The following is a 57671-nucleotide window of genomic DNA, read 5'->3' on the forward strand; positions in this document are numbered from 1 at the left end:
GAATTTCTGGCTCGCCATCATGATGGTGCTGCTGTTCTCCATCGTTCTCGGCCTGTTGCCGCCCAGCGGCATGGAGGGCCCGGAGAGTTTCGTCATGCCGGCGCTCACCATGGCGATCATTCTCACGGCCACGAATGTGCGCCTCGTGCGCACCTCCATGCTGGAAACGCTCTCGCAGCAATACATCATGGTGGCGCGCTCCAAAGGTTTGCGCGACCGGGTCGTCCTCTACAAGCATGCCCTGCGCAATTCAGCCATTCCGCTCGTCACGTATATCGGGCTGCAGTTCGGCGGCCTTATCGGCGGCATCGTGATCGTGGAGCGGGTGTTCAACTGGCCCGGCATGGGCACGCTCGCGTTCGATGCTATCTCGAACCGCGACTACCCGGTGTTGCAGGGCACCATCACGGTACTCGCGCTCTTCATCGTTCTCATCAATCTTCTGGTCGATATCGCCTATGGGCTTATCGATCCGCGTATCCGGACGGAGTAGGGCCCATGGCTGCCGCTCAGGCTGTGTCGTCGGCGCGCTGGCACTTTCGATCGCTCGAACTCGTTCTCGGCCTCCTGCTTACCGGTGGCATGGGGCTGGCCGTGCTGTTCTCGGGATTTCTCTTCCCTGATGGCGGCGAGAGCATGGACCTCATGGCCCGTCTCACCCCGCCTTTCCAGGATATCGCGCATCCTCTCGGCACCGATCCCCTTGGTCGTGACGTGCTGGCGCGCGTGATCGTCGGCGGCAAGATCTCGCTCACCGTCGGCATTCTCTCGGTGATGGGAGCGGTGACCGTGGGAACGCTCGTCGGGCTGGTCGCAGGCTACTATCGCGGCATCGCCGAGATCCTGCTCATGCGCTTTGCCGACATTCAGCTCGCACTTCCCTTCATCCTCGTCGCCATCATGTTCCTCGCCATTCTCGGCACCGGCGTCGACAAGGTGATCTTCTTCATGATCCTCGCGCAATGGGTGCAATATGCGCGCCTGGTGCGCGGCTCCGTGCTGGCGCTGCGAGATCGGGAGTTCATCCTCTCGGCCCGCGCTATCGGCGTCGGCAACGGACGCATCATATTCACTCATATCCTCCCCAATGTGCTTGGTCCCGTCGTCATCCTGATGACGCTCAACGTGGCCAACAACATCCTTCTCGAAAGCAGCCTCACCTTCCTGGGCCTCGGCGTCGATCCGCTCATTCCGAGCTGGGGCGGCATGCTGGCCGATGGACGCACCTATCTGCAGACGGCCTGGTGGGTCAGCGTGTTTCCGGGCCTTGCCATCATGTTCACCGTGCTCGGCCTGAACCTTCTGGGCGACTGGCTGCGCGACCTTCTCGATCCGACAGGACAGAGTTCACGATGACGACTTTGCTCGACGAACGTATCCCGCGCACTCTCGAAACCCTCCTGCGCGACTGGGCCAGGAATGATCATCGCGGCGTGACGCTCGAGGCGTGGCTGTTCGAGGATGAGACGGCACGCCGCGCCGCCGAGGCGTTGTTGGCGGAGGCCGGCGTTCGGGCACGGCTGCGCAGCGCCTACAAGCCGCTCGTCCATGCCTTTCTCGAAGAACTCGATACCACCGATCTGAAACGCGTCACCGTACGATATCCTGTGCACGAGGAGGCGGACCGCCTGCGTTTCCTCCTAGAGGCTTATCCTCTGGCGGCCCTGCTTGACGCCGAGACCCACTTCGAGCCAGGTGACGCCGATCTGAACTATCTTGTCACGCTCGAGTACACGAACGGACATGTGGCGGAGCATGCGGTCCTCGCACCGAACAGGCTTCGCCCCAACCATCTCGACGAGGTCGATCTCACGCCGACCGGCTGGCTGAAGGTCACTGGGCGGCCGGACCAGGCATCGGATCTCGATGAGCCGCTCGAAACCGAGATGGAGCAGGTGTTCCACAGGGTCATGAGGGTCGTCGCTGCGCACGAATGGCCCGAGGCGGAGCCCTATGCGGAGACGCTCGCCATCGACGTGACGATCCCCGGCATCGAGCGTCCGCTCGACTATGGCGACGAGGTCATGAGCACGCGCGAGGCGCTGCACGAGGACTTTTATTTCTCGCTGCTCGAATTCTTCAAGCGCAAGTCCGGCCGCCCACCGGAGGATCGCAGCGTGCAGCCGGGCCAGATCGTGCCGGATATCCGCGCCGGCGAGGGCGACGCGCATGTGCGTGTCACGCTTCGCGCTTTCGGGGCACCGGAGGACCCGGTGAAGCCCGAGCAGGACATCGAGACGGCGGATGCCGCGCCTGGTCTTGCGCAGATTCACCGAGAGCTCGCAGCGCTTCACGGCGAGACCTTCGAGGGAATCTCTCGGGAGGGACGCCCTGTGCAAGGAATTTACCGGGCCGGTTCGCGCCCGGCCGTTCTCGTCACCAGCGGGCAGCATGCCAACGAGACATCGGCTCCAGTCGGCACATTGAGAGCCGTGCGCCGCCTGCTGGCCAATCCGGACGCCAACATCGCCTATATCCCGGTCGAGAACCCTGACGGCTATGCGCTGCATGGACGTCTGTGCGAAGGCAATCCGCGCCACATGCATCATGCGGCGCGCTATACCTCTCTCGGCAACGATCTCGAATATGGCCAAGGTGGGCCTCTTTATGAGATCGGCGCGCGCAACCAGGCGCTGGAGATGTCGGGTGCCCAGTTGCACCTCAACCTCCACGGTTATCCGGCCCATGAATGGACCAGGCCGCTGACCGGGTATCTGCCGCGCGGGTTCGAGCTCTGGACGATCCCAAAGGGCTTCTTCCTGATCATGAGGCATCATCCCTCATGGGCCGAGACGGCGAGGACTCTGATCGAAGCTGTCACCACAGGCCTGTCGGCGGTGCCGGGCTTGGCCGATTTCAACCGCCGTCAGATCGAGATCTGCTCGATGCATTCCGGCGGGACACCCTATGAGATCATCAACGATGTGCCTTGCCTGATCACCGCGGACGAGCGCCATCCAACACCGCTGACCCTCATCACCGAATTCCCCGACGAGACGATCTACGGCGAGGCTTACCGCTTTGCGCATACGGTGCAGATGGCGACTGTCATCGCGGCCGAGGAGGCATTCGCGTCAATCATGGCGAGGGTGTCATAGGATTGCCGGTCAGGGAGTTGCTCGGCATGGACATGAGCGGGACGGTATCCGTCTGATCTCCTGTTCCCCTTCCAGCGACGGGTGCGTCCATCGCCTGGAACAAGCCGAGTCCCGCTGTCGTTCTTCGGCGGAGCCGGCACGCAGGGGCCGGTCTTGCGGAGCGAAAGCCATGGCCCGGTGGTCCTGGAAGCAGAGCGAGAACGACGCATCCCTCAAGGAGGCCGTCGATCTCGTGCGCGAGCATGGGGAAACCCTGGCGCCGATTTCCGATGAAGAAGCTTTCGGCGCCATGTTCGACCGGTTTTCCGACGCCAAGATCGTGCTTCTGGGCGAGGCGACCCATGGCACTTCGGAATTCTACCGTGCCCGTGGCGCGATCACGAAGCGCCTGATCGAGCAGCACGGCTTTTCCATCGTCGCCGTCGAAGCCGATTGGCCGGATGCGGCGCGCATCGATGCCTATGTGCGTCACCGCCATGTGCGCGATGGGGATGATACAGCCTTCGAGCGCTTCCCCACCTGGATGTGGCGCAACGAAGAGGTTTATGACTTCGTCAACTGGATGCGCGAGTACAACAAGGAGCGCCCGGAGGATGACCGTGCCGAGTTCCGCGGCCTCGACGTCTATAGTTTGAACGCGTCGATCCGCTCCGTTCTCGACTACCTCGACAAGGTCGACCCGGAGGAGGCCAGGGAGGCGAGGGGACGCTACGCTTGTCTCAGTCCCTGGCAGTCGGATCCCGCCCGTTACGGCCGCGCCGTCCTGACCGGACAGAAGAAGCCTTGCGACGAGGCGTTGCTGCGCCAGCTCCAGGATATTATCGGCAAGCGCATCGACTACCTCCAGGCCGATGGGGGTGAAGCCTTCTTCGATGCAGTGCAGAACGCCAAGATCGTCCACGCGGCCGAGCACTACTACCGGATCATGTATGAGGGCGCGACGGAGTCCTGGAACCTGCGCGATCGGCACATGTTCGAAACCTTGCAGAGCCTGCTTGCCCGGCGCGATAACGCCAAGGCGATCATCTGGGCCCACAATTCCCATATCGGCAACGCGGCCGCCACGGCCATGGGCTGGCAGGGTGAGTTCAATATCGGCGAGCTTTGCCGCAAGTCCTATCACGGCGAGGCCGTGCTGATCGGGTTCGGGACCGACCGCGGCACGGTGGCGGCTGCGGACGATTGGGACGAGCCGATGCAAGTCAAGGACGTGCGCCCGGCACGGCCCGACAGTCACGAGCGCGTCTTCCGGGATACGGGCCTAGGGTGCTTCCTGACCGACTGGCGCGAGAACGGCCAAGCCGACCTGATGGAGGTTCTCTCACGGCCACGCCTGGAGCGGGCCATCGGCGTGGTCTACCGCCCGGAGACCGAGCTCTACAGCCATTACTTCGAGGCCGTCCTGGCGGAGCAGTTCGATGCCTTCATCTGGTTCGAGGAGACCAAGGCGGTGACGCCGCTCACGCATGCGCATGGAAAGGGGATGCCGGAGACCTATCCATTCGGGCTTTAGGAGCGGGTGTCATCCCGGGGAGCCTGTCCTGCCCATACGCGCCACCTGTCATCACCGGCCCGGTGCCGGTGATCCCGGTCTGTACAGCGGTGCGTTTCACAGGGTCTGGATGGCCGGGACGAGCCCGGCCATGACGAGGAGAGTGCGGCGAGACGAGGCACGGCGTCACTCCTCCGCCTTGCCCCCGCCGTCTGCCCCTGCTAACTGACGGCCAACTCCATTCACATCTCGATCAGCAGGGCTTTTCCGTGTCCCGTCAGTTCATCTACCACATGCGTGGCCTCACCAAGACCTATTCAGGCGGCAAGAAGGTCCTGGATAACATCCATCTGTCCTTCTACCCGGATGCCAAGATTGGCGTACTCGGCGTCAATGGCGCCGGTAAGTCGACCCTGCTGCGCATCATGGCCGGTACCGATACGGACTGGACCGGCGAGGGCTGGGTCGCCGAGGGGGCGCGGGTCGGCTACCTGCCGCAGGAGCCCCAGCTCGACCCGTCGAAGAACGTCCGCGAGAACGTCATGGAGGGCGTGGCCGTCAAGAAGGCGATCCTCGACCGGTACAACGAACTCGCCATGAACTATTCCGAGGAGACGGCGGACGAGATGACCCGTCTCCAAGACGAGATCGAGGCCAAGGGCCTGTGGGATCTCGATTCCCAGGTCGACCAGGCCATGGACGCCCTGCGCTGCCCGCCGGACGACTGGTCCGTGGACAAGCTCTCGGGCGGCGAGCGCCGCCGTGTGGCTTTGTGCAAGCTGCTCCTGGAGCAGCCCGAACTGCTGCTCCTCGACGAGCCGACCAACCATCTGGACGCCGAGACGACCGCTTGGCTCGAAGGGCACCTGCGCAGCTATCCGGGCGCGATCCTGATCGTCACCCACGACCGCTACTTCCTCGACAACGTGACCGGCTGGATCCTCGAGCTCGACCGCGGCCGGGGCATTCCCTACGAGGGCAACTACTCGTCCTGGCTCACGCAGAAGCAGAAGCGCCTGGAGCAGGAGGGCCGCGAGGACGAGGCGCATAAGCGCACCATCGAGCGCGAGCGCGAATGGGTGTCGGCCTCGCCGAAGGCCCGCCAGGCCAAGTCGAAGGCCCGTATCCAGCGCTACGAGGAACTCGTGGCCAAGGCCAATGAGAAGGGCCCTACCACGGCCCAGATCATCATTCCGATTGCGGAGCGCCTGGGCAACAACGTCATCGAGTTCGACAACCTGAAGAAGGCTTTTGGCGACAAGCTCCTGATCGATGGCCTGTCCTTCAAGCTGCCGCCGGGCGGCATCGTCGGCATCATCGGCCCGAACGGTGCCGGCAAGACCACGCTCTTCCGCATGATCACGGGCCAGGAGCAGCCGGACGAAGGCTCGATCCAGATCGGCGAGAGCGTGAAGCTCGGCTATGTCGACCAGAGCCGCGACTCGCTCGACGCCAACAAGACCCTCTACGAGGAGATCTCCGGCGGCAACGAGGTGCTCTATCTCGGCAAGCGCGAGATCAATGCCCGGGCCTATTGCGGCGCCTTCAACTTCAAGGGCTCCGACCAGCAGAAGAAGGTGGGCGTGCTCTCGGGCGGCGAGCGTAACCGCGTGCACCTCGCCAAGATCCTGAAGTCCGGCTCGAACGTCCTGCTCCTCGACGAGCCGACCAACGACCTCGACGTGGATACCCTGCGGGCGCTCGAAGAGGCGCTGGAGGATTACGCGGGCTGCGCCGTGATCATCTCGCACGATCGCTGGTTCCTCGACCGCATTGCCACCCACATCCTGGCCTTCGAGGGCGACAGCCACGTGGAATGGTTCGAGGGCAACTTCGCCGATTACGAGGAGGACAAGAAGCGCCGCCTCGGCACGGATTCCACGATCCCGCACCGGATCAAGTACAAGAAGTTCGCGCGGTAAATTTAGTTGAAAGATGGGTCGGGCGCGAATTCAAGTTTGTGCCCGATCTTTTAACACGCTCGTCTAGGACGATTTGGGATAGTTATTGGCATAGGTTGAGCTTCTCTATTCGTCAGATAGGAAAAAGTCTTCGTCAATTCTTTTGATTTCGATCAACCTATCTGTCCGCACTCCAACTCCGTATTTGATCATGAGATCAGCTAATCGATCTCCATCGATGAGAGCAACCCGGAAGGGTACAGTGCTCAAGTAGGCTACGGCGCTTGGGGCAAATTTCGATGTTGTGACAAACACACCGTCACGGGCGGCATTGCCCGTTAGAGCTCCGATGAACATTTGCATCTCCGGACGGCCTACTGATCCGGATGTGTATCTCTTAGCTTGAAGATAAAGACGATCACGACCTAAGATATCGACATCGATGACACCATCGATTCCGCCATCACCGGGACGTCCAACCTGCTGCATGACGCTTGCGAAGGACGAGCCATAGCCCATAGCAAGCATAAGTTTTACGACCAGCTGTTCAAAGAACTGTGGCGTCTGTGCTTTTACCCTCTCAAGAATCTCAGAGCGCACAGCAAATTCGAGTTCACGCACTGCATCGTCAATCTGTTCATCCGGAGTTAAAGGTATTGCAGCTTTCTCAGACGTTTGTGACGCAGCGGAAATATCATTCTCTGCCTTGTCAGAGCTACGTTCAGCCCAAGTACGATATTCGGGGCTGATTTCGCGAAGAGTAGCATCGGAGACTGGCTTTCCACTCGCCAACAAATCTCTTCCTGACCCGTTGATAATGTACTTCCCTCTGGTCGGACGCGTTAATAGGCCAGCCTTGAGGAGGCAGTAGCGTGCCCAGCGGACGCGATTAGTAATTGTAAGCTCTCGTCCTGAAGGGAGCAGTCGGGATCGTTGCTCTTCGTCCAATCCAAACCTATCCGCTACCTTGCCCGCAAGCTCATCTGTCGAGAATTCGCTCATTGCCAATAGGTCGAGTACTGCTGGCATTACACCTTCCCAATTTGGGATAGACTTAGGATCTGGAATTGCCATGCGAGTCTCTGATGTTATAGATATACAGTGATACTGATACGCCCGCCTCGGGGCAAGGATCTCGCAAGAACTTCCACTGCTTCACTCAAGAGGGGGCATTCTCCTACATAGGCAATCATTGGATTGTTGAGCGAAACGGTGTATGACCCTTGAGGCACGAGACATAAGAAGAGAGTCCACGTGCCAGCCGATCATATCTCCACCTTCCAATCCGTTGCCACGCCTGAAGAAGCCGTCGAACAGCTCATTGCGCTTCATGACAGCGCGATGGAGGCGCAGCGCCAGGCTCTCGATCATTTCTTTTCCACCCGCACGGCACCCACACCCTTCGAGCGGTCCCGCTTCCGCTATCCGGAACTTCGCCTCGATTACCGCTCGACCTCCGTGCCGCCGGTGAAGCAGCGCGCCTATGCCAAATTCCAGGGCCCGGGCGTCTATGCCACCACGATCACGCAGCCGGCCTTTTTCAGGAACTACCTGCTGGAGCAGCTGAATTTCCTCGTCCGCGATTACGGCGCCACCATCGAGGTTGGCGTCAGCGACCAGGAAATTCCCTATCCTTACATCTTCGAGCGCGGCGACGAGCTGGGCCGCGGAGCCCATTCCGCTTCCGAACTCGCCCAATATTTCCCGACTCCGCTTCTCGCCAAGGTGGGAGACGAGATCGCCGACGGCACCTGGGTGTTCCATGAGAGCGAGGCGCGGCCCCTGGCGCTCTTCGACGCGGCCCGGGTCGATTATTCGCTCCGCCGTCTCGTGCATTACACCGGCAGCGACTGGCGCTGTGTCCAGCCCTGGATCCTGCTCACCAACTATCATCGCTATGTGGACCAGTTCATCCGCTGGGCCGTGAAGGAACTGGCGAACGAGGAGGGGCCCTATACGAAGCTCGTCCTGCCGGGCGGCATCACCATCGAGCGGGGGTTGGACGAGGCCGTCGTCGAAGAGCTGATCGGCTCCACGCCCTGGCACCGGTTCCAGATGCCGGCCTACCACCTGATGCGCCAGGATGGGCATGGGGTGACCCTGGTCAACATCGGCGTCGGCCCATCGAATGCGAAGAACATCACCGATCATCTGGCGGTGCTGCGGCCCCATTGCTGGCTCATGGTCGGGCATTGCGGCGGCTTGCGTCAGTCCCAGTCCATCGGCGATTACGTGCTGGCCCACGGCTACCTGCGCCGCGACCATATTCTGGATGGCGCCGTGCCGCCGGAAATCCCGATACCGGCCCTGGCCGAAATCCAGGTGGCCCTGCAGGACGCGGCCGTGCAGGTCACCGGCGAACGGGGCGAGGAGTTGAAGCGGCGCCTGCGCACCGGGACGGTCGTGACCTACGACGATCGGAATTGGGAGCTGCGCTGGAGTCAGGAACGGCGGCAGATCAATCTGTCCCGCGCCATCGCGGTGGACATGGAAAGCGGCACCATCGCGGCTCAGGGCTATCGCCTGCGGGTTCCCTACGGCACGCTGCTCTGTGTCTCGGACAAGCCATTGCACGGCGAGATCAAGCTGCCGGGCGCCGCCAATGCCTTCTATGAGCGTGCGGTGAGCGAGCATCTCATGATCGGCCTCGCCGCCCTCGACATCCTGAAGGGTCAGCGATCCTCCCTGCATTCGCGCAAGCTGCGCAGCTTCGACGAACCGCCGTTCCGCTAAGCCGCCGAATCTACGGCACTCCTCATGGATCTTGAGCGGCGGCCTCAGCCGCTGTCTCGGGCTCACCGGGATTGTCCCGGGGGGGCGATCCGAAGAGCGCGGCGCTTTTCAGCATCAGAATGGCCGGCACAAGGCCGGCCGTGACGGCAGAGGGTGCGACCCAGGACGGAGCAGGTGTATTGGCCGCCTCGGCGGCTCATTCCTCACCGCCGCCGCTCCTCCGCCTTGATGGCCCGGTGTCGGCTGTACCAGAACTCCCGATATTCCTGCATCTGCCCGCGCACGCCGTCCACGAAGACCTGGGGGTCTTCCAGATAGCATGCCAGATAGCATGGCGGCCCGAAGCCGCCCTGGCACTGGCCCGTGCGCCGGCAGCGGCTCCTGCGGCAGGTCAGCGGTACCTGCAGCACATCGGCATCGGGCAGGCGGGAGAGGATGTGCTGAACGCGGCTCATGATGAAACCCCCGAAGGAATGAACTGACGGGAAAGGGATTGGAAGGAATGAAGGCGTGCGCCTGCGGCCCGGGGCTGGATCAGCCCCGGGTTTGAAGGCAATCGAGGGTGGCGCGAGTGGCGGCCCGGCTCGATGACTATGGGTTTGATGGAAGAGCCGGACGGCCGCTTCGCGCACGGCTTCTTTAGGCGGACAGGAGAGGCAGGCTCAGTCGACCGCCGCAGGCGGGGTCGTCTGCGCGACGGGGGCCTGCGACCGATCCCGACTACCCGCCCACCTCCTGGGCCTCCTGTCATGCGGGCTTGCGTGACCGGCACACTGGAGTGTGCGGGCTCCCACGCTGCGACGCCTCGAGCGCGCCCCTCGTCAGGAACCGATCTAAGGCAACTCTCTAGCTTGTGTGCAACACAGTGTCAAGAACAAAGTGAGAACATTGTCCCCAGGCCTGACCACGCCCTCCACGTCATCGCCGGCCTTGTGCCGGTGATCCCGATCGGAAAGGCACAGCGCCTCTCAGCATCGGGATGGCCGGGTCAAGCCCGGCCATGACGCCGGAGGAGGCGATGACGCCAGCGCGTGTCATTCCAGATCGTCTGCCCCCGGATATGAGCCGAGAATCAGTCCGGGCCACCCACGCCTTCCGGAACCGCAGCGGCGCAACGACGGGGATCCCCGGAATAGGCCCGGGGATGACGGGAAGATGAGCGGAGAAGTGACCTGCGCCGTCGTTCCGGGACGAGACTCAGCGAGAGCTTGACCGGAAGGGCCGCGGGTGTGGAAACCCGGAACGATGACGCTCCCGATCCGCACACAGCGGCCGCCGCCGTGTCCTCTCCTGTGCCGGCAGGGTACCAGGTTCCGCTGCGGGGCTCCGGGACGACGGGAGGCGGAGATGTCATCATGCCCGGCTGCAGCGGGCGAAAGCCCTTGCAAGGGAAGGAGCCCCGTGGCGCCGGGACTGCGGGTGGATCTCCTGCGATAGCCCCGCCATCTCCGGCCAGGCATGGCAAAGGGAGCGACAGGGATGCCGAACCCCGGGCCAAAGCTTCCCTTGCCCCCGATCCAAAATAGATATAAATATATCTTTATATGTAAGAGCGAGATTGGCTGTGTCCGACACCCCGCCTCCGTCACTGGATCTCACCCTGGACGTCCTGCGGGCCGCCGCCGAGGAAACGCGTCTGCGGATCCTGGCTTTGCTGACGGAGGGCGAACTCTCCGTTTCCGACCTCACGGACATCCTCGGGCAGTCCCAGCCGCGCATTTCCCGCCACCTGAAGCTTCTCGTCGAGGCCGGCCTCGTGGAGCGGCACCGGGAAGGGGCTTGGGCTTTCTTCCGGCTCACCGACCGCGGTGTGGCGCTTCGCATTATTCGCCCGACCTTGGAGAGCCTCGACCGCTCCGATCCGCAACTGCTCGAGGATCGCACCCGTCTCGAGGGCGTGCGCGCCCAGCGCTCGCAGGCCGCGCAGGCCTTCTTCTCCCGTCTGGCGCCGGACTGGGACCGGATCCGCTCCCTCCATGCGCCCGAAGCGGTGGTCGAGGCCGCCGTCCTCGATACCCTGGGCTCTGCCAAGATCCGCAATCTCGTCGATCTCGGCACCGGCACCGGCCGCATGCTGCAGCTGCTGGCGCCGCGGGCCAACCGCACGGTCGGCCTCGATGCCAGTCACGCCATGCTCTCCGTGGCACGGGCCAATCTGGAAAAGGCGGACCTGCGAGGCATCGAGCTGCGCCAGGGGGACATCTATGCTCCTCCGTTCCCGCGCAATACCTTCGATCTTGTCGTCATCCATCAGGTGCTGCATTACCTGGATGACCCAGCCCGCGCGATCCGCGAGGCCGCGCGTCTCGTGGCGCCCGGCGGGCGGATCCTCGTGGTCGATTTCGCACCGCATAATCTCGAATTCCTGCGAGAGGTCCAGGCCCATCGCCGTCTCGGCTTCGCCTCCTCTCAGGTGGCAGGCTGGCTCGACGAGGCAGGGCTCGACTGCACGCTCAACCGTGAGATCGCTCCGCCGAAGAAGGGCGACGAGCAATTGACCGTATCCCTTTGGCTTGGCCAGGATCGTCGCGTGGTGACGGATTGGCCCATGAGTGAACCCGACAGAGAGGTCGCCTGATGTCACCGCTCACCCTTCGCCCGAGCCGGCAGGTCTCCTGTCCGATCAAGGTCTCCTTCGAGTTCTTCCCACCGAAGACCCCGGAGATGGAGACGACGCTCTGGGCCTCCATCCAGCGTCTCGCCCCTCTCAATCCGCAATTCGTTTCCGTCACCTATGGCGCCGGCGGCTCGACCCGTGAGCGTACGCACACGACGGTTTCCCGTCTCGTGCAGGAAACCCATCTCAAGCCAGCCGCGCATCTGACCTGCGTCGCAGCGACGAAAGAGGAAGTGGACGAGGTCGTTCACTCCTACTGGGATGCCGGCGTGCGCCACATCGTGGCACTTCGCGGCGACCCGGTATCCGGCATCGGCACGGCCTATGAGCCACAACCTGGCGGTTACCAGCAGACCTGTGACCTCGTGGCCGGCATCAAGGCGATCGGCGATTTCGAGGTCTCCGTATCGGCCTATCCGGAGAAGCATCCCGAGGCCGCGTCGCTCGATGCGGATATCGACGTGCTGAAGGCGAAGGTCGATTGCGGCGCGGACCGTGCCATCACCCAGTTCTTCTTCGACAACGATCATTACTTCCGCTATCTCGACCGCGTGCGCGCACGGGGCATCGATATTCCCATAGTGCCCGGCATCGTGCCGGTGCAGAACTTCAAGCAAACGGCGAACTTCGCCTCCAAGACCGGTGCGAGCGTGCCAGGCTGGCTTGCCTCCCGCTTCGAGGGCTTGGAGAACGACGTCGAGACGCGCAAGCTCGTCGCAGCCGCCGTTGCGGCCGAGCAGGTGATCGATCTCGTCGACCGCGGCGTGAACGAGTTCCACTTCTACACCATGAATCGCGCCGATCTGGTTTATGCCATCTGCCATCTGCTCGGATTGCGCGATCAGAGCGTGAAAGCCGCAGCTTGAGTTTCGTGAGGCCCGGTTCGCGAGCCGGGCACTCGTGTTTGCCTGCCTTGAAAGAGCCTCGCCTGTCGGCGCAACTCCGACCGCGATGAAAAGAGAACAGATCGAATGGCTGCATATACTCCTCGCCCGGCCAATGGCGCTGACGTGATCAACGCGCTCCGTGATGCCGCCTCCAGGCGGATTCTCGTGCTCGACGGCGCGATGGGAACGGAGCTGCAGAACTCGCGCTTCTCGGAAGAGGATTTCCGGGGGCAGCGCTTCAAGGACTGGAAGCAGGACGTCAAGGGCAACAACGACCTGCTCATCCTCACGCAGCCGGATGCGGTGCGCAACGTACACCTCGACTACTTCCGGGCAGGCGCGGACATCGTCGAGACCAACACCTTCTCCGGCACCTCCATCGCCCAGGCCGATTACGGCATGGAGGAGATCGTCTACGATCTGAATTTCGAGGGCTCACGCCTTGCGCGCGAAGCGGCGCTCATTGCCGAAAAAGAAGATGGCCGCCGCCGCTTCGTGGCCGGTGCCGTCGGGCCGACGAACCGCACGCTCTCGATCTCGCCGGACGTGAACAATCCGGGCTATCGCGCGGTGACCTTCGATCAGGTGCGGGATGCTTATGCCGAGCAGGTGAGGGGGCTCATCGATGGCGGTTCCGAGATCATTCTCATCGAGACGATCTTCGACACGCTGAATGCCAAGGCTGCCATCGTCGCGACGCATCGGGTCTTCGCCGAGAAGGGCGTGACGCTGCCGATCATGATCTCAGGCACGATCACGGATCTCTCCGGTCGTACGCTGTCGGGCCAGACGCCCACGGCCTTTTGGCATTCGGTGCGCCACGCGGAGCCGTTCTCGATCGGCCTCAACTGCGCGCTCGGAGCCCGCGAGATGCGCGCACATATCCAGGAAATCGGCAAGGTCGCCGACACGCTGGTCTGCGCCTATCCGAATGCGGGCCTGCCCAACGAGTTCGGTCTCTACGACGAGCGTCCCGAGGCGACGGCCGCGATGCTCGCGGAATTCGCCGAGGCGGGGCTCGTCAACGTGGTCGGCGGCTGTTGCGGCACGACGCCGGATCATATCCGGGCCATCGCCGAGGCCGTGGCGGGGAAGACACCGCGTGTGGTGCCGAAGATGCAGCCGCTCATGCGCCTGTCGGGTCTCGAACCCTTCAACCTGACCTCTGACATTCCCTTCGTGAATGTGGGCGAGCGCACGAACGTCACGGGTTCCGCCAAGTTCCGCAAGCTCATCACCAATGGAGACTATGCGGCCGCCCTCGACGTGGCGCGCGATCAGGTAGCGAACGGCGCGCAGATCATCGACATCAACATGGACGAGGGCCTGCTGGACTCCGAAAAGGCCATGGTGGAGTTCCTCAATCTCGTCGCGGCCGAGCCCGACATCGCCCGCGTGCCGGTGATGGTGGATTCCTCCAAGTTCCACGTGATCGAGGCCGGCCTCAAGTGCATCCAGGGCAAGGCCATCGTGAACTCGATCTCCATGAAGGAGGGCGAGGAGTCTTTCATCGAGCACGCGAAGATCTGTCGCTCCTACGGCGCTGCCGTCGTCGTCATGGCCTTCGACGAGCAGGGCCAGGCGGATACGCTGGAGCGCAAGGTCGAAATCTGCACGCGTGCGTACGAGATCCTCACCGAGCAGGTCGGCTTCCCGCCCGAGGACATCATCTTCGACCCGAACGTGTTCGCGGTCGCCACCGGCATCGAGGAGCACAACGGCTACGGGGTCGACTTCATCGAGGCGACCCGGATCATTCGCGAGACGCTGCCGCATGCGCACATCTCCGGCGGCGTGTCGAATCTGTCCTTCTCTTTCCGCGGAAACGAGCCGGTGCGCGAGGCCATGCATTCCGTATTCTTGTTTCATGCCATCAAGGTCGGCATGGACATGGGGATCGTGAATGCGGGGCAGCTCGCCGTCTATGACGAGATCGACCCGGAGCTGCGCGAGCTGTGCGAGGATGTGGTGCTCAACCGCCGACCCGACGCGACGGAGCGCTTGCTGGAGGCGGCTCCGCGCTTCAAGGGCGACGGCTCGGGCGCTCCGAAGGCCGCCGATCTCGAATGGCGCTCCTGGCCGGTCGCGAAGCGCATCGAGCATGCGCTCGTCAACGGAATCACCGAGTTCATCGAGCAGGATACGGAAGAGGCGCGGCAGGCTGCCGAGCGTCCGCTGCACGTGATCGAAGGCCCGCTCATGGCCGGAATGAACGTGGTGGGCGATCTCTTCGGCGCCGGCAAGATGTTCCTGCCGCAGGTGGTGAAGTCCGCGCGCGTCATGAAGCAGGCCGTGGCCTATCTCATGCCGTTCATGGAGGCGGAAAAGGAAGCCACCGGCAGTACGGAGCGCTCCACGGCCGGCAAGGTGCTGATGGCCACCGTGAAGGGCGACGTGCACGATATCGGCAAGAACATCGTCGGCGTGGTCCTCGCCTGCAACAACTACGAGGTCCTCGATCTCGGCGTCATGGTGCCGGCCCAGAAGATCCTGGAGACGGCCCGCAAGGAGAAGGTGGATGTGATCGGCCTGTCAGGCCTGATTACGCCGTCTCTCGACGAGATGGTGCATGTGGCGAGCGAGATGGAGCGCGAGGGCTTCGACATTCCGCTCCTCATCGGCGGCGCCACCACGAGCCGCGTGCACACGGCGGTGAAGATCCACCCGAACTACCATAAGGGCCAAGCCGTCTATGTGACGGATGCAAGCCGCGCCGTGGGCGTCGTCTCGTCCCTGCTGTCGCCCGACATGAAGGACGGCTATGTGGAGACGCTTCGCTCCGAATACCGCAAAGTGGCCGACGCTCATGCCCGTTCGGAGGCCGACAAGCAGCGCCTGTCCATCGAGAAGGCCCGCGCCAACAAACTTGCGATCGATTGGTCGTCCTACCAGCCGCCGAAGCCCAGCTTCACCGGCGCGCGCGTGTTCCGCAGCTACGATGTCGGCGAGCTCGTCCCCTATATCGACTGGACGCCGTTCTTCCAGACCTGGGAGCTGAAGGGCCGCTTCCCGGCGATCCTCGAAGACGAGAAACAGGGCGAAGCCGCGCGGCAGCTCTGGGACGACGCGCAGGCGATGCTCAAGCAACTTGTAGACGAGCGCTGGTTCAATCCGAAAGCGGTCATCGGCTTCTGGCCCGCCAACGCGGTGGGGGACGACATCCGTCTCTACACGGGCGAGAGCCGCACGGAGCCGCTTGCAACCTTCTACGGCCTGCGCCAGCAGCTCTCGAAGCGGGACGGCAAGCCCAATATCTGCCTGTCCGATTTCGTCGCGCCCGTCGAGAGTGGACGGCCGGATTGGGTCGGTGCCTTCGTGGTCACCTCCGGCATCGAGGAAGTGCGCATCGCGGAACGCTTCGAGCGTGCCAACGACGATTACCGCTCGATCATGGTGAAAGCGCTCGCCGACCGTCTGGCGGAGGCGTTCGCGGAGCGCATGCACGAGCGCGTGCGCAAGGAGTTCTGGGGCTATGCCTCTGACGAGAACCTCACGAACGAGGGGTTGATCGGGGAGGAGTACCAGGGCATCCGTCCTGCGCCCGGCTATCCCGCACAGCCCGATCATACCGAAAAGGCGACCCTGTTCAGCCTGCTTGAGGCCGAGCGCCGCATCGGTGTGACGCTCACCGAATCCTATGCCATGTGGCCGGGCTCGTCCGTGTCGGGTCTCTACCTGTCGCATCCGGACGCCTATTACTTCGGCGTCGCCAAGGTCGAGCGGGATCAGGCGGAGGATTACGCGGCGCGCAAGGACATGAGTGTGACGGAGGTCGAACGTTGGCTCGCTCCGATCCTCAACTACGATCCGGCAAGGTATCGCATCTTGGCGGCGGAATAAGGCTCCGACGAGCCTCCCATGTCATGGCCGGGCTTGTCCCGGCCATCTCGATCGTTTGGAGCGCCACACGCTCTGTCTCGTCATCACCGGCACAAGGCTGGCGAATGATGGGTAAAGAGCGGCTTCGGTCGTCACCATGCGCAGCGAGATGACTTCGCGACCTCCACACAATCTCACTCGCGCCGCAGCGCCTCGATGGGATCGAGCTTGGCCGCGCGCTGCGCCGGATAGAACCCGAAGAAGATGCCGACAAGCGCCGAGAAGCCGACCGCGATGAGGGTGGCGTTCGTCGACACGAGCGAAGGCCAGCCGGCGAGCTGCGCCACGAGATAGGCGGCGCCCACGCCAAGGCCGATGCCGAGGGCCCCGCCGATGGTGGAGAGCGTCGTCGCCTCGATCAGGAACTGGCTCAGGATGTCGCGCGGCCGCGCCCCGACCGCTAAACGCAGGCCGATCTCGCGGGTGCGCTCGGTGACCGAGACCAGCATGATGTTCATGATGCCGATGCCGCCGACCAGAAGCGACACGGCGGCGACGGCGGCGAGCAGCATGGAGAGCGTGTTGGCGGAGGCGGACGCAGTGTTGGCGATCTCCGTCAGGTTCCGGATCGAGAAATCGTCCTCGTGCTCGGCCACAATGCGGTGCCGCTGGCGCAGGAGCTCGGTCATGGTCTCGATGCCCGGCTGGATGTCACTCTCGTGGGCGAACTTCACGAAGATCGAGCCGACGGATCCGTCCTTGGCGTAGTTGCGCCCGATCACGCGGCGTCGGCCGGCATCGAGCGGCACGAAGACGGCGTCGTCCTGATCCTGCCCGAAGGCCGATTGGCCCTTCGGCGCCATGACACCGATGACGCGGAAGGGCACGTTGCGCACGCGCACGATCTGGTCGATGGGATCGTCCTCTCCGAAGAGGTTGCGGGCAACCGTCTGACCGAGAAGGATCACGATGTCGCCGCGGCGGACCTCTTCCGGGTCGAAGGTACGCCCGGTGGCAACATCCCACTCGCGGGCGGAGAACCAGTCGAGATCGATGCCGTAGATGCGCGTGCCCCAGTTGCTGCCGCCCGCGACGACTTGCGTGCCGCCCTGCACGAAAGGGGCTGCCGCGACCACGCCGTCGACCTCGCGGCGGATGGCCTCCGCGTCTTCATCCGTGAGGGATGAAGCTGCACCCGCGCCGAGTCTTGCGCCACCCTGCGTCACGTTCCCTGGGGTGACGATGGCGAGGTTCGCCCCAAGGGAGCGGATCTGTTGATCGACGAGATTGCGCGCGCCTGAGCCGATCGCCACCATGGCGATGACGGCGGCCACGCCGATGACGATGCCAAGCATGGTGAGCAGGCTGCGCAGGGCATTCGCCAGAATGGCGGAGAGGGCGGAGCGGATGGCTTCGACCAGTCTCATTCCGCAGCCTCCCGGGCGAGCGCGCTTGCATCGACCGGCGACTGGCGGTGATCCTCGATCACGCTGCCGTCCCGGAAACGGACGAGGCGACGCGCGTGGCGCCCGACTTCGGCATCATGGGTGACCAGCACGATCGTGACGCCCTCGCGGTTGAGTTCCTGAAACAGGGCCATGATCTCGCTCGCCGTGCGGCTATCGAGAGCGCCGGTGGGTTCGTCGGCGAGCAGCAGGCTCGGGCTGTTGACGAGCGCGCGCGCAATGGCGACGCGCTGCTGCTGTCCTCCCGACAGCTGCATCGGGCGGTGATGCGCCCGCTCGGCGAGGCCGACGCGACCGAGCGCATGGAGAGCCCGGTCACGGCGCGTCCTGCGGTCGCAGCCTGCATAGATCATCGGGAGTTCGACGTTGCCCAGCGCATCGGTGCGGGGCAGCAGGTTGAACTGCTGGAAGACGAAACCGATCTCGCGGTTGCGCAGGCGCGCCAAGCCATCCGCATCGAGGCTTTCGACGGCCGTGCCGGCGAGCCGGTAATGGCCGCCGGTCGGCTTGTCGAGACAGCCGATGAGGTTCATGAACGTGGATTTTCCGGAGCCGGACGGACCCATCACGGCGACGAAATCACCCTTGTCGATGTCGAGCGACACCGCGTCGAGCGCCACGACGCGGGCCGCGTCGAGTTCATAGACCCGTCTCAGATCGCGCGTTTCGATGAGGGCCACGGGTGCTCCCTTAGAACATGCGCGGCGGGCGCGGGCGGCGGTTCGCGGCTGAGCCGTTCGTCTCCTCCGCGGCGTCGGAGCGCTGGGCGCCGATGATGATGGCTGCACCTTTCTGCACGTCACCGCGCACGATTTCCGTGTAGATCCCGTCCGTCGCCCCGAGCCGTACGTGTACCACCTGCGGATTGCCGTCCGGTCCGACACGGTAGATGCGTCCGCTGGTGCCCTCGTCAGACTGCATTTCCGCATCCTGGCTGCGCGCACGACGACGCGGCGGCTGGCCGTTCTGCGCAACGGTTCTCGGCTCGCTCGAAGCGACAGCGACAGTCGGCCGGAAGCGTAAAGCCGCGTTCGGGATGCGCAGCACGTCCTCGCGCTCATCCGTGACAATCTGGAGATTTGCCGTCATGCCGGGCAGGAGCGCCTGGTCCAGATTCCTCACGCCGATGACGGCCGTGTAGGTCACCACGTTCTGCACCGTCTGCGCGGCCAGGCGGACCATGCGAACGCTGCCTTCGAAGGCGCGGTTCGGATAGGCATTGACCGTGAAGGTCACCTTCTGCCCGTCCTTGAGTCGGCCCACATCCGCTTCGTCGATATTGGCATAGATGTCGATCTCCCGAAGATCCTGCGCGATGGTGAACAGGGTCGGTGCAGAGAGCGAGGCCGCGACGGTCTGACCCAGTTCGATGTCGCGCTTCACCACGACGCCATCGACCGGGGACTTGATCGCGGTTCGGGCGAGATCGATCTCGATGTCCTTCAGCTTCGCCTGTCGTTGGAGGATGATGGCCTCGGCCGATTTCACCCCGGCCTCGGCCAGCGCGAGGTCCGCCTTGAGGCCCTCGGCCTCCGCCTTGTTGGAGGCGATCTGCGCTTCGGCTGACACGAGGTTTGCCTTCTGAATGTCGACCTGCGTTCCGGCCTGCTCCAGCGCTGTCTGAGTTCCCACCGCGCGGGTCGTCAGTTCCCGCTGCCTGTCGAGATTGCGCTGCGCTTCCGCAAGCTGCGCCTGGGTCCGGTCGCGCTGGGCCTGAAGATCGTCGGCCTGCGCCTCGGCGCGCTGCAGGGAAGAACGTGCCTTGTCGATCTGTGCGCGTTTGGTGTCGAGATCGGCCTTCGCCTGGGCGAGATCCGCCAGGGCCGCGTCACGGCGAGACTTGATCTGTTCGGCGTAGAGGCGGGCCACCACCTGGCCTTCCTTTACAGGCGTGTTGTAGTCGGCAAGGATCTCGACTACCTGGCCGGAGAGCTGGGAGCCGACCAGAACGGTCGTGACGGGGTTGAGCGTGCCGGTCGCGCGGACGCTGGCCGTGATGGGGCCGCGATCCACCGCGCCGAGGCGATAGGCCTGATCGGACGCGTTGCCGCCCGTGGGCTTCCACAGCACGAAGCCTAACGCCCCTGCCACAACGAATAGGCCGATCAACCACAACCAGACGCGACGCACCGAAAAACCCTCTGCAAGACAGGGAATGTCATGAGGGCTGATTGTGGCCGATTTCCTATAGTGTTGCGAGTTAACTCTTTGTCATGCGGCACTCTGTGGCCGCGCGGCGATCAGGTTGCGCAGGGTCATGATGGTGGAGGCATCGGCGACACCGTCGACGCGCTCGGGTCTGAAATGCCGCTGGAAGGCGGAAACCACCTTTTCCGTGTCCTCGTCGAAGACACCGCTGATCTTCACTCCATAGCCGTACATGACGAGCATCGCCTGCATGGCCTCGATGGGCATGCCCTGGTCGCCGCGCGAGAAGAAACGGCCGTCGCTCATGGCCGCCGGGGCAACCCAGTGGCCGACGCCCGCCTCGTGCAGGCGCCGCCAGGGGAAAAGCTCGCCCGGATCGACCTTGCGGCCGGGGGCGACATCGGAATGGCCGAGCACGCGGGTTGCCGGAATGCGCCAGCGGGTGACGATATCCTTGGCCAGGGCCGCGACGCTTTCGATCTGCGCGTCGGGATAGGGAGGCAGGCCGCCGGGATGTCCGGGATTGGCGATCTCGACGCCGATAGAGCAGGAATTGATGTCCGTTTCGCCGTCCCAAGAGGAGAGGCCGGCATGCCAAGCCCGACGCATCTCCGGCACGAGCTGGAGAACGCGTCCGTCGCCGAACACGAAGTAATGGGCGGAAACCTGCGACACCGGATTGCACAGCCACTGCAGGGCCTCGCCCTCGTCCGGCATGCCCGTGTAGTGGAGCACGAGCATGCTGGGGCGCCGGCCGTCCTTGCGCTCCCCATGATTGGGCGACGGAAACACCTTGCTGGCGATCGGGCTCTCCGGCGACAGAGCGCTCATGCCGTCACCTGAGGTTCCGCTCGGCGGCGATGCGCTCCCAGGCAGCGTTGATGGTGGCCACGCGCTCCGTTGCGATCTTCACGGCTTCGGGCGGTAGGCCGCGGGCGATCTCCCGGTCGGGATGGTTCTCGGCCACGAGCCTGCGGTAGTGCCGCTTCAGTTCCTCGTCGCTCATGCTCCGGTCGGCGTCGAGGATCAGGTAGGGATCGTCCGGGCGCCTGACGTGACGGGCGGCGACGCGCTCGAAATCCTTATCCGAGAAGGCGAAGATCGTGGCCACCTCCTTTAGGTAGGCGTACTCCGCCTCATGGATAGCCTCGTCCGCCTTGGCGATGTGGAACAGGCCGTCGAGCACGTCCTCGAGCAGGGCAGGCTCTTCCTTGAAGGCGTCGCCGAGCTGGCGGGCATAGGCCTCGAAACCGTCGGAGGTCTGCATGGCGAGGTTGAACAGGCGTTCCACCTTGTCGTGCTCGCTCTCCGGCACCTCGACGATCTGCTCGAAGGCCCTGACCTCGACATCGACCACGACGCCGTCCGCCTTCGCCATTTTGGCAGCGAGCGCCACGAGGCCCATGGTGAAAAGCACGTCGCGCGGCGACTTCCCGAAGGGAGCGCCCTCGCGATCAATGAGAACGTGGCCGGCCACACCACCCAGGAGAGCACCGATCGGTCCGCCCAGCGCGAGCCCGATGCCGGCACCACCCAATTTACCCCAAATCGACTGAATCATCGTGGGACTAGTCGTACGCTCAAGTGCGGGCAAAAGGAAAGGGGCCGGAAATGCCCCGACCCCTTAAATTCAATCCCGGATGCGCGATCAGCGGCAGTAGACGTTGCCGTAGACGTCCTGGTAGGTGCCGTACGGGCAAGCCGGACGAGCCGGAGCCGTCGAGGCGCCGACGATCGCGCCACCGGCAGCACCGATGGCCGCACCCGCCAGAGCGCCGCTTCCACGACCCGTGGCTGCACCGCCAATGGCCGCACCAGCAAGGCCGCCGATTGCAGCGCCGCCGACTGCGCGCTCGCCGGGGGTGTTGCAGGCTGCCATCGAGAGGGTGAGGGCACCGGCGGCAATGGCTGTCATGATCTTCTTCATGGAGGCTTCCCTGTTGTTGAGCGGGCTATAGGCTGCCCATTCCTGTTTAGCTTGACCTTACGCTGTCGCCAACTCCCGGCCAGGGAAAGAGTTCCTCCCTATTGCGGATAAGCTGTCGAAAAAATTTCAAACTTGCCGGAGGCTGGAAGCGGGCCTTCAAAGCCATGGCCTGCAGAGGGAACACGGTCAGGCTTGAACGTATTCTGAACAAATATGCGGCTTCCAGTGCCTCATCTTCGCCTTATTTGGCCGTCACCGACCGCGCCTCTCGATTTGTGGCCGCTGGAGTATCGGTTGACTTGGCAACATCTGCTCAGAACCCTCGCAGTTGCGTTTCTCGGCGCGGCGGCGCTGACCCTGGCCGCGGAAGCCCGGGCTGAAGGAGGAAGCGCGGATAGCGTCATTTCCCCCGACAAGGCGGAGGAGTTCCTGCGCGCTGCGGCCGCCGAGGCCGCAGCCGTGGCGGAGGACGACGCTGCCGAAGCGGCCGATGCCCAGAAGGCCGCGAAGGCTGCCAAGGGAACGGACAAGAGGAAGCCGAAGGACGACGCTGTCGCGGCCAAGGCTGACAAGCCTCTGGATGGCAAATCCCAGCCTGGCCATTCCAAGCAGGTAGGCCAAGCCGCCGCCCGATCCGAGGACGAGGAGCCCAGCAACGAGACCGCGTCTCTTCCTTCGACGCGGGTGGACGCCAGGCTGAAGCTCCGGCAATCCGACGCCATGCGCGCCGGAACCCTCAAGCCGCTCATCACCCGCTATGCGTCGGACAATGGCTTGCCCTATGAACTGGCCGATGCCGTCGTCCGGCTCGAGAGCCGCTACAATGCCGGCGCCCGCAACGGCCCGAACATGGGCCTGACCCAGATTAATTTCCGCACCGCGCAATCGCTCGGCTATGAGGGCCCGGCTGCGGGCCTTCTCGATGCGGAAACGAATCTCCGCTACGGTCTGAAGTATCTCGCCAAGGCCTACAAGCTCGCCGGCGGCGATATCTGCGGCACCATCCTGCGCTATCAGTTCGGCCACCGGACGCAGACCATGACGGGCGCTTCGCGCGCCTATTGCGCCAGGGTGAAGGTGATTACGGCTGCTGCGGAGTAAGCCTGCCCTTGACGGGAAGGGGCGTTTGGCTCCACATCCCCATCGTCAGCTGGCCGGGCGGCCGCTTCGAGCTTGGCTCGGGGAGGAAAGTCCGGGCTCCATGGAAGCAAGGTGCCGGATAACGTCCGGCGGGGGAAACCCCAGGGAAAGTGCCACAGAGAGCAGACCGCCCCGCATGGCGGGGTAAGGGTGAAAGGGTGTGGTAAGAGCGCACCGCGGACGCAGCAATGCGAACGGCAAGGTAAACCCCACCAGGAGCAAAACCGAATAGGGACGACAGGCGTTCGCGCCAGGCCTGCTTCCAGGCTCGTCGTCCGGGTTGGTTGCTTGAGGCGGTCAGCAATGACCGTCCCAGAGGAATGGTCGCCACGTCCAAGGTCTTAGACTTTGGGCCCTACAGAACCCGGCTTACAGGCCGGCTGACCCCATCTTTCCACAGGCCTGAATTTTGCAAGAAAGCGGAGCAAACCGTTGCTCCGCTTACGATTCATTAACTGTAAATACGTCTCATGGAGAGTGCATGCCACGAAGCGTGTCCTCCATCTCCGTTCCGTTGACGCCCATAGTATCCCATGTTATCCCAAATCATCCCGTCGACGGTGTCTCCTGAAGGGGGCGTCAAGCACTCAAGAAATGCTGGCGCTCTGCTTTTGGAAGTAGCGTCACCACCGACTGCGGGTGGCGGATCCTCAAGATCCGCCCGGGGGCTGACAATCAGGAGCGTGCGAGCTGCGGCCAATGAACCGCTTCGTGTCCAATTTCACCAACAAGTTGGATTCGAAGGGTCGCGTCTCGATCCCCGCATCCTTCCGGGCCGTGTTGGCCAGGGACGGATTCGAGGGGCTCTACGTGCATCCGGCGCTGGACGCGCAGGCATTGGATGCAGGCGGCAACGTGCTTCTGAACGAGATCGATGCGTTCTTGTCGACGCTGTCGCCCTATTCGGACGAGCGGGATCAATTGTCGACGGCGTTGTTCGGGACAAGCGAGATTCTGAAAGTCGATCCGGAGGGGCGTGTCATCCTGACGGATACGGTAAAAGTGCATGCCGGGCTCGGCGATACGGTGACGTTCGTCGGACTCGGTCACAAGTTCCAGATTTGGGAGCCCGAGCGCTTCCGTGCGCACTTGGAGGAGGCGCGCACGAAGGTCCGAGACCTGAAGAGAGCGTTGGGAAGCCGAGTTTTGGAGCCAAGGTCAGTGCAGAATACCTCACCAGGAGTGCGGGAACGATGATGGGACGCGGCGACGGCCCAGGAGCCGGAGCCGCTGGCGGACCGTCCCGTCACGTTCCTGTTCTCCTGGAGGAGGTTGGCACAGCGCTCGATGTGACGCGCGGCGGCGCTTTCGTCGACGGCACGTTCGGCGCGGGCGGATATACGCGCGCCATCCTCGATGGACACCCCCAGAACAAGGTGATCGCCATCGACCGCGATCCCGATGCGATTGCGGGCGGAGCGTCCCTTGCGGCCAAATTCAAGAAGCGCCTGATGCTCGTTCCCGGCCGCTTCGGCGATCTCGACGAGGTCGCGCGCGCGCAGGGTTTTGAGAGCGTCGACGGTGTCGTGCTCGACATCGGCGTGTCGTCGATGCAGCTCGATCAGGCCGAGCGCGGCTTCTCGTTCCGCAACGAGGGCCCACTCGACATGCGAATGGAACAGAGCGGTCCGAGCGCGGCCGATCTCGTCAATGAATCCTCCGAGGCGGAACTCGCCGACATCTTCTATCATTACGGCGAGGAGCGGCGCGCCCGCGCGGTCGCGCGCGCCGTCATCGAGATGCGGCGTCGCCAGCCGTTCGAAACCACGCGTCAGCTGGCCGATCTCGTCGCCTCGCTGATCCGCCAGGAGCCGGGCGGCATTCATCCGGCCACCCGTGTGTTTCAGGGGCTGCGCATCGCGGTCAATGACGAACTCGGCGAGCTGGTGCGCGCGCTGCACGCAGCCGAGCGCATTCTGAAGCCCGGCGGCCGTCTCGTGGTCGTCACGTTCCATTCGCTCGAAGACCGCATCGTGAAGCAGTTCTTCGCGGCCCGCACGGGCCGCGCGGCCACCGGTTCCCGTCACCTGCCGACGGCCGCCGCACCCGAGCCCACTTTCGATGCGATCACGAGAGGTCCTGTGGGGCCGAGCGAGCAGGAAATGGCGCGCAATCCGCGGGCGCGCTCTGCGAAGCTCCGGGCTGGCGCGCGCACGGAAACGCCGCCGCAGGAGCCCTTGAGCGCCATCACCATGCTGGCCGAGCTGCCGCAGACGGCTGAAAAACGGGGAGGGCGCCGATGATCCGGCTGCTCCATATCATCGCGATCTCTGCTCTCATCGCATCGGCAGGCTATGCCTATTCGATCAAGTACGACACGCTCTATTATGCCGAGCAGGTGGCGAAGCTGAAATCCAAGCTGCAGCGCGAGCGCGAGGCCATCGCGGTGCTGCAGGCGGAATGGCAGTATCTCGACCGCCCTGACCGGCTTCAGGAAGCGGCCGACAAGCATCTCGACCTCCAGCCCCTGAAGATCCAGCAGCTCGCGCGCTTGTCCGACCTGCCGAATCGTCCCTCGCGTGAGGACGAGATCGGCCGCAAGCTGGAAGCGCTCGGGCTCCTTGGGCCGACATCGACGCCGAAGGACAAGAATTCGGACGCCCGCACCCCGACGACCCAAACCCCGAAACGGTGAGCCTCGTGTTGCAAGAGCCCCAAACCGAATGGCAGGGTAAGAGCCTCCACAATGGAGCATCGGACCCGGAAGTGGACACCACTTTCGGGGCCGATCCCATGCTCGCGCCTTTGAGCGGTGCATCGCCGGATGCGGAAAGCCGGAGCCGTTTCGCCACGCCGCGCGTGAAGCGCGGCGTGCTCGGCCACGCGCGAGAGCTGTTTCGACTGCGCCACGACAAGAGCACGTCGCGGGTGGGGCTTGCGGCTGCATGCTTCGTCGGCCTGTTCAGCCTCATCGGCGGCCGCCTGGTTTATCTTGCGGTCACGAGCGAGAACACGAGCGAAGTGCGCCGCGCGGCGTCATCTGAGATTTCCGCGGCCCGTCCCGACATCGTTGATCGCAACGGCGAGATTCTTGCCACCGACGTGAAGATGGTCTCCGTCTTCGCCGAGCCGCGCAACATCGTCGACAAGGATGAGGCGGTCGAACTCCTGACCGCCGTGCTGCCCGATCTCGACGCGACGGACCTGCGCAACAAGCTCAGCACCAGGAAGGGCTTCGTCTGGGTCAAGCGCGAGATCACGCCGCGCCAGCAGGCGGAAGTGCATCGCCTGGGTATTCCCGGCATCGGCTTCCTGCCGGAGAACAAGCGCGTCTATCCGAATGCGGAGGCAGCCGCACACGTGCTCGGCTTCGCCAACGTGGACAATGTGGGCATCGCCGGCATCGAGAAATACATCGACAGCATGGGCCTGCAGGACCTCAACGGCGCGGGTTTCAACATCTCCGCGGCCGATCTGAAGCCGATCCAGCTGTCTCTCGATCTGCGCGTGCAGCATGCGCTGCGCGACGAGCTTGCCAAGGGCATGGCGAAGTTCAAGGCCAAGGCGACCGCCGGTGCGGTCCTGGATGTGAATACGGGCGAGATCATCGCTCTCGTGTCATTGCCCGACTACGATCCCAACAATCCGGTCGATGCGCTCGACAAGGATCGGATCAACCGCATCAATGTCGGCGTGTTCGAGATGGGTTCGACCTTCAAGGCGCTCACCGTCGCAATGGCGCTCGATTCCGGCAAGTACAACATCAACTCGACCTTCGATGCGCGCTCCGGCTTGCGCTACGGCCGCTTCACCATCGGCGACTATCACCCGACCCGGCGCGTTCTGACGATGCCGGAAGTGTTCGTGCACTCCTCGAACATCGGCACGGCGCGCATGGCGCTCGGCATCGGCGTCGAAGGGCACAAAGCCTTCCTGCGCAAGATGGGCCAGCTCTCACGTCTCGAGACCGAACTGCCGGAAAGCGCTCTGCCGATCATTCCGCCCAAGTGGGGCGAGCTGAATACGATTACCATCGCCTTCGGTCACGGACTCGCCGTGGCGCCGCTTCAGGCTCTCTCCGCCGTCGGCGCGCTGGTGAATGGCGGTATCATGATCAAGCCGACATTCCTGAAGCGCACCGAAGCGGAGGCGCGCCAGAACGCGCTGCAGGTTCTCAAGCCCGAGACAAGCGAGGCGATGCGCTATATCATGCGCCTCAACGCCTCGACTCCTGAAGGCTCGGCAGGATCGGCCTCCGTGGCGGGCTTCTTCGTCGGCGGAAAGACCGGCACCGCCGAGAAGGTGATCAACGGCCGCTATGCCAAGAACAAGAACTTCACGACCTTCACGGCCGTGGTGCCGGCCGACAAGCCGAAATACGTGTTCCTCACCATCATGGACGAGCCGCAGGCGGTGGAAGGAACCTATGGCTTCTCGACCGCGGGCTGGAATGCCGGCCCGGTGACCGGCAACGTGATCGAGCGCGTGGCCCCGCTGCTCGGCGTGCCGCCCCGCTTCGAGCCGCCGGCACAGCCGTTCCCGCTCATGTCGCGCCTCGGCGCCTGGGGCAGCAACCGATGAGCGCACGTAGCATGCCTCTTGGCGATCTGATGCCCGAAGCGCAGGGGCATGAAGATGCCCCTCCTGTTTCGAAGATCGCCTCCGACAGCCGCAAGGTGGAGCGGGGCACCCTGTTCTTTGCGGTGCCGGGCACGAAGGTGGACGGCATGAGCTTCGTGCCGCAGGCCGTTGCGGCCGGAGCGGTTGCCGTTGCCGGCGAAGCGGAGCGACCGTCCGATCTGCCAGGTCATGTCGCCTATGTTCAGGTCGGCGATGTCCGCCGGGCGCTCGCTCTTGCGGCTGCACGATTCTATCCGAAGCAGCCGGAGAAGGTCGTCGCCGTCACGGGAACGAGCGGCAAGAGTTCGGTGGCCGATTTCACGCGCCAGCTATTCGCTCATCTGGGCTACAAATCCGCCAGCGTGGGAACGCTTGGCATCATCACGTCGGATGGCGCGGCCTATGGCTCCCTGACGACGCCGGATCCGATCTCCCTGCACGAGAGCTTCGATCGCTTGGCGAACGACGGCATTACGCGCCTTGCCATGGAGGCCTCCTCGCACGGCATCGACCAGCGCCGTCTCGACGGTGTGCGTCTGCAGGCTGCAGGGTTTACCAATCTCGGCCGTGATCACCTCGATTATCACGCCACGACCGAGGCCTATGCCAAGGCGAAGATGCGGCTGTTCGATACCCTGCTGCCCGGCGATGCGCCCGCCATCATCAATGCGGACGGCCCTTATGCGGACGTGTTTCTGAACGGCGTCCGCAATCGCGGCCTGAAGCTTTTCACAACCGGCCGCATGGGCGAGACCCTTCACCTCGTCGAAGCTCGTGCCGAGGGGTTCACGCAGGCGTTGACGGTCGAGGCATTCGGGAAAACCGTTCGGACCACGCTGCCGCTGCTTGGGGCCTTCCAGGTCGAGAATGCTCTCGTCGCCGCAGGCCTCGTTCTCGCCGTCGAAGGCGAGGGGAGGGCAGCCGAGGTGCTTGAGGGCTTCATGACCCTGAAAGGCGTCTCAGGCCGTCTGGAGCAGGTGGGCGAGGTGGATGGAGCCATCTGCATCGTCGATTATGCTCACAAGCCCGATGCGCTGGCTCACGTGCTTGATGCCCTGCGCCCCTTCGTGAAGGGACGCCTCGTCTGCGTCGTCGGCTGCGGCGGCGACAGGGATCGGGGAAAACGTCCGCTCATGGGACGCATCGCCTCGGACAAGGCGGATCTTGTCATCGTCACGGACGATAATCCTCGCTCCGAAGATCCGGCTGCGATCCGCGCCGAAGTCATGACAGGTGCTCCCGGCGCCCGCGAGATCGGAGATCGCGCCGAGGCGATCCGCACGGCCGTGAAAGAGCTTCGTGAAGGCGATATTCTAGTCGTGGCGGGCAAAGGTCATGAAACGGGCCAAATCATCGGCGACCGGACCCTGCCGTTCTCGGACCACGACGAGGTCCGGGCGGCCATTGCGGAGAGGCAGGGATGAATTCGCCCCTTTGGACAAAAGACGCGATCGCAGCCGCCACCGGCGCCCGCCTCGGCGGCGGCTTCGTGCGGGCGACGGGTGCGTCCATCGATACGCGCACCCTAGAGCCGGGCGATCTCTACTTCGCCATCAAGGGCGATGTGCATGACGGCCACGATTTCGTTGCGGCCGCCCTGGAGAAGGGCGCTGCGGCTGTAGTCGTGTCCGAGGAAAAGGCTCCTGCCCTTAACGATTCCGACAGGCTCATCGTCGTGCCGGACGTGCTCGAGGCGATGCGGCAGATGGGACGCGCCGCGCGCAAACGCACGGATGCGAAGATCGTCGCGATCACCGGCTCCGTCGGCAAGACCGGCACGAAGGAGGCCATGCGGCTCGCCCTGTCTCGCCAGGGAGCGACCCATGCCTCTGTGGCCTCGTACAACAATCATTGGGGTGTGCCGCTGACGCTTGCCCGCATGCCGCGCGAGACCGCCTTCGGCGTGTTCGAGATCGGCATGAATCATGCCCACGAGATTCTGCCCCTGACGGGCATGGTCCGCCCGCATGTGGCGGTCATCACCACGGTCGAGCCGGTCCATATCGAGTTCTTTCCTTCGCTCTGGGGCATCGCCGATGCCAAAGGCGAGATCTTCTCCGGCCTTGAACCCGGCGGAACGGCGGTGATCAGCCGCGACAATGCCTATTTCGAGCGCATGCGCGCCCATGCCGCCGCGTCCGCCGCAGGCCGTGTGATCACCTTCGGTGAGCACGAGGCAGCGGACATTCGCGCTCACCGCATCATCGTGAAACCCGAACACTCGATCGTGGACGCCACGGTCTTCGGCCAGCCCCTGACCTACAAGATCGGCACGGCGGGCCGGCATATCGCACTCAATACCCTGAGCGTGCTTGCGGCCTCCCATGCGATCGGGGCCGATCTCGCGCTCGTGGCGCTGTCCTTCGCCGAATTGAAGCCCCCGGTCGGGCGCGGCGAGCGGACCGTCCTCGCGGTCGGCGAGGGCGAGGCCCTGCTGATCGATGAGAGCTACAACGCCAATCCGGCCTCCATGCGCGCAGCGCTCGCCAATCTCGGCGCCGTCGAACTCGGCCGTGGGGCGCGGAGGATCGTTGTTCTGGGAGACATGAAGGAGCTGGGCGAGACGGGCCCGCGCCTGCACGCGGAGCTCGCAGAGGCGATCGAGGCCAACAGGATCGACATGCTGTTCGCGGCCGGCCCCCTGATGCGGAACCTCGTGGATGCCTTGCCGAAGGCCAAGGTCGCGGTCCATGCGGAAACCTCCGCCGAGCTGACCGATGCCGTCTGCGCGGCGGTTCGCCCCGGCGATGCCATCACTGTCAAGGGCTCGCTCAGCATGAAGATGGCGCTGCTTGTCAAAGCCCTGAAAGAACGTTACGGCGCGCGCTCGACGGCCCACGCGCTGAAAGGATGATCGATGTTGACCTGGTTGGCTGAGCTCAGCCCCTATTTCAGCCCCCTCAATATCTTCCGCTACATCACGTTCCGCACCGGCGGCGCGACGGCGACGGGTTTGCTGATCGTCTTCCTGTTCGGCCCGTGGATGATCTCGCTCCTGCGCCTGCGCCAGGGCAAGGGGCAGCCGATCCGCGAGGACGGGCCGCAATCGCATCTCTTGACCAAGCGCGGCACGCCCACGATGGGTGGCCTGATGATCCTGGCAGGCGTGCTGATCTCGACCTTGCTCTGGGCAAACCTCGAAAATCACTATGTCTGGGTCGTGCTGTTCGTCACCGTGGGCTTCGGCGCCATCGGGTTCTACGACGATTACCTGAAAGTGACGAAGCAGTCGCACAAGGGCTTCTCCGGCCGTTCCCGCTTGGCCATCGAGGCACTGATCGCAGCCGTCGCCTGCATCGCCATCTCCTACATGGCGACGCCGGGCCTCGCCAACAAACTGGCGCTGCCGTTCTCGAAGGACCTGATCTTCAATCTCGGCTGGTTCTACATCGTCTTCGCCGGTTTCGTGATCGTGGGGGCCGGAAATGCGGTGAACATCACCGACGGCCTCGATGGGTTGGCCATCGTGCCGGTCATGATCGCGGCCGGCACCTTCGGCTTCATCGCCTATCTGTCGGGCAACGCGGTATTTTCCAATTACCTGCAGATCCATTTCGTGCCCGGCACCGGCGAGCTCGCGGTGATCTGCGGCGCCCTCATCGGCGCGGGCCTCGGCTTCCTCTGGTTCAACGCGCCTCCGGCCCAGATCTTCATGGGTGATACGGGCTCGCTCGCCCTCGGCGGTCTTCTCGGCACCATCGCGGTGGCGGCCAAGCACGAGTTCGTTCTCGCCATCGTCGGCGGCCTCTTCGTGCTGGAGATCATGTCCGTGATCATCCAGGTCACGTCGTTCAAGCTCACCGGCAAGCGCGTCTTCAAGATGGCGCCGATCCACCACCATTTCGAGCAGCTGGGATGGACCGAGCCCCAGGTGGTGATCCGGTTCTGGATCATCGCGGTCGTGCTGGCGCTCACCGGCCTCGCCACCCTCAAGCTGCGGTAGCGCGCATGATCCCGGTCACCACTTTCGCAGGCAAAACGGTTGCTCTCTTCGGCCTCGGCGGATCAGGGATGGCGACGGCGCTTGCTCTGAAGGAGGGCGGGGCGCATGTGATCGCCTGCGACGACAATGCGGCGAAGATGGCCGAGGCCAATGCGAAGGGGATCGAGACCGCCGATCTGCGGAATGCCGACTGGTCCCGGTTCGCGTCCTTCATCCTCTCGCCCGGCGTGCCGCTGACCCATCCCGAGCCGCATTGGTCGGCAAAGCTCGCCCGTGCGGCCGGCGTCGAGATCATCGGCGATATCGAGCTGTTCTGCCGCGAGCGGGCGAAGCGCGCACCCAATGCGCCCTTTGTCGCCATCACCGGCACGAACGGCAAGTCGACCACGACGGCGCTCATCGCGCATATCCTGCGCGAGGCTGGCCGCGACGTGCAGATGGGCGGCAATATCGGTACGGCGATCCTCTCACTGGAGCCGCCCTCCGGCGGCCGTATCCACGTGATCGAGTGCTCGTCGTTCCAGATCGATCTCACGCCCTCGCTCGCGCCCACCATCGGCGTTCATCTCAATCTCTCGCCCGACCATCTCGACCGGCACGGGACGATGGAGGATTACGCAGCAATCAAGCGGCGGCTGGTGGCGAAGGCAGGGCTCGCGGTCATCGGCGTCGACGACCCGCCGAGCCGTGAGATCGCCGATGCATGCCAGGCAAACGGCGTGAACGTCGCTCGCATTTCGGTCGAGCCGCTTGGCGTGAAAGGTGTCTTCGCGGACGGCGAAACGCTTGTCGGGGTGACGGCGTCGGATGCCGCTCCCATCGCCAACCTGTCGGGCATCGGCTCTCTGCGCGGCGCCCACAATGCCCAGAACGCCGCCGCGGCTGTTGCCGTCGCCCTAGCCCTGGACGTTTCTCCCGAGACGATCCGCACCGGCCTCCACACCTTCCCCGGCCTGCCGCATCGCATGGAAGAGGTCGGCCGCATCGGCTCTGCTCTCTTCATCAACGATTCCAAGGCAACCAACGCGGATTCCACCGAGAAGGCGCTGAAGTCCTTCGACGGCATTTTCTGGATTCTCGGCGGAAAGGCGAAGGAAGGCGGCATTGAGCCGCTGACATCCTATTTCCCGAAGATCCGTAGGGCCTACCTCATCGGCGCGGCTGCGGACGAATTCGCCGGGACGCTCGGGAGCGAGGTTCCGCATGTCCGGTCCGGCACTCTCGACAAGGCAGTGGCACAGGCGGCGGCGGATGCGCAGGCGCTGGGCGGCCCGGCCGTCGTGCTGCTGTCGCCGGCCTGCGCGTCCTACGATCAGTTTGCGAATTACGAAGTGCGCGGAAACCATTTCCGCGATCTGGTCCGGGCACTGCCCGGCCTCGAAGCCAAGGGGGCTTGAAGATGGTGTCGCGCGCGGAACGCTCGGCTTTCGGCGACTGGTGGTGGACGGTCGACCGCCTGCTTCTCGCAGGTCTCGCCATCCTGATGCTGGCAGGTCTCGTCTTCCTCATGGCCGGCGGCCCGCCCGTCGCGGAGCGCCTCGGCCTCTCCACGTTCCACTTCGTGAACCGGCAGGTGATGTTCCTCGTCCCGGCGCTCGCTATCATGATCCCGGTCTCGTTCCTGTCCCTGCGCCACATCCGGCGCCTGGCGCTGCTGGTCTACGCCGTCGCCATGGTGCTGATCCTGCTGGCGTTTCAATACGGCCCCGAGATCAAGGGCGCCCATCGCTGGATCATGATCGGTCCGCTCGGCCTGCAGCCGTCGGAGTTCGTCAAGCCCGCCTTCGTGGTGCTGTCGGCCTGGGCCTTCTCGGAAGGCGCGCGGCGCAAGGACGTGCCGGGCACGCTGCTGGCTTTCCTGCTTCTGCCCTCCACCATCATCCCGCTCATCCTCCAGCCCGATTTCGGGCAGACCATGCTGGTCACCATCGTGTGGTGCGGCCTGTTCTTCATCGCCGGCCTGCACTGGTTCTGGGTGATGGGCCTCGGTGGTGCCGGACTTGTGGGAATCGTGGCGGCCTATGAGTTCCTGCCGCACGTGCGTGCGCGCATCGAGCGCTTCCTCGACAAGGATTCCGGCGACACCTTCCAGGTGGACACGGCAATGGAATCCTTCTCGCGGGGCGGCTGGCTCGGGCGCGGTCCGGGCGAAGGCACGGTCAAGCGTATCCTGCCCGATGCCCACACGGACTTCATCTTCGCCGTCACGGCGGAAGAATTCGGCATCGTCGTCTGCATCGCGCTGCTGGTGGTCTTCGCCTTCATCGTGCTGCGCGGCCTCTCGCTCGCCCGGCGCAGCGAGGACACGTTCTGCCGCCTCGCGGCCACGGGCCTCATCTTCATGTTCGGCCTTCAGGCCTGCATCAACATGATGGTGAACGTGCACCTCATGCCGGCGAAGGGCATGACGCTGCCCTTCATTTCCTATGGCGGCTCGTCGCTGCTCTCGCTCGCGCTCGGCATGGGCTTCCTCATCGCGCTCACGCGGCGGCGCCCGCGCGCCGAGATGATGGACCACTACGGCCAGGATCGGGCGCATTGATGGGCGTTCCTCTCATCCTCCTGACCGCCGGCGGCACCGGCGGTCATCTCTTTCCAGCCGAAGCACTGGCGAATGCCTTGAAGGCGTCGGGCGCGAAGGTGGCGCTTGCCACCGACAAGCGCGCCAATGCCTATGCAGGTTCTTTCCCGGCGGATGAGATCGTCGAGATCCCGTCCGCGACCCCGTCCGGCCGCTCGCTGCCGCAGATGGCGAAGGCGGCTCTGCTGCTGGGGCAGGGGACCCTCAAGGCCGCATCCCTCATCCGGCAGATGAAGCCTGCCGTCGTCGTAGGCTTCGGCGGTTACCCCACCGTGCCGCCGGTATTGGCAGCCTCCTTCCTCAAGGTGCCGACGGTGATTCATGAGGCGAACGGCGTGATGGGGCGCGCGAACCGCCTGCTCGCCCGCCGCGCCACCGCGATCGCGACGGGTTTTGCCGACATCAAGGGGATTCCGGCGCATGTGCCCGGAAAGCTCATCCACACGGGCAATCCGATCCGTCCCGCCGTGTTGGAGGCCGCGAAGCAGCCCAATGCGGCCCTTGAGCCAAACGGAAAGCTTCGTCTCCTCGTGGTCGGCGGCAGCCAGGGCGCCCGGGTGATGAGCGATGTGGTGCCACCGGCGATCGAACTCCTGCCGCCGGATCTGAGGGCACGCCTGGTTGTCACTCAGCAGTCCAGAGGCGAGGACCTGGAGCGGGTCCGCGACCATTACCGGAAACTGGGTGTGGCATTCGAGGCCGAGCCTTTCTTCAAGGACCTGCCGAACCGGTTGGCCCAGGCCCATCTCGTGATCTCCCGGTCCGGCGCCTCCACGGTCGCGGAGCTTGCGGTGATCGGCCGTCCCTCGATCCTGGTTCCACTGCCGGGCTCCCTCGACCAGGACCAGGCGGCCAACGCCAAAACCCTGGGCGATCTCGGCGCTGCCATCGTTTGTCCGCAATCGGAATTCACCTCTGAGAGGCTGGCGAACGAGATTCAGCTCATTTTTCAAGAGCCTGACCGCTTGACCAAAGCCGCCGCCGCTGCACATAGGGCCAGCATCACGGATGCGGCTGAGCGTCTGGCCCAGGCCGTTCTCGCCCTCATTCATTCGAACAATAATGGAAAAACCTCATGAAACTGCCGCCGAAGCTTGGACCCATTCACTTCATCGGCATCGGCGGCATCGGCATGTCGGGTATCGCCGAGGTCATGCACAATCTGGGCTACACGGTGCAGGGCTCGGACGCGGCCGACAACTACAACGTGAGGCGCTTAGCCGATAAGGGCATCAAGACCTTCATCGGCCACAAGGCCGAGAATGTGGACGATGCGGAAATCGTCGTGGTCTCGACCGCGATCAAGCGCGACAACCCGGAACTGATCGTCGCCCGCGAGAAGCGCCTGCCGGTCGTGCGCCGTGCCGAGATGCTGGCCGAGCTCATGCGCTTCAAGTCCTGCGTCGCGGTAGCGGGCACCCACGGCAAGACCACCACGACGTCCCTCGTCGCAACCCTTCTCGATGCCGGTGGGCTCGACCCGACCGTCATCAACGGCGGCATCATCAATGCCTACGGCACCAATGCCCGCATGGGCGATGGCCAGTGGATGGTTGTGGAGGCTGACGAGTCCGACGGCACCTTCCTGAAGCTTCCGGCCGATGTGGCGATCGTCACCAACATCGACGCCGAGCATCTCGACCATTTCGGCACATACGACGCGATCAAGGACGCCTTTCATTCCTTCATCAACTCGATTCCGTTCTACGGCTTCGCCGTGATGTGCATCGACCATCCGACCGTGCAGGATCTCGTGGGCCGCATCGAGGATCGCCGCATCATCACCTACGGCGAGAACCCGCAGGCCGACGTGCGTCTGATGGACGTGGATTCCCGCGGCGGCCAGAATCGCTTCCGCGTCATGATCCGTGACCGTCGCCCGGGTTTCCGCCTCGAACTCGAAGACCTCGTTCTGCCGATGCCGGGTGCGCATAACGCGCTCAACGCCACCGCTGCGATCGCGGTTGCGCACGAACTCGGTGTCGCACCGGACGCGATCCGCAAGGCACTCGGCGGCTTCGGCGGCGTGAAGCGCCGCTTCACCCGCACGGGCGACTGGAACGGCGTCACGGTGTTCGACGATTACGGCCATCATCCCATCGAGATCGCGGCCGTGCTGAAAGCCGCACGCGCCTCGACGGACGGGCAGGTCATCGCCGTGGTGCAGCCGCACCGCTACACGCGTCTGTCCGCCCTCTTCGATCAGTTCTGCACCTGCTTCAACGATGCGGACGCGGTCATCGTCGCGCCGGTCTATGCGGCGGGCGAGCAGCCGATCCCGGGCGCCGACCGAGACAGCCTCGTCTCGGGGCTCAAGGCCCGCGGGCACCGCAACGTGATGGCGCTTGAAAAGTCCGAGGAACTCGCGGGCTTCGTGAAGGGAATCGCGCAGCCGGGCGATTACGTGATCTGCCTCGGCGCCGGCAACATCACCCAATGGGCCTATGCACTGCCGGGCGAACTCGAGGCGCTGGGCGAGAAGGCGGCCTGATGTTTGCCGATATCGTCCCCGATCTGAAAGCCGGCATGCCCGAGTTGCGCGGCAGGCTGGAGGCGAATGCGCCGACGGCACCTCTGTCCTGGTTCCGCACGGGCGGTCCGGCGCAGGTGCTGTTCACGCCGGTCGACGTGGACGATCTCGCCTACTTCCTGCAGCGCCTCGACCGCAATGTACCGGTTCTCGTCGTAGGCCTGGGCTCCAACCTGCTCATCCGCGATGGCGGATGGGAGGGGGGCCTGGTTCGCTTGGGAAAAGGGTTTGCCGAAGTGGCGGTGGAGCCGGGCCTGCGCGTGCGCGCCGGCGCCGGCGCTCCCGACGTGAAGGTCGCGCGCGCGGCGGCGGAGGCCGGCATTGCGGGCTTGTCCTTCCTGCGCGGCATTCCCGGCGCCGTCGGTGGTGCATTGCGCATGAACGGCGGCGCCTATGGCGGCGAGACGAAGGATGTGCTCGTCGAGGCCAAGGGGGTCACGCGCACCGGTGAACCGGTGAGTTTCACCAATGCCCAGATGGGCTTCACCTACCGCCATTCGAGCGTGCCGGACGACGTGATCTTCACGGAAGCGCTGTTCGAGGGCCGTGAAGGCGATCCCGCCGAGATCCTGGCCGAGATGAACGCCATCACCGAGGCGCGCTCCTCGACACAGCCGGTCAATACCCGCACGGGCGGCTCCACCTTCAAGAACCCTCCGGGCACGAAGGCTTGGGAACTGGTCGATGCCGCGGGGTGCCGGGGACTTCGCATGGGCGATGCCCAGGTCTCCGAGATGCACTGCAATTTCCTGATCAACCACGGCTCCGCCTCCGCTGCCGATATCGAAGGCCTGGGAGAAGAGGTGCGCCGCCGCGTTCGCGAGATGTCGGGCGTGGAGCTCGAATGGGAAATCAAGCGGGTCGGGATCGCGAAGGCCTGATTCGAATCATTTTCAATTCCCGGTGTCGCCGGGGCGCATGACGGGAGAGACCCATGGCGAAGCACGTTGCCGTTCTCTATGGCGGCTGGTCGGCGGAGCGCGAAGTGAGCCTGGCTTCGGGTCGGGCCTGCTGCAAGGCCCTGGAGGAGCAGGGTTACAAGGTCACTCCCATCGACGTGCAGCCCGACATCGCCACCGTTCTGCAGGCCGTTGCGCCGGATGCGGTGTTCAACGCGCTCCATGGCCGGGTGGGCGAGGACGGAACGATCCAGGGTCTGCTCGAAGTCTTAAGAATTCCCTATACCCATTCCGGTGTCCTCGCCTCGGCGCTCGCCATGCAGAAGGACAAGGCCAAAATGGTCATGGCGGCTGCGGGCGTGTCGGTGCCCAAGGGGCAGGTCGTTAACCGTTTGGAGGCGGCGAAAAGTCACGTTCTTCCCGCGCCCTATGTCATCAAGCCGGTGAACGAAGGCTCGTCGGTGGGCGTCATCATCGTCCGCGAGGACCGGTCCCATCCGCCCCAGGAGCTCACTCGCGAGGACTGGACCTTCGGCGAGCAAGTGCTTGTAGAATCATACGTTGCGGGCCGGGAACTCACCTGCGCGGTCATGGGCGACAGGGCGCTCGGGGTCATCGACATCCAGCCCGCCACCGGGGTCTTCTACGATTATGATGCGAAATATGTGAAGGGGGGCTCCATTCACGTCCTCCCGGCAGAAATTAAACCGAATATTTACCAAAAGGTCCAAGAGTTGGCGTTAACGGCGCATCAAGCGCTCGGCTGCCGGGGAATCAGCCGCGCCGACTTAAGGTACGACGACACTCCTGGAGGAACAGGAGAGCTCGTCGTTCTCGAGGTCAACACGCAACCCGGCATGACCGAGACGAGCTTGGTGCCAGAACTGGCAGCCCACGCGGGCTATTCGTTTGGCGAGCTTGTGCAATGGATGGTGGAGGACGCTACCTGCAACCGATGACGGCCTACCCGGCCGGATACGCGGTTGCGCGCTCTGCCCCCAGGAGCCGGGGAGCGGGCGCCGCCCACTTCAGGAATCCTTCCCGAATCAAGAAACTCTTCGGCACCTCGCGCAGCGTGCGCCGGCGCTCCGCTGGCGCTCCGCTCGAGCAGCGCCTTCCGCGCTTTCTCGGAACGGGCTTAGCACTCGGTTTCTTCGGCGTCGTCGTCGGCTTCGGCCTCTGGCAGGGCGGCCATATCGACGGCTTCATCCGTGACTACGGCGAGCCGCATCATGCGCTGGCACGGGCGGTCGGTCTCGGTCTCGATCAGGTGACGATCTCCGGCATCTCGCAAATGGGCGAGAACGAGGTTCTCGCGGCAGCCGGCATCAATTCCAAGCAGTCACTGGCCTTCCTCGACGTGAACGATCTGCGCGAGCGCCTCGAGCGCGTTCCAATGATCAAGTCGGCCACCGTGCGCAAGCTCTATCCGAACGAGCTCGTCATCACGCTCGCCGAGCGCGAGGCGCACGGAATCTGGCAGAACAACGGCGAATTGTTCGTGATCGCCGCCGACGGCACGGTGATCGACCTGATGCAGGACGAGCGCTATCTCGATCTCCCGTTCGTGGTAGGCGAGGGTGCCAATACCCGCAGCAAGGATTATCTCGCGCTGCTCGAGGCTGCAGGCCCGCTCAAGAACCGCATCCGTGCGGGCACTCTCGTGGCCGGGCGGCGCTGGACGCTCAAGATGGACAACGGCATAGACGTGCGCCTGCCGGAACTCGGGGCCACTGATGCGCTGGCCCGTCTCGTGAAGCTCGAACACGAGCAGAAGATTCTGGAAAAGGACGTGCTGGCGATCGATCTGCGCATGGCTGATCGCGTCGTCGTCCGCTTGACGGAAGAGGCAGCCCTGGCCCGCGCCGAGGCCCTCAAGAAAAAACCAATGCGCGGCAAGGGGGTCGATACATGAGTCTCTCGGGTCACGGTTTGACGCCCCGCTTGAAGCCGCTTTCCGCGCGCAAGAGCGCCATCCTCTCGGTCCTGGACGTGGGCACGAGCAAGGTCGTCTGCGTCGTGGCGGAATTGAAGCCGGCCGACGAGGTCGAGGCGCTGCGCAGCCGCACCCATGTGGCGCGTATTCTCGGCATCGGCCACCAGCGCTCCACGGGCCTCAAGGGCGGCGTGGTCGTCGATCTGGAAGCGGCCGAAAGCGCGATCCGTCAGGCGGTTCACGCCGCCGAACGCATGGCGAAGGTCGAAATCCAGTCGGTGATCGTCAATCTCACCGGCGGCCGTCTCGCCTCCGAGCATTTCGAAGCGCATATCCCCGTGCGCGGCGCGGTCAGCTCGGGCGACGTTCATCGCGTGCTCGATGCTGCATCCAGCTACGACCTGCGTCGCGGCAGAACCGTGCTTCACGCTCTGCCCACCGGCTTCTCGCTCGACCAGCAGAACCACATCGTCGATCCGGCCGGCATGATCGGCGAGCGCCTCGGTGCGGATCTGCATGTGGTCACGTCCGAAGCGGCGGCCGCGCGCAATCTCATGCTCGCGGTGGAGCGCTGCCATCTCGGCGTCGAAGCCGTGATCGCAACGCCCTATGCGGCGGGTCTCTCCGCGCTGGTCGACGATGAGGCCGACATGGGCTGCGCGGTGGTCGACATGGGCGGCGGCACCACGAGCGTCGGCATCTTCTCCAACGGGCATCTGGTGCATACCGATGCCATCGCCGTCGGCGGTCACCACGTGACCATGGACATCGCGCGCGGTCTCACGACCCGCGTGTCCGCGGCCGAACGGCTCAAGACTCTCTACGGCTCCGCCATCACATCGAGTGCGGATGACCGGGACATGATCGCGGTGCCGCAGGTCGATGAGGACGAACGGGACGTTCCGAATCATCTGCCGAAGTCGCACCTCGTTCGGATCATCAAGCCGCGGGTCGAGGAAGTTCTCGAACTCGTGCGCGACCGGTTGAAAGGCGCGGGCTTTGCGGCCCAGGCCGGACGGCGGGTCGTGCTGACGGGCGGTGCAAGCCAGCTCGTCGGGCTGCCGGAAACGGCGCGCCGCATCTTGCAGGGCCAGGTTCGTGTCGGGCGTCCGCTCGGCATCAAGGGTCTGCCTGAAGCGGCAAAGGGCCCTGCCTTTTCGGCAGTGGTCGGCCTCCTGGTTTATCCGCAGGTGGCTCATATCGAGTATTTCGAGCCGCGTACCAGCGGCTTGTTTCAGAGTACGGGAACCGACGGCTACTTCTCGCGGGTGGGCCGTTGGATTCGCGAGAGTTTTTAATACGAGTAACGCGTTGGCGCGGCGGGCCATCGTGAAGAGTTCAAGTCAACAAGGGTTAGCGTCCGCCAAACGCTTATCGGTATAAAGGCCAGAAGAGGCACAGGTCATGGCAATGAATCTGCAAACTCCGGACATCCGGGAACTCAAGCCGCACATCACGGTTTTCGGCGTCGGCGGTGCCGGCGGAAATGCCGTGAACAACATGATTGAATCCGGTCTGGAGGGCGTCGAGTTCGTGGTGTCGAACACCGACGCGCAGGCTCTGGCCTCCTCCAAGGCTCAGCGCGTGATTCAGATGGGCATCCAGGTCACGGAAGGCCTCGGCGCCGGCTCGCAGCCGGAAGTCGGCCGCGCGGCTGCCGAAGAGGTGATCGACGAAATCCGCGATCAGCTCGCCGGCTCGCACATGGTGTTCATCACCGCCGGCATGGGCGGTGGCACCGGCACGGGTGCAGCCCCGGTCGTGGCCCGCGCTGCCCGCGAACTCGGTATACTGACCGTTGGCGTCGTGACGAAGCCGTTCCAGTTCGAAGGCGTGCGTCGCATGCGTCTGGCGGAATCCGGCATCAACGAACTGCAGCAGGCGGTCGACACGCTCATCGTGATCCCGAACCAGAACCTGTTCCGTGTCGCCACGGAGAAGACGACCTTCGCGGACGCCTTCGCCATGGCCGACCAGGTGCTCTATTCCGGCGTTGCCTGCATCACCGACCTGATGGTGAAGGAAGGCCTCATCAACCTCGACTTCGCCGACGTGCGCTCCGTCATGCGCGGCATGGGCAAGGCCATGATGGGCACAGGCGAGGCTTCCGGTGAGAAGCGCGCCATCCGTGCCGCCGAGGCGGCCATCGCGAACCCGCTCCTCGACGATGTGTCGATGAAGGGCGCGCGCGGCCTGCTCATCTCGATCACGGGCGGCAATGACCTCACCCTCTACGAGCTCGACGAAGCAGCGACCCGCATCCGCGAGGAAGTGGACCAGGATGCCAACATCATCCTCGGCGCGACCTTCGACGAGAGCCTGGAAGGGATCATCCGCGTCTCCGTCGTGGCGACCGGCATCGACCACGCCATGCTGGAGAAGGGCGGAGACCTGACTGCCACCGAGCAGCGCATCTCCGAGGTTGCCGAGCGCCTGCGTGCCGAGGCGCGCGCCCGCGCCACGTCCACTCAGCCTGCGCCGAACTTTCGCTCTGCCGCCCAAGCCGAATCGGTGAAGGCGGCTCCGATCCTGAACCAGGGTGCGTCCGTTCTGGCTTCGGCCCCCGTTGCGGCTCCGGCTCCCGTCGCCGCGGCCCAGCCGATCGAGTCCGCTCCGCAGCCCGTGATTCGCGACGACGTGGTCCTCACGCCGGCTCAGCCCCGTCAGGCGGTGGCCTACGAGGCTCCGGCTCCCCAGCAGCCTGTCTATGAGGAACCGGTGGAGCAGGGCGCCTTCATCCCGCCGCAGGCGGAGCGCGCCATGCGTCCGGCCCGGATGCCGCGGATCGACGAACTGCCGATGCCGGCGCAGAATCAGATCCGCGCCAGCCGCGGCGAGGAGCCTGCTCACGAGCATAAGCCGTCGCTGATCCAGCGACTTGCGACCATCGGCTTCGGCCGTCGTGAGGAGCCTCATCACGCCCCGGCCGAGCCACGCCAGGAGGCGTCGCGCCAGCCCATGTCCTCGGTCCATGCCGAGTATGCCCGCCGGCCCATGCCGCCCCAGGCTCAGCGTCCTCCGCAGGCCCCGATGGCTCCGGCTCCCCGGGCCCAGTCGGAAGACGACCAGCTGGAGATTCCCGCCTTCCTGCGTCGCCAGGCCAACTGATTTGATCTGACGCCGCCGTCACGGGTGTTACAAAAGGCCCCCAGCCCGTTTACGGCTGGGGGCCTTCTTCGTTAAAAATGTATTAACATCAATGACTTGCGAGTTATCCAAATTGTAACACAAAGTAAGAAAGCGTGATTTGGCCTAGCCTGACAGCGGTACTAAGGTGCCTCCACATTAAAGGGGCAGCGCTAATGAGAAGCCTGCCGGTCGGAAGAACAATGCAGCAAATGCAACTTCCCCGGCGAAATAGGCTCAGTTTGGCGACAAGGGTAGTTGAGGTTCAGGAATAATGAAGCAAAGCCAGCAAACCACGCTTCGCGCCGCCGTGACCCTCGTTGGGACCGGAGTCCATTCCGGGGATGAAGTGAAGATGATCCTTCATCCGGCTGAAGCGAACCATGGCATTGCTTTCCTGCGCACCGGCCTGCCGGGCGGCCTGGACCGACTGATCGACGCTCGGCATCTGGCGGTCACCGCCACCGAGCTCTGCACGGTGATTGGCGACCGCGACACAGGCGCGGTCGCCACCATCGAGCACCTCATGGCGGCCCTGACCGGTCTCGGCATCGACAACGTGCTGGTCGAGATCGACGGTCCCGAGGTTCCGATCCTGGACGGCAGCTCGGCTCCCTTCATCGATGCCATCGATCAGGTCGGCATCGCCATTCAGGGCGCCACCCGCCGATATCTCAAGGTGCTCAAGCCCGTCCGCATCACGCAGGGCAAAGCGTTTGCCGAACTCCTTCCCAACGACCGCGCCTTCCGTCTGGACGTGGAGATCGATTTCCCCACCCCGGTGATCGGCCGCCAGCGCAAGGCCGTCGACCTTTCGCCCTCCGTGTTCCGCCGTGAAATCTCCCGCGCCCGCACCTTCGGCTTCATGCGCGACGTGGAAAAGCTCTGGAGCGCCGGCTTCGCCCTCGGCGCCTCCCTCGAGAACACGGTCGCCATCGGCGACGACGGCATCATGAACCCCGAAGGCCTGCGCTATGCGGACGAGTTCGTCCGTCACAAGCTGCTCGATGCGGTCGGCGATCTGTCCCTCGCGGGGCTGCCCCTGCTCGGCACCTACCGCTCCTATTGCGGCGGGCACCGCATGAATTTCTCGGTGCTCGAGGCCCTGTTCTCGCAGCGCTCCAACTACGCCATCGTGGACGCGGTTCCCCGCCGCGAGACGGGCTATGCCGATATCGGCAGCGTGGCGGCTTCGGTTCTCGCCCCCGAGATGCATTAAGGCGGCTTCCTGCGGACCAATATTTCCGCTATAGGCAGCAAGCGCCCATTGGCCGCATGATTTCATGCAGGCTTTCTTAATTCCTATTGGGTAAACCCTAACGTATGGGCTTGGCTCTGCCCCTATGCTTGGGCTAAAGAACCCTGGTGCATCGTTAAAACATCGAGCACGGTTTTTGGAGGACCGCGAGGCATGTCGTTCGCGAAGGCTTATGCAGGTATGAAAGGCGCGTCCGCCCGCGCACTGATCCTTGGCGTCTGTGCCTTGGGGCTCGCCGGCTGCGAATCCCTTTCGTCGCTCAATCCATTCGACAAGAGCGAGACCTACAAGCCCGAGATCGTGGCGAACGCCCCGGCGGAGGAGATCTACAACGATGGTCTCGCCCGGGTTCAGAAGGGCGATTTCGACGGCGCGGTGAAGAAATTCAGCAGCCTCGACAAGCAGTATCCCTATTCCGAATGGTCCCGCAAAGGACTGATCATGGAGGCCTACGCCAATTACGAGGGCGGCTTCTATGAGGAATCGATCACGGCGTCCAAGCGCTACCTTCAGAGCTATCCGAACACGTCGGACGCGGCCTATGCCCAGTATCTGATGGCGTCGTCCTATTACGACCAGATCCCCGACATCACGCGCGATCAGGAGAAGTCCGAGCGCGCCATCCTGTCGCTGCAGGAGCTGATCCAGCGCTATCCGAATTCCGAATACGTGGCGGACGCCAAGAAGAAGCTCCAGGTCGCCAGCGACCAGCTCGCCGGCAAGGAATTGGAGGTCGGCCGCTTCTATCTGCAGAAGCGCAACTATGCCGGCGCCATCAACCGCTTCCGCACCGTGGTTTCGCGCTACCAGACGACCCGCCACGTGGAAGAGGCCCTCGAGCGCCTCACCGAAGCCTACATGGCCATGGGCATCGTCAACGAGGCGCAGACCGCCGCCGCCGTTCTCGGCCACAACTTCCCTGACAGTCCTTGGTACAAGGACGCCCACGCTTTGCTGACCAAGGGCGGCGTGCAGCCGCGCGAGGATTCCGAGTCCTGGATCAGCAAGGCCTTCCGCGGCGTTCCCCAGGTCAGTCAGCGTACGGGTTAAGCCTCACCTTCCATGCTGATCCAGCTGGCGATTCGCGACATCGTCCTCATCGACAGGCTTGAGCTTCACTTTCATGAGGGGCTGAGTGTCCTCACGGGTGAGACCGGCGCTGGCAAATCCATCCTGCTCGACGCCTTCGCCCTGGCCCTCGGCGGCCGCGGCGACGGAAGCCTCGTGCGCCACGGCGAGAACCAGGGGCAGGTGACGGCTGTCTTCGACTGCCCCCTCGACCACCCGGCCCGCCGCATCGCGGCGGATGCCGATATCGACATCGACGGCGACCTGATTCTGCGCCGCGTCCAGGTGGCCGACGGGCGCACCCGGGCCTTCGTCAACGACCAGCCCGTCAGCGTGCAGGTCCTCAGGGCCATCGGCGGGACCCTGGTCGAGATCCACGGCCAGCACGATGACCGTGCCCTCGTCGACCCCGTGTCCCATCGCGCCATCCTCGACGCCTTCGGCGGCCTCTCCGCCGAGGTGCAGGCGGTTGCCGAAGCCGCACGGAAAGTGCGCGATGCCCGTACGTCCCTGCAGGACCACCGCAACCGCATCCAGAAGGCCCGCAAGGAGGCCGATTTCCTGCGTCATGCGGTCGAGGAGCTGACCACCCTGAATCCCCAGGCCGGGGAGGAGGAGACTCTGGCCGAGCGCCGGGTCATCATGATGCAGTCGGAGAAGGTGGCCCAGGATCTCAATGAGGCCTATGAGGTCGTCGCCGGCAACACGTCTCCGGTCAACGAGCTCTCGGCCGCCGTGCGCAAGCTCGAGCGCCGCAGCGCCCAGGCGCCGTCTCTCGTCGAGCCCAGCGTGAAGGCCCTCGATGCCGCACTCGTCGCCATCGACGAGGCTCGCGCGGCTCTCGAAGAGGCCATCCGCGCCACCGAATATGACCCGCGCGAGCTGGAGCAGACCGAGGAGCGCCTCTTCGCCCTGCGCGCCGCCGCTCGCAAATACGATGTCCCGGCCGACGAACTCGCCGCCCTGCGCCAGCGCTTCGAGGAGGACGTGGCGGCCATCGATGCGGGCGAGGAAAAACTCGTCGGGCTGGAGAGCGCCCTCAAGGAGGCCGACACCGCCTACGTGAAAGCCGCCAAAGCCCTCTCGTCCGGACGCAAGAAGGCCGCCCAGTCCCTCGATGCCGCGGTCCAGGCCGAGCTGCCGCCCCTCAAGCTCGAGCGGGCGCGGTTCATCACCGAGATCACAACCGACGAGGACAGCCGTGATCCGAGCGGCTTCGAGCGCGTCGAGTTCTGGGCCCAGACCAATCCCGGGACCCGTCCCGGCCCTCTGATGAAGGTGGCCTCGGGCGGCGAGCTGTCCCGTTTCATGCTGGCGCTGAAGGTCGTGCTGGCGGACAAGGGCTCGGCCCCGACCCTGGTCTTCGACGAAATCGACACCGGCGTCGGCGGCGCGGTGGCCGACGCCATCGGCCAGCGGCTCGCGCGGCTGGCGCGGAAGGTCCAGGTGATGGCCGTGACCCATGCGCCGCAGGTCGCCGCCAAGGCCGGCAGCCACTTCCTCATCGCCAAGGAAGGCGTGCGCGGCAAGGAAGACCGGGTCGCCACCCGCGTGATCCCGCTCGAAGCGACGCCGCGCCGGGAGGAAATCGCCCGCATGCTCGCCGGCGCGACGATCACCGAGGAAGCCCGCGCGGCGGCGGCGCGGCTGCTAGAAGCGGCCGCGCATTGACGGGAGCCGTTACGGCGGCCCGATTGATCCACCCGTGCACGTCATCACCGGCCTCGTGCCGGTGATCCCGATAATGAGAAGCGCGGCGCCTCACCGGATCGGGATAGCCGGGTCAAGCCCGGCCATGACGTCGGAGAGTGTCGTTCCCGTCCGCTGCACGGCCTTCCGGGAATGTCATCAATGGCCAGCCCTCATCATGTTCTGTAGCTCAACTTCGGATACCAGTCCGTCCCGCGCCCTTCGGGCGTGGTGTCGAGCACGTTCCACAGAGGGGCGAAATCCGGGGCGCCGCGGGGATCCTGGCCGGGATCGGCGGAATCGCTGGTCATCTCGCCGCTCCAGAAGTGACGGATGGTCCCGTCGCGCCGGGTGAACACGTTGAAGCTCGGGATTTCCGACCCGTCCGGCAGGACGCCGTGATAATCGCGGGAGTAGTTGCCGTTGAGGTCGGTATAGAGCTTCAGGTTCGTCCAGCCGCGTTCCTTCTTCCAGGCGATCAGCCGCTCGATCGGCGAGCGCGCGACGACGGCAAACGCCATGCACTGCTGGATATCGGCGCCGTTGCCCTCGATTGCTCCGAGCAGGTTGGTGCACATAGGGCAGGGGCGCTCGCGCTGCGGGCCGAACATGTAGCTGTAGACGGCGAGTGACTGCCTGTCGCCGAAGAGATCGGCGACGCTCGCCGGGCCATCCTCGCCTTCGAAGCGATAATCGCCGATCACTTCGCCGCCGGGCGGCAGGGCACGGCGCTGCGCCGCCACGCGCTCCAGGTGGCGACGCAGTTCGATCTCCTCGGCCAGCAGGGCAGTGCGCGCGGCGCGGTATTCGGCGCGCTCTCGTTCGGGAAGCGCACCGGCGAGCGCCGCGCGAGCTCTGCGGCGGGAACAAGTTCGTCAGCCATGAGAAGGCTCCTCGGGAGGGTCGCTGTCGTGTTCTCAGATCAGGTTTTCGACGGCATGCTCGGGCGATCAGGCCGCCGGTGCGTTCTCCCGGAAGGGCTGCAACTGAGCCTCCAGGGCGCGCCCGAAGGCCGCCCGGCCGGTGCAGCGGCGGACATAGGCATCGAGATTGGCATAGCGCTCCAGCAGCCCCGTTTCGACAAGCTCGCGCAGGACCATGGTCATCATCAGGTCGCCGGCGGTGAAACGGTCCTCGAGAAATTCGCGTTCGCCGAGCCACGCTCTGAGAGCGGCGAGGCGTTTGCACAGCATGGCCTCGGCCTGCGGGCGGCGCTCCTTCGTCCACGCCTCGCCGGCATGGAAGACGTCGAGCTGAACCAGGTTCTGCACATGGGGCTCGACCGAGTTCAAGGCCGCGATCACCCAGGTCGTGACCCGAGCCCGGCCCGCTTCGTCCGCAGGGGCGAGCGCCTCGGATCGCATCGCGAGGTGCAGCACGATCGCGCCGGATTCGAAGATCTCGACCGCGTCGTCCCTGTAGGCGGGAACCTGGCCGAAAGGCTGCCATTCGCGATAGGCGGTGGTCGCCTGGATCCCGGGATCGATCAACGTCGCCTCGTAAGGAAGACCTGCCTCCTCGAGAGCCCAGCGCACACGAAGATCGCGGACATAGCCTTGAGCGAAGGGCGGCACCCATTTGAAGGCGGAAACATGGATGTTCATGGCAGGGCTCCTGAGATCATGATTTGCGCGGGCCGACGAGGCCGAACATGGCTCCCTGCGGGTCGCTGGCCACGATGATGAACACGCCGCCGGGAACCTCGGCGGGGCCGTAATGGATCGCGCCGCCGTTGCCGGACGTGGCCTTCGCCGCGACATCGATATCCTCGACGCCGAAGTAGAAGGTCCAGGCCGGCGGCGGACCCTCGGGCGTGCGCCGCATCATGGCCCCGATGGTCCGGCCGCCATGGTCGATGAACTGGTAATCGCCCATCTCGCCCATCGGCATGGCATCGCCCTTCTTCCAACCGAAGCGGGATTGGTAGAAGGCAAGCGCCGCTGCCGGATCGGTGGTGGAGAGCTCGTTCCAGTTGCAATGGCCGAACTGGCTCTGGTCGAAGGCCGTGCTCGTCCCGTCCATGGCGCCGCGCATCACGTAGAACATGACCCCTTGTGGGTCGGTGAGCATCGCGAAGCGGCCGACGCCGGGGATGTCGGTGGGTGGCATGTGCTGGGCGCCGCCGTCCCGAACGATCTCGGACGCCGTCGCATCGACGTCCTCGACGGCGACATAGCCGAGCCAGGTCGGGCGCATGCCCGCCTGCTCGGCACCGGCCGGGAGGGGCATGAGCCCGCCGATATCCGTGCCGCGGATCGCGAAGATCCGGTAGCCGCGATCGGAGCACTCCGCGGGTCTCTCTTGCCATCCGACAACCGCGCCGTAGAAGCGTGCGGCCGCGTCGGCATCGTTCGTGAGGAGTTCGTACCAGATGAAATCGCCGTGCTGATTGGCCATGTCGCACCTCTCTGCGCAGTTGGTGGAGCGTCGGATCAAGCCTGGAAGGGACAACCCCTTCCAGGCTCAAGGCGCTAGACGTCGAGGATCGGCATGAAGCCGCCGAAGATCATGCGCTTGCCGTCGAAGGGCATCTGCTCGCCCATGGCCTGCATGCGAGGATCGGTCATGATCTTCTGATTGGCGGCGTCCCGGACCTCCTTCGAGGGATACTCGATCCAGCTGAACACCACGACCTCGCCGTCCTTGGCCTGCACGGAGCGGCGGAAATCCGTGAGCTTGCCGTCCGGCACGTCGTCGCCCCAGCATTCCACCATGCGGGTGGCGCCGAATTCCTTGAACAGGGGGGCGGCCTCGGCCGCGTGCTTACGATACTCGTCCTTCTTATCCGCCGGCACGGCGAGCACGAAGCCATCGACATACTTCATCGCGTATCTCCCTTGGGTTTCTTGGAATCAGAGCTTGGATATGCGGCGCTTCAGACACCTGTTTTTCTTGACAAATACGTTGATATCAACATAATTGGGCCATGTCAAACTCCGGCGCCGTTCCCTTCGAGACAACGCACCTGATCCGCGACGCCTGCCTCTGCCTGCATGTTCAGCGCGCCGCCCGGGCGCTGTCGCGCCTGTTCGACGAGGCCCTGCGGCCCGTCGGGCTGACCTCCGGGCAGTTTTCGCTGCTGAACGCACTCAACCGTCCCGAGCCACCATCCATAGCGCCCGTGGCGCAACTTCTGGCCATGGACCGGACCACTTTGACCGCCGCCCTGAAGCCGCTCGAGCGCGACGGCCTCGTGGCTATCGCCAAGGACCCGGACGATCGCCGCAACCGCCTGCTGCGTCTGACCGATAAGGGGAGGGAGATCCTAGCGGCCGCCATCCCGATCTGGCGCAGCCTCCATGGCGCCATCGAGGCCGGCATGGCGGAATTCGAGCCTGATCATCTGCGCGGCGCGTTGAAGGACCTTTCCAACTCGGCGCCGGTGCGGACAGTCGCAGGCTGATGCTCCGGCGCTCTCCCGGGCAGGAGGGCGGCCTCCACCCCGTGTCAACCCGGCGAGTTGAAGGCAGAGGAGGGGATGCACAAGGCCGCGCCTGACCGTGAATTTCGTTCTCCTCCGCTGCTTGTCCCGCATCCGGGAGTGACACTGTCCTTGGTCGCACCCTCTGCCGTCACGGCCGGGCTTGACCCGGCCATCCCGATGCTGTGGAGCGCTGTGCCTTTCCGATCGGGATCACCGGCACAAGGCCGGTGATGACGTGGAGGAGGTGATGACGCGGCGGGTGTGATGAGGCGAGATGTTATGTTCTCACTTTGTTCTTAACACAGTGTATCACCTGAGCTAGACCGGTGCTCATCCCGGTCCGACGGGGGGCGCGCTCGCGAGGCGTCACAAGCGAGGGGCGGGGAGCGGTCCTGCCGCAGGCCTCGCACGCCTGTGATCGCGGGAGGCCGACCCTGGGCTGACAGCGCAGGAGGTCCGCCTGAAAAGTACCGCGTGCGAAGCGCCGTCCGGCTCTTCCCATTCTCCATAGATCATCGAGCCGGGTGGCCCGTCGCACCTCCCTCGATCAACCTGACGGCTCGGAGCCCCACGGCTCCGGGCCTACAGGTGCTGGCTCTTGCACAGAGGACAGGTGCTGGCGCTTGGACAGGTGACGATCATCCCCGCAGACGTCATCACACCCTCACACGTCATGGCCGGGCCTGAACCCGGCTATCCCAGTCGGACGAGCGCCGCGCTTCAGGCATCGGGATCACCAGGACAAAGCCGGTGATGACCGGCGGAGCGTCCGAGGGCTAAATGAAATCGCAAGCGGAACGAGGCACCAGCCAATTGGGATCGCCGGCACAAGCCCGGTGATGACGGCGGAGTAATGGCAGGTCCGGATCGGGCTGCTCGCACAGATTTACGTTGCCTACCGGGCTATGGAGCTGTCAGCGGCGGACCTGCGCATCGACGCTACCCGTACTTGATGAGGGTCTCGCGCGGTGGCATCGCGGCGCTTTATGCCAGTCTCAAGCGCTTCCAGGCCAAGCATGGCCCGAAGGGCGTAAGGATTGCCGCCTATCATCCCTTTTATCCTGCATGTGACTTCGAGCTGGTCGGCGAGTTCGACGTTGCCGACGCCCCGATCCGGGAGTTCCACGGCAGCTTGGACAACGGGAACCCGGCCGCACCGTTCACGCCATTCCAGGCAGACGGACAAGCCATCTTCTGCACATGATGGCGGATCTTCGCCTGCGCGGACCCTGATCACGGTGGACGGTCGGTGCGAATGGCCGTCCGACCCCTGGAGAGTCTCCCGCAGAGCGCTATGGTTCAAGCACCCTCAAACACGATTCGACCATGCCCCCACGCAGCACCGCTTCTCAGAATCCTGTCGACCACCTGACGCCCGATGAGGCGCGGATCGAGCATGAGGCGCTCGGCGCCGAGATCAAGGAACACGACAGGCGCTATTATGAGGAGGACGCCCCGAGCGTCTCGGACGCTGAGTATGATGCCCTGCGCAAGCGCTACGAAGCCCTCGAAGATCAGTTCCCCGAGCTGAAGACGCCCGAGAGCCTGACGCAGAAGGTCGGCTCCAAGGTGTCGGAGAAGTTCGGCAAGATCCGCCATCGGGTGCCGATGCTCTCGCTCGCCAACGGCTTCGCCGACGAGGAGGTGGAGGAATTCGTCGAGCGCATCCGCCGCTTCCTGCAATGGAAGGCCGATGCGCCGCTGGCCTTCACGGCCGAGCCGAAGATCGACGGTCTCTCCTTGAGCCTGCGCTACGAGAACGGCAGGCTCGTGTCCGCCGCCACCCGCGGCGACGGAGCGGTCGGCGAGGACGTGACGAACAACGCTCGCACGGTGGGGGACATTCCGCACCGGCTCAAGGGCTCGAACGTCCCCGACATCCTCGAGGTGCGCGGCGAGGTCTATCTCTCGCACGAGGATTTCGCCGCGATCAACGCGCGGCAGGAGGCGGCCGGAAAGGCGCTTTTCGCCAACCCGCGCAACGCGGCGGCGGGTAGCCTGCGCCAGCTCGATGCGTCGATCACCGCATCTCGCCCCTTGCGCTTCTTCGCCTATGCCTGGGGCGAGGTGAGCACCATGCCGGCGACGACGCAACACGGCATGATGGAATGCTTCCGCAGCTTCGGCCTCAAGGTCAATCCGCTCACCCGCCTCTGCACGAGCATCGCGGAGATGCTGGAGCACTACCATGCCATCGAGACCGACCGCGCCAATCTCGGCTACGACATCGACGGCGTCGTCTACAAGGTCGACGACCTGGGATTGCAGCAGCGACTCGGCTTCGTCTCCCGCTCGCCGCGCTGGGCTCTGGCACACAAGTTTCCTGCCCAGAAAGCCGTAACGGTGCTCGAGGATATCGAGATCAATGTGGGTCGCACCGGCTCGCTCAACCCCATCGCGCGGTTGAAACCCGTCACCGTCGGCGGCGTCGTCGTGTCCAACGCGACCCTGCACAACGAGGATTACATCAAGGGCATCGGCGGCAACGGCGAGAAGATCCGCAACGGCGTCGACATCCGCATCGGCGACACGGTGATCATCAACCGGGCCGGCGACGTGATCCCGAAGGTCCTCGACGTGGTGCTGGAGAAGCGCCCGGTTGATGCGAAGCCCTACGAATTTCCGACCACATGCCCGGCCTGCGGCAGCCATGCGGTGCGCGAGGTCAACCCGCGCACCGGCAAGGAAGACGCCGTGCGCCGCTGCACCGGCGGGCTCATCTGCCCGGCGCAGGCCCGCGAACGCCTGAAGCATTTCGTGTCGCGCAATGCCTTCGATATCGAGGGCATGGGCGAGCAGCGCATCGACGAGTTCTACGAAGAGGGGCTCGTCCAGCGGCCGCAGGACATCTTCACCCTGCAGGCGCGCAATGCGAAGAGCCTCAAGCGTCTGGAGAACCGGGAAGGCTGGGGCGAGACCAGCGCGAAGAACCTGTTCGCCGCCATCGAAGCCCGTCGCTCGATCGCGCTCAACCGCTTCATCTTCGCCCTCGGCATTCCTCATATCGGCGAAACCTCCGCGCGGCTGCTGGCACGCCATTTCGGCACCTTCGAGCACTTGCGTGAAACGGCGAAGGCCGCGGCCGATCCTTCATCGGAAGCACATGCGGAACTCACCGCCATCGGCGGCATCGGGCCGGTGGTGGCGGAAGCCGTCGTCGAGTTCTTCAAGGAGGGTCATAACGAGGAGATGCTCGATGCACTTCTTGCCCAAGTGTCAGTCGAGGCCATGGAGGCGCCGGCTTTGGCGAATTCGCCCGTGGCGGGTAAGACCGTGGTGTTCACCGGCTCCCTGGAGCAGATGACCCGCGAGGAGGCCAAGGCCATGGCCGAGCGGCTCGGCGCCAAAGTGGCGGGCTCCGTGTCCAAGAAGACGGACATCGTGGTGGCTGGCCCTGGCGCGGGATCGAAGCTCGCAAAGGCTGCGGAACTGGGCCTTCAGGTCATGGACGAGGACGGCTGGTTCGCCCTCGTCGGGCGCGGGTGAGATTTCTGTCCAAGACTTGGACATTCTCATGTGGCATGGTGTCGGCGATGACGGTGATCACCCCCGAGGTCTCGCTCGATCCCGATCAGGTCGGGGTGGGCGACGTGACGCATTTCTGGCGAGTGCCGCGCTTTCGCGACCTCGACTGCCTGCGCGCGACCTTCCGCCGTCACGCTTATGCCCGCCACAGCCACGACACCTATGCCATCGCGGCGGTTCTGGCCGGCTGCGAGACCTTCTTCCATCGCGGCGAGCAGCACTACGTGCCGGCAGGGTCCGTGGCGGTCGTCTGCCCGGACGAGATCCATGACGGGGAGCCTTATGGCGGAGGGTTCGAGTACCGCACCTTCTACCCTTCGGCCGAGCTGATGCAGGAGATCGCCGAGGACGTGGCCGGGCGGCCGCTCTCCCGTGCCCCCTGGTTCCCGCGTTCCGTCATCAACGATCCCGAGCTTTTCCTGGCTCAGGTCAGGCTTCATGCCTGTCTCTGCCAGGATGAAAGCTGGACCTCCGAAATGGAGCAGGACACCCGCCTGATCGATTTTCTGAGCCGCCTGATCGCCCGCTGGGCCGATCTCGATGCCCTGCCGACCCTGCGCTACGGCTCGAAGGGCATCCTGCGGGTGCGGGATTATCTGGACGCTCACATGAGCGAGGAGACGGACCTTGCCGATCTCGCCAATATGGCGGGGCTCTCCCGCAGCCACTTCATCCGCGCCTTCGCCAAGGAGACCGGCCTGACGCCGCATGCCTACCTCCTCGACCGTCGCTTTCGCGCGGCCACGAAATTGTTGAGCCAGGGCCAGGCTCCGGGCGACGTCGCGGCCGCGTGCGGTTTCTTCGATCAGAGCCACCTCAACCGCGTCTTCAAAGCCCGCATGGGCGTGACGCCGGGGGCCTACCGGGCCGCCTGAGACCGCACTTTCATCCAAGACGGCTCCGTGTCCAGCGCGCATAAGGTGCGGTGAAAAGAGCATCGTCATGGATCAATCGAGTCCCTTCGCCACCAACTATCGCCGTGAGATCAAAGCCGGCTTGCGCGACATTGCACCCATCGTGGTGGCGGCTGTTCCGATCAGCCTGCTCTTCGGCGCGGTAGCGGCCGCCAAGGGGCTGACGCCGCTGGAAGTCACGGTGATGTCGGCTCTCGTCTTCGCAGGCGGGGCGCAGTTCGCCGCCATCGAAACCTGGATTCATCCCGCGCCCATCCTGACGCTCGCTTTCGCGACGCTGCTGATCAATGCGCGCCACGTGCTGATGGGGGCGTCCCTGTCGCCCAAGGTGCAGATGTCGCGGGTCCAGAAATTCCTCAGCTTTTTCTTCCTCACCGACGAGGCCTGGGCCTTGTCCGAGCGCCGCGCGCTGGACAGGCCCGTCACCGGCGCCTACTGGGCCGTCATGGGCGTCGTGCTGTGGGCGAACTGGACCGCCTTTTCGTGCGTCGGGGCGATCCTCGGCTCGTTCCTCGGCGACCCGGAACGGATCGGCGCGGATTTCGCCTTCACGGCCCTGTTCATCGGCCTCGTCGCCGGTTTCGGCCGCAGCCGGGTAACGCTGGTCACGGTCGCGGTCAGCGCCGGCGTCGCGGCTCTCGTGCATCACTTCATCGGCGCACCCTGGCATGTGGCTTCGGGTGCGCTCGCCGGCATTGCCGCCGCTTATCTCGCAGCTCCCGAGGAGGCGCGCTCATGAGCCTCGACACGACGACTCTGCTGGCCATTGTGGCCATGGCACTCGTGACCTACGTCACCCGCATCGCGGGTCTTTTCGTCGCCGATCGCCTCGTGCTCACGGGCCGAGCCAAGGCTGCCTTCGACGCCATCCCGCCAGCCGTACTGGTCGCCGTGATCGCGCCGACGGCGCTCACGACCGGATGGGCGGAAGCCTCCGCCGCCACCATCACGGCAGTGGCTGCGTTCAGGCTCCCGCTGCTCGGCACGGTGGCTGTCGGCGTGATTGCCGTCGTGGTGTTGCGCAATCTGATTTGATGCGACAGTCTCACTGTCATTCCAGGGTGAGCGGAGCGAGAGCCTAGAATGACAGTGGCGAGTCTCAGCCAATCGCCTGCGTCGCGTTCTCCAGCCACGCCCGCGTCTCGGGATCGAGCTTCGGCCCGATCTTCTCGCGTACAACAGCATGATAGGCATTGAGCCATGCGATCTCGTCGGCCGTCATGATCGTGGGCTCGACCAGGCGCAGGTCGATGGGCGTGAAGGTCAGCGTCTCGAAGCCCATCATCTCACGATCCGCGCCGGGAATCGTGCGCGGCTCCACGAGGATCAGGTTCTCGATGCGGATGCCGTAGGCGCCCGGCTTGTAGTAGCCCGGCTCGTTGGAGAGCATCATGCCCACCTCCAGCGGCGTATGCCCGGTTTTGGCGATGCGCTGCGGGCCTTCGTGCACCGAGAGATAACTGCCGATGCCGTGGCCCGTGCCGTGATCGAAGTCGAAGCCCGCGTCCCAAAGCGGTTTGCGGGCAAAGGAATCGATCTGCGCGCCCGTCGTACCCTTCGGAAACACGGCCTGCGCGATGGCAATATGGCCCTTGAGCACACGGGTGAAGCGGTCCTTCATCTCGGCCGTCGGCTCTCCCACGATGATCGTGCGGGTGATATCCGTCGTGCCGTCCTCGTATTGCGCGCCGGAATCGATCAGGAAGATCTGATTCGGCTCAAGGGTGCGGTTGCTCGAACGCGTGACGCGGTAATGGGGCAGAGCGGCATTGGGACCTGCGCCCGAAATGCTCGGGAAGGAGACGTTCTTCAAAGCGCCCGTCTCGAGGCGGAAGGCCTCCAGCGCGTCAACCGCGTCGATCTCCGTGAGCTTGCCCGAAGTCGCCTCGCGGTCGAGCCAAGCCAGGAAGCGCGCGACCGCCACGCCGTCTCGCAGATGTGCGGCATGGGAGCCTGCAATCTCGGCCTCGTTCTTGACCGCCTTCATGAGAGCGATCGGATCGGCCCCGACGTCGACCGCGCCGCCGGCCGCCTCGATGCGCCGGATCAGAGCGACGGCCCCGGTGGCGGAATCGATTCGGATCTTGCCGCCTGTCTGGCCCAAGATGTCGAGCGCGCTCTGGAAGGTGCCGATCGGCGCGAAATCTGCGAGGTCGCCCACCGCCGCGCCGGCCTCGTTCGTCACCTTCGCCGGGTCGAAGAAGAGGCTGGCACGGCCTTCCTTGGGAAGAATGGCGTAGCCGAGAGGCAGGGGCGTGTGCCCCACATCGCCGCCGCGAAGGTTGAAGGCCCAGGCAAGATTGTGTGGATCGGAGATGACCAGCGCATCGAGCTTCGCCTCGGCCATCTTCTTGCGGATGCGTTCCAGCTTGGCGGGCGCGGCCTCGCCCGCCTGGTCGAGCGGGTGTGGTCTTACGGGAGCCTGCGGCGGGGCCGGGCGGTCGATCCAGATCACGTCGACCAGATTGATGTCGACCGGGGCAAGCTTCCCTCCGACGCGATTTACGGCGTGCTCGAGCTTCTTCAAGCCGTCGCTCGTGTGAAGCCACGGGTCATAGGCGAGCACGCCACCCGCCGGGAGACGCTCGGCAATCCAGTCCTCCGGCGTGGAGGCAGTGAGTTGGACCGGGGTAATGACCGACGTATCCACCTGCTCGGCGGCCTGGACGGTGTAGCGTCCATCGACCACGAGAGCTGCCTCGTTCTGGAGAATCACGGCCGTGCCTGCAGAGCCCGTGAAACCTGTGAGCCAAGCCAGGCGCTCAGCGCTCTTCGGGACGTACTCTCCCTGATGCTCGTCGGCGCGTGGGACGATGAAACCGTCGAAGCCGCGTCTGGCCATCTCCGTGCGTAGTTTGGCGATGTGCTGCAGGCCTTGAGCAGGGGAGGTCGTATCGTTGAAGAACTGGAACTGAGCCATGGAAATCAGCACCGAAGGTCGGAAATGAAGAGGGCGACACGCTAGAGCATCGGACCCAAAAGAGAAAACC

General features: G+C 64.6%; 47 protein-coding genes, 1 other RNA gene and 1 pseudogene (1 of these 49 running past the window's edge). 36 read left to right on the plus strand and 13 right to left on the minus strand.

What is annotated here, in order from left to right:
• The 5 genes from KHP60_RS00845 to ettA form a co-directional block, all read left to right on the plus strand.
• On the plus strand, nt 1–493 hold the 3' portion of the coding sequence (locus tag KHP60_RS00845) for an ABC transporter permease (protein WP_213561641.1). 428 nt of this gene lie to the left of the window's left edge; 493 of the gene's 921 nt are visible here — the last part of the coding sequence; its start codon lies beyond the left edge, outside the window; it ends in the stop codon at nt 491–493.
• 5 nt (nt 494–498) lie between these two features.
• Entirely contained in the window at nt 499–1356 is an 858-nt protein-coding gene (locus tag KHP60_RS00850) for an ABC transporter permease (protein WP_213561642.1), read from the plus strand.
• Nucleotides 1353–3098: a M14 family zinc carboxypeptidase gene (locus KHP60_RS00855; protein ID WP_213561643.1), complete on the plus strand. Its 1746-nt coding sequence runs from the start codon at nt 1353–1355 to the stop codon at nt 3096–3098. The genes KHP60_RS00850 and KHP60_RS00855 overlap by 4 nt, the downstream gene beginning before the upstream one ends.
• A gap of 169 nt (nt 3099–3267) precedes the next feature.
• Nucleotides 3268–4611 carry an erythromycin esterase family protein gene (locus KHP60_RS00860; RefSeq protein WP_213561644.1) on the plus strand — a complete coding sequence of 448 codons (1344 nt, stop codon included), beginning with the start codon at nt 3268–3270 and terminating at the stop codon, nt 4609–4611.
• A 248-nt stretch (nt 4612–4859) separates the two neighbouring features.
• Complete coding sequence (gene ettA, locus KHP60_RS00865; protein WP_213561645.1) at nt 4860–6512, plus strand: energy-dependent translational throttle protein EttA; 1653 nt, start codon at nt 4860–4862, stop codon at nt 6510–6512.
• 105 nt (nt 6513–6617) lie between these two features.
• On the opposite strand, the gene KHP60_RS00870 is transcribed toward ettA, so the two are convergent.
• Nucleotides 6618–7565, minus strand: coding sequence for a restriction endonuclease (locus KHP60_RS00870; protein WP_213561646.1), 948 nt, complete (start codon nt 7563–7565; stop codon nt 6618–6620).
• A 180-nt stretch (nt 7566–7745) separates the two neighbouring features.
• Between KHP60_RS00870 and KHP60_RS00875 the strand changes: the two genes are divergently transcribed.
• The gene (locus tag KHP60_RS00875) at nt 7746–9224 is read left to right on the plus strand and encodes an AMP nucleosidase (RefSeq protein ID WP_311924515.1); all 1479 of its coding nucleotides are present in this window, start codon (nt 7746–7748) and stop codon (nt 9222–9224) included.
• A 203-nt stretch (nt 9225–9427) separates the two neighbouring features.
• Here the strand turns inward: KHP60_RS00875 and KHP60_RS00880 are convergent, their stop codons facing one another.
• A complete protein-coding gene (locus KHP60_RS00880; RefSeq protein WP_213561647.1) occupies nt 9428–9679 on the minus strand; it encodes a hypothetical protein in 252 nt (83 codons plus the stop codon).
• Nucleotides 9680–10788: 1109 nt separating this feature from the next.
• Here KHP60_RS00880 and KHP60_RS00885 point away from each other — a divergent pair.
• From KHP60_RS00885 to metH, 3 genes are all read left to right on the plus strand, one after another.
• A complete protein-coding gene (locus KHP60_RS00885; RefSeq protein ID WP_213561891.1) occupies nt 10789–11802 on the plus strand; it encodes a metalloregulator ArsR/SmtB family transcription factor in 1014 nt (337 codons plus the stop codon).
• Nucleotides 11802–12707, plus strand: a complete 906-nt coding sequence (gene metF / locus KHP60_RS00890) for a methylenetetrahydrofolate reductase [NAD(P)H] (protein ID WP_213561648.1) — start codon at nt 11802–11804, stop codon at nt 12705–12707. Before KHP60_RS00885 ends, metF begins: the two co-directional genes overlap by 1 nt.
• 105 nt (nt 12708–12812) lie before the next feature.
• Nucleotides 12813–16568: a methionine synthase gene (gene metH / locus KHP60_RS00895; protein ID WP_213561649.1), complete on the plus strand. Its 3756-nt coding sequence runs from the start codon at nt 12813–12815 to the stop codon at nt 16566–16568.
• 173 nt (nt 16569–16741) lie between these two features.
• Here the strand turns inward: metH and KHP60_RS00900 are convergent, their stop codons facing one another.
• From KHP60_RS00900 to KHP60_RS00925, 6 genes are all read right to left on the minus strand, one after another.
• Entirely contained in the window at nt 16742–17974 is a 1233-nt protein-coding gene (locus KHP60_RS00900; RefSeq protein WP_213561650.1) for an ABC transporter permease, read from the minus strand.
• On the minus strand, nt 17971–18693 hold the full coding sequence (locus KHP60_RS00905) for an ABC transporter ATP-binding protein (RefSeq protein ID WP_213561651.1): 723 nt from the start codon (nt 18691–18693) through the stop codon (nt 17971–17973). Before KHP60_RS00905 ends, KHP60_RS00900 begins: the two co-directional genes overlap by 4 nt.
• A gap of 10 nt (nt 18694–18703) precedes the next feature.
• Nucleotides 18704–20083, minus strand: a complete 1380-nt coding sequence (locus tag KHP60_RS00910; RefSeq protein ID WP_213561652.1) for an efflux RND transporter periplasmic adaptor subunit — start codon at nt 20081–20083, stop codon at nt 18704–18706.
• A 141-nt stretch (nt 20084–20224) separates the two neighbouring features.
• The gene (locus KHP60_RS00915; RefSeq protein WP_213561653.1) at nt 20225–20992 is read right to left on the minus strand and encodes an N-acetylmuramoyl-L-alanine amidase; all 768 of its coding nucleotides are present in this window, start codon (nt 20990–20992) and stop codon (nt 20225–20227) included.
• A 4-nt stretch (nt 20993–20996) separates the two neighbouring features.
• Nucleotides 20997–21722: a TerB family tellurite resistance protein gene (locus KHP60_RS00920; RefSeq protein WP_213561654.1), complete on the minus strand. Its 726-nt coding sequence runs from the start codon at nt 21720–21722 to the stop codon at nt 20997–20999.
• A gap of 87 nt (nt 21723–21809) precedes the next feature.
• On the minus strand, nt 21810–22088 hold the full coding sequence (locus KHP60_RS00925) for a glycine zipper domain-containing protein (protein ID WP_213561655.1): 279 nt from the start codon (nt 22086–22088) through the stop codon (nt 21810–21812).
• Between the two features lie 294 nt (nt 22089–22382).
• Between KHP60_RS00925 and KHP60_RS00930 the strand changes: the two genes are divergently transcribed.
• The 21 genes from KHP60_RS00930 (at nt 22383) to recN (ending at nt 46800) form a co-directional block, all read left to right on the plus strand.
• On the plus strand, nt 22383–23189 hold the full coding sequence (locus tag KHP60_RS00930) for a lytic transglycosylase domain-containing protein (RefSeq protein ID WP_213561656.1): 807 nt from the start codon (nt 22383–22385) through the stop codon (nt 23187–23189).
• A 45-nt stretch (nt 23190–23234) separates the two neighbouring features.
• Nucleotides 23235–23616, plus strand: an RNA gene (gene rnpB / locus KHP60_RS00935) — RNase P RNA component class A.
• A 311-nt stretch (nt 23617–23927) separates the two neighbouring features.
• Nucleotides 23928–24425 carry a division/cell wall cluster transcriptional repressor MraZ gene (gene mraZ / locus KHP60_RS00940; RefSeq protein WP_213561657.1) on the plus strand — a complete coding sequence of 166 codons (498 nt, stop codon included), beginning with the start codon at nt 23928–23930 and terminating at the stop codon, nt 24423–24425.
• A complete protein-coding gene (gene rsmH / locus KHP60_RS00945; protein WP_213561658.1) occupies nt 24422–25471 on the plus strand; it encodes a 16S rRNA (cytosine(1402)-N(4))-methyltransferase RsmH in 1050 nt (349 codons plus the stop codon). The genes mraZ and rsmH overlap by 4 nt, the downstream gene beginning before the upstream one ends.
• Nucleotides 25468–25863, plus strand: a complete 396-nt coding sequence (locus KHP60_RS00950) for a hypothetical protein (RefSeq protein ID WP_213561659.1) — start codon at nt 25468–25470, stop codon at nt 25861–25863. The genes rsmH and KHP60_RS00950 overlap by 4 nt, the downstream gene beginning before the upstream one ends.
• Nucleotides 25864–25961: 98 nt before the next feature.
• Nucleotides 25962–27749, plus strand: coding sequence for a penicillin-binding protein 2 (locus KHP60_RS00955; protein WP_249688415.1), 1788 nt, complete (start codon nt 25962–25964; stop codon nt 27747–27749).
• The gene (locus KHP60_RS00960) at nt 27746–29212 is read left to right on the plus strand and encodes a UDP-N-acetylmuramoyl-L-alanyl-D-glutamate--2,6-diaminopimelate ligase (protein ID WP_213561661.1); all 1467 of its coding nucleotides are present in this window, start codon (nt 27746–27748) and stop codon (nt 29210–29212) included. The genes KHP60_RS00955 and KHP60_RS00960 overlap by 4 nt, the downstream gene beginning before the upstream one ends.
• Complete coding sequence (locus KHP60_RS00965; protein WP_213561662.1) at nt 29209–30642, plus strand: UDP-N-acetylmuramoylalanyl-D-glutamyl-2,6-diaminopimelate--D-alanyl-D-alanine ligase; 1434 nt, start codon at nt 29209–29211, stop codon at nt 30640–30642. The genes KHP60_RS00960 and KHP60_RS00965 overlap by 4 nt, the downstream gene beginning before the upstream one ends.
• Before the next feature lie 3 nt (nt 30643–30645).
• Complete coding sequence (gene mraY, locus KHP60_RS00970; RefSeq protein ID WP_152709915.1) at nt 30646–31731, plus strand: phospho-N-acetylmuramoyl-pentapeptide-transferase; 1086 nt, start codon at nt 30646–30648, stop codon at nt 31729–31731.
• A 5-nt stretch (nt 31732–31736) separates the two neighbouring features.
• Complete coding sequence (murD, locus tag KHP60_RS00975) at nt 31737–33128, plus strand: UDP-N-acetylmuramoyl-L-alanine--D-glutamate ligase (RefSeq protein ID WP_213561663.1); 1392 nt, start codon at nt 31737–31739, stop codon at nt 33126–33128.
• A 2-nt stretch (nt 33129–33130) separates the two neighbouring features.
• Nucleotides 33131–34273, plus strand: coding sequence for an FtsW/RodA/SpoVE family cell cycle protein (locus tag KHP60_RS00980; protein ID WP_213561664.1), 1143 nt, complete (start codon nt 33131–33133; stop codon nt 34271–34273).
• Entirely contained in the window at nt 34273–35391 is a 1119-nt protein-coding gene (gene murG, locus KHP60_RS00985; protein ID WP_213561665.1) for an undecaprenyldiphospho-muramoylpentapeptide beta-N-acetylglucosaminyltransferase, read from the plus strand. Before KHP60_RS00980 ends, murG begins: the two co-directional genes overlap by 1 nt.
• Entirely contained in the window at nt 35388–36803 is a 1416-nt protein-coding gene (gene murC / locus KHP60_RS00990; protein ID WP_213561666.1) for a UDP-N-acetylmuramate--L-alanine ligase, read from the plus strand. Before murG ends, murC begins: the two co-directional genes overlap by 4 nt.
• Nucleotides 36803–37723, plus strand: coding sequence for a UDP-N-acetylmuramate dehydrogenase (gene murB / locus KHP60_RS00995; protein ID WP_409366242.1), 921 nt, complete (start codon nt 36803–36805; stop codon nt 37721–37723). The genes murC and murB overlap by 1 nt, the downstream gene beginning before the upstream one ends.
• Before the next feature lie 53 nt (nt 37724–37776).
• Nucleotides 37777–38700: a D-alanine--D-alanine ligase gene (locus KHP60_RS01000; protein ID WP_213561667.1), complete on the plus strand. Its 924-nt coding sequence runs from the start codon at nt 37777–37779 to the stop codon at nt 38698–38700.
• Nucleotides 38667–39656 carry a cell division protein FtsQ/DivIB gene (locus KHP60_RS01005; protein WP_213561668.1) on the plus strand — a complete coding sequence of 330 codons (990 nt, stop codon included), beginning with the start codon at nt 38667–38669 and terminating at the stop codon, nt 39654–39656. The genes KHP60_RS01000 and KHP60_RS01005 overlap by 34 nt, the downstream gene beginning before the upstream one ends.
• On the plus strand, nt 39653–40975 hold the full coding sequence (ftsA, locus tag KHP60_RS01010) for a cell division protein FtsA (protein WP_213561669.1): 1323 nt from the start codon (nt 39653–39655) through the stop codon (nt 40973–40975). The genes KHP60_RS01005 and ftsA overlap by 4 nt, the downstream gene beginning before the upstream one ends.
• A gap of 106 nt (nt 40976–41081) precedes the next feature.
• Nucleotides 41082–42785: a cell division protein FtsZ gene (gene ftsZ, locus KHP60_RS01015; RefSeq protein ID WP_213561670.1), complete on the plus strand. Its 1704-nt coding sequence runs from the start codon at nt 41082–41084 to the stop codon at nt 42783–42785.
• A 292-nt stretch (nt 42786–43077) separates the two neighbouring features.
• Nucleotides 43078–44022 carry a UDP-3-O-acyl-N-acetylglucosamine deacetylase gene (gene lpxC, locus KHP60_RS01020; protein WP_213561671.1) on the plus strand — a complete coding sequence of 315 codons (945 nt, stop codon included), beginning with the start codon at nt 43078–43080 and terminating at the stop codon, nt 44020–44022.
• Between the two features lie 192 nt (nt 44023–44214).
• Nucleotides 44215–45111 carry an outer membrane protein assembly factor BamD gene (locus tag KHP60_RS01025; protein ID WP_213561672.1) on the plus strand — a complete coding sequence of 299 codons (897 nt, stop codon included), beginning with the start codon at nt 44215–44217 and terminating at the stop codon, nt 45109–45111.
• Nucleotides 45112–45123: 12 nt separating this feature from the next.
• Nucleotides 45124–46800 (plus strand): DNA repair protein RecN, encoded by a 1677-nt coding sequence (gene recN / locus KHP60_RS01030; RefSeq protein ID WP_213561673.1) that lies wholly within the window; start codon nt 45124–45126, stop codon nt 46798–46800.
• A 194-nt stretch (nt 46801–46994) separates the two neighbouring features.
• On the opposite strand, the pseudogene KHP60_RS01035 reads toward recN, so the two are convergent.
• The 4 genes and pseudogenes from KHP60_RS01035 to KHP60_RS01050 form a co-directional block, all read right to left on the minus strand.
• Nucleotides 46995–47701, minus strand: a pseudogene (locus KHP60_RS01035) (DUF899 family protein).
• Between the two features lie 67 nt (nt 47702–47768).
• The gene (locus KHP60_RS01040; RefSeq protein ID WP_213561674.1) at nt 47769–48422 is read right to left on the minus strand and encodes a glutathione S-transferase family protein; all 654 of its coding nucleotides are present in this window, start codon (nt 48420–48422) and stop codon (nt 47769–47771) included.
• 16 nt (nt 48423–48438) lie between these two features.
• Nucleotides 48439–49215 (minus strand): VOC family protein, encoded by a 777-nt coding sequence (locus KHP60_RS01045; RefSeq protein WP_213561675.1) that lies wholly within the window; start codon nt 49213–49215, stop codon nt 48439–48441.
• Between the two features lie 74 nt (nt 49216–49289).
• Nucleotides 49290–49643 (minus strand): DUF1428 domain-containing protein, encoded by a 354-nt coding sequence (locus KHP60_RS01050; RefSeq protein WP_213561676.1) that lies wholly within the window; start codon nt 49641–49643, stop codon nt 49290–49292.
• A 101-nt stretch (nt 49644–49744) separates the two neighbouring features.
• On the opposite strand from KHP60_RS01050, the gene KHP60_RS01055 reads away from it, so the two are divergent.
• The 6 genes from KHP60_RS01055 to KHP60_RS01080 all read left to right on the plus strand — a co-directional run bounded on the left by KHP60_RS01055 (nt 49745) and on the right by KHP60_RS01080 (nt 55716).
• On the plus strand, nt 49745–50221 hold the full coding sequence (locus KHP60_RS01055) for a MarR family winged helix-turn-helix transcriptional regulator (RefSeq protein WP_213561677.1): 477 nt from the start codon (nt 49745–49747) through the stop codon (nt 50219–50221).
• A gap of 973 nt (nt 50222–51194) precedes the next feature.
• The gene (locus KHP60_RS01060; RefSeq protein WP_213561678.1) at nt 51195–51446 is read left to right on the plus strand and encodes a hypothetical protein; all 252 of its coding nucleotides are present in this window, start codon (nt 51195–51197) and stop codon (nt 51444–51446) included.
• 122 nt (nt 51447–51568) lie between these two features.
• A complete protein-coding gene (ligA, locus tag KHP60_RS01065; RefSeq protein WP_213561679.1) occupies nt 51569–53728 on the plus strand; it encodes an NAD-dependent DNA ligase LigA in 2160 nt (719 codons plus the stop codon).
• 47 nt (nt 53729–53775) lie between these two features.
• Nucleotides 53776–54642, plus strand: coding sequence for an AraC family transcriptional regulator (locus KHP60_RS01070; RefSeq protein WP_213561680.1), 867 nt, complete (start codon nt 53776–53778; stop codon nt 54640–54642).
• A 67-nt stretch (nt 54643–54709) separates the two neighbouring features.
• Entirely contained in the window at nt 54710–55420 is a 711-nt protein-coding gene (locus tag KHP60_RS01075; RefSeq protein WP_213561681.1) for an AzlC family ABC transporter permease, read from the plus strand.
• On the plus strand, nt 55417–55716 hold the full coding sequence (locus KHP60_RS01080; RefSeq protein ID WP_213561682.1) for an AzlD family protein: 300 nt from the start codon (nt 55417–55419) through the stop codon (nt 55714–55716). Before KHP60_RS01075 ends, KHP60_RS01080 begins: the two co-directional genes overlap by 4 nt.
• A gap of 64 nt (nt 55717–55780) precedes the next feature.
• Here KHP60_RS01080 and KHP60_RS01085 read toward each other — a convergent pair whose 3' ends face one another.
• Nucleotides 55781–57601: an aminopeptidase P family protein gene (locus KHP60_RS01085; protein WP_213561683.1), complete on the minus strand. Its 1821-nt coding sequence runs from the start codon at nt 57599–57601 to the stop codon at nt 55781–55783.
• Nucleotides 57602–57671: the final 70 nt, after the last annotated feature.

Origin of the sequence: Microvirga sp. 3-52 (assembly GCF_018383585.1) — a bacterium.
Taxonomy (GTDB): Bacteria; Pseudomonadota; Alphaproteobacteria; order Rhizobiales; family Beijerinckiaceae; genus Microvirga.

Excerpts from the sequence above, each read along its gene's own strand:
- KHP60_RS01075 (WP_213561681.1), top strand. The coding sequence starts at position 54,710 with ATGGATCAATCGAGTCCCTTCGCCACCAACTATCGCCGTGAGATCAAA.
- murC (WP_213561666.1), top strand. The coding sequence starts at position 35,388 with ATGAAACTGCCGCCGAAGCTTGGACCCATTCACTTCATCGGCATCGGC.
- KHP60_RS00880 (WP_213561647.1), bottom strand. The coding sequence starts at position 9,679 with ATGAGCCGCGTTCAGCACATCCTCTCCCGCCTGCCCGATGCCGATGTG.
- KHP60_RS00915 (WP_213561653.1), bottom strand. The coding sequence starts at position 20,992 with ATGAGCGCTCTGTCGCCGGAGAGCCCGATCGCCAGCAAGGTGTTTCCG.
- KHP60_RS01060 (WP_213561678.1), top strand. The coding sequence starts at position 51,195 with ATGAGGGTCTCGCGCGGTGGCATCGCGGCGCTTTATGCCAGTCTCAAG.
- mraY (WP_152709915.1), top strand. The coding sequence starts at position 30,646 with ATGTTGACCTGGTTGGCTGAGCTCAGCCCCTATTTCAGCCCCCTCAAT.
- KHP60_RS01050 (WP_213561676.1), bottom strand. The coding sequence starts at position 49,643 with ATGAAGTATGTCGATGGCTTCGTGCTCGCCGTGCCGGCGGATAAGAAG.
- metF (WP_213561648.1), top strand. The coding sequence starts at position 11,802 with ATGTCACCGCTCACCCTTCGCCCGAGCCGGCAGGTCTCCTGTCCGATC.
- recN (WP_213561673.1), top strand. The coding sequence starts at position 45,124 with ATGCTGATCCAGCTGGCGATTCGCGACATCGTCCTCATCGACAGGCTT.
- KHP60_RS00900 (WP_213561650.1), bottom strand. The coding sequence starts at position 17,974 with ATGAGACTGGTCGAAGCCATCCGCTCCGCCCTCTCCGCCATTCTGGCG.
- KHP60_RS00955 (WP_249688415.1), top strand. The coding sequence starts at position 25,962 with ATGCTCGCGCCTTTGAGCGGTGCATCGCCGGATGCGGAAAGCCGGAGC.
- KHP60_RS01070 (WP_213561680.1), top strand. The coding sequence starts at position 53,776 with ATGACGGTGATCACCCCCGAGGTCTCGCTCGATCCCGATCAGGTCGGG.
- ligA (WP_213561679.1), top strand. The coding sequence starts at position 51,569 with ATGCCCCCACGCAGCACCGCTTCTCAGAATCCTGTCGACCACCTGACG.
- KHP60_RS00850 (WP_213561642.1), top strand. The coding sequence starts at position 499 with ATGGCTGCCGCTCAGGCTGTGTCGTCGGCGCGCTGGCACTTTCGATCG.
- KHP60_RS00960 (WP_213561661.1), top strand. The coding sequence starts at position 27,746 with ATGAGCGCACGTAGCATGCCTCTTGGCGATCTGATGCCCGAAGCGCAG.
- KHP60_RS01045 (WP_213561675.1), bottom strand. The coding sequence starts at position 49,215 with ATGGCCAATCAGCACGGCGATTTCATCTGGTACGAACTCCTCACGAAC.
- KHP60_RS00925 (WP_213561655.1), bottom strand. The coding sequence starts at position 22,088 with ATGAAGAAGATCATGACAGCCATTGCCGCCGGTGCCCTCACCCTCTCG.
- murG (WP_213561665.1), top strand. The coding sequence starts at position 34,273 with ATGGGCGTTCCTCTCATCCTCCTGACCGCCGGCGGCACCGGCGGTCAT.
- KHP60_RS00950 (WP_213561659.1), top strand. The coding sequence starts at position 25,468 with ATGATCCGGCTGCTCCATATCATCGCGATCTCTGCTCTCATCGCATCG.
- KHP60_RS01055 (WP_213561677.1), top strand. The coding sequence starts at position 49,745 with ATGTCAAACTCCGGCGCCGTTCCCTTCGAGACAACGCACCTGATCCGC.
- mraZ (WP_213561657.1), top strand. The coding sequence starts at position 23,928 with ATGAACCGCTTCGTGTCCAATTTCACCAACAAGTTGGATTCGAAGGGT.
- KHP60_RS01005 (WP_213561668.1), top strand. The coding sequence starts at position 38,667 with ATGGATGGTGGAGGACGCTACCTGCAACCGATGACGGCCTACCCGGCC.
- KHP60_RS00855 (WP_213561643.1), top strand. The coding sequence starts at position 1,353 with ATGACGACTTTGCTCGACGAACGTATCCCGCGCACTCTCGAAACCCTC.
- ftsA (WP_213561669.1), top strand. The coding sequence starts at position 39,653 with ATGAGTCTCTCGGGTCACGGTTTGACGCCCCGCTTGAAGCCGCTTTCC.
- KHP60_RS00980 (WP_213561664.1), top strand. The coding sequence starts at position 33,131 with ATGGTGTCGCGCGCGGAACGCTCGGCTTTCGGCGACTGGTGGTGGACG.
- KHP60_RS00870 (WP_213561646.1), bottom strand. The coding sequence starts at position 7,565 with ATGGCAATTCCAGATCCTAAGTCTATCCCAAATTGGGAAGGTGTAATG.
- KHP60_RS01040 (WP_213561674.1), bottom strand. The coding sequence starts at position 48,422 with ATGAACATCCATGTTTCCGCCTTCAAATGGGTGCCGCCCTTCGCTCAA.
- KHP60_RS00920 (WP_213561654.1), bottom strand. The coding sequence starts at position 21,722 with ATGATTCAGTCGATTTGGGGTAAATTGGGTGGTGCCGGCATCGGGCTC.
- KHP60_RS01000 (WP_213561667.1), top strand. The coding sequence starts at position 37,777 with ATGGCGAAGCACGTTGCCGTTCTCTATGGCGGCTGGTCGGCGGAGCGC.
- KHP60_RS01085 (WP_213561683.1), bottom strand. The coding sequence starts at position 57,601 with ATGGCTCAGTTCCAGTTCTTCAACGATACGACCTCCCCTGCTCAAGGC.
- rsmH (WP_213561658.1), top strand. The coding sequence starts at position 24,422 with ATGATGGGACGCGGCGACGGCCCAGGAGCCGGAGCCGCTGGCGGACCG.
- murB (WP_409366242.1), top strand. The coding sequence starts at position 36,803 with ATGTTTGCCGATATCGTCCCCGATCTGAAAGCCGGCATGCCCGAGTTG.
- lpxC (WP_213561671.1), top strand. The coding sequence starts at position 43,078 with ATGAAGCAAAGCCAGCAAACCACGCTTCGCGCCGCCGTGACCCTCGTT.
- KHP60_RS01080 (WP_213561682.1), top strand. The coding sequence starts at position 55,417 with ATGAGCCTCGACACGACGACTCTGCTGGCCATTGTGGCCATGGCACTC.
- KHP60_RS01025 (WP_213561672.1), top strand. The coding sequence starts at position 44,215 with ATGTCGTTCGCGAAGGCTTATGCAGGTATGAAAGGCGCGTCCGCCCGC.
- ftsZ (WP_213561670.1), top strand. The coding sequence starts at position 41,082 with ATGGCAATGAATCTGCAAACTCCGGACATCCGGGAACTCAAGCCGCAC.
- KHP60_RS00965 (WP_213561662.1), top strand. The coding sequence starts at position 29,209 with ATGAATTCGCCCCTTTGGACAAAAGACGCGATCGCAGCCGCCACCGGC.
- murD (WP_213561663.1), top strand. The coding sequence starts at position 31,737 with ATGATCCCGGTCACCACTTTCGCAGGCAAAACGGTTGCTCTCTTCGGC.
- KHP60_RS00860 (WP_213561644.1), top strand. The coding sequence starts at position 3,268 with ATGGCCCGGTGGTCCTGGAAGCAGAGCGAGAACGACGCATCCCTCAAG.
- metH (WP_213561649.1), top strand. The coding sequence starts at position 12,813 with ATGGCTGCATATACTCCTCGCCCGGCCAATGGCGCTGACGTGATCAAC.